Genomic DNA, 44257 nt, shown 5'->3' on the forward strand with positions numbered 1-44257 from the left:
CGGAAGTCCTCGTACTGGATGTACTTGGGCTTTCGGCCGGTGCGGCGAGAGGGCGTGCCGGGAGTCGCGACGGGGCGAACGTTGCCTGTCGCGGCACTAGATTGACTCCATGGTCAATCTGACGCGCATCTACACCCGGACCGGCGACCAGGGCACCACGGCCCTCGGGGACATGAGCAGGGTCGCCAAGACCGATCTGCGGATCTCGGCGTACGCCGACGCCAACGAGGCGAACGCGGTGATCGGTACGGCGATCGCGCTGGGCGGTCTGGAGGACGAGGTCGTCCAGGTCCTCACCCGCGTCCAGAACGACCTGTTCGACGTGGGCGCGGATCTGTCGACGCCCGTCGTCGAGGACCCGAAGTTCCCGCCGCTGCGGGTCGAGCAGTTCTACATCGACAAGCTGGAGGCGGACTGCGACCTGTTCAACGAGCGGCTGGAGAAGCTCCGCTCCTTCATCCTGCCCGGCGGCACCGCCGGCGCGGCGCTCCTGCACCAGGCGTGCACGGTCGTGCGCCGGGCCGAGCGCTCGACCTGGGCGGCGCTGGAGGTCCACGGCGAGGCGATGAACCCGCTCACCGCCACCTACCTCAACCGCCTCTCGGACCTCCTGTTCATTCTGGCGCGCACGGCGAACAAGGACGTGGGCGACGTGCTGTGGGTCCCGGGCGGGGAGCGCTGAGACTCCCGGACCCTTCCGCCGAACACGGTCAGGGCGTCCGCGCCGGGCTCGAAGCGACCTTCGGGCCCGCCGCCGCGGGCGCCCTTCGTCGTCCCCGCCGGCGGCTCCGGTCCGACCGTGCCCGGGGACACGAAGGCCCACGTCAGCCGCCTGCCGGTCTGCCAGAACAGGACGATCGGCCGTCAAGGTGGGGCACGGGTAAGGGAGTTGAGGATCAAGGGGGACAGGGAACTAGTGGTCCAGACCTATTGACCTGTGGTCCAGACCTTCCTATTCTCACGGCACCGTGGGTGTGAAGGCTCAGTCACGCCCCTCTCTCCCCCAACTCCCCTGAGGAGGCGCGGAATGCGCTTCAGACAACGAGCGACGGCAGGGCTCGCCACGCTGCTGCTCCCCCTGGCCGGCCTGGTCGGTCTCGCGAGTCCGGCCCACGCCGCCGACAGCGCCACCGCCACGTACTCGAAGACCCAGGACTGGGGCACGGGCTTCGAAGGCAAGTGGACCGTCAAGAACACCGGTACCACCGCGATCAGTTCGTGGACGATCCAGTGGGACTTCCCCTCCGGCACCGCCGTCACCTCGGCCTGGGACGCGGACGTCACCAGCTCGGGCAACCACTGGACCGCCAAGAACAAGTCCTACAACGGCTCACTCGCCGCGGGCGCCTCCGTCTCCTTCGGATTCAACGGCTCGGGCTCCGGCTCCCCGTCCAACTGCACGCTCAACGGCGGCAGTTGTGACGGCGGCACCACCGTCCCCGGCGACAGCGCGCCCTCCGCGCCGGGCACCCCCACCGCCTCCTCCGTCGCCGACACCTCGGTGAAGCTCTCCTGGAGCGCGGCCACCGACGACAAGGGCGTCAAGAACTACGACGTCCTGCGCGGCGGCAGCAAGGTCGCGACCGTCACGACGACCTCGTACACGGACACCGGCCTGACCGCCGGCACCGACTACTCGTACACCGTCCAGGCCCGGGACACCGCCGACCAGACCGGTCCGGTCAGCGGCTCCGTCGCCGTCCACACCACCGGCGGCACCACCGACCCGCCGCCCAGCGGCAAGAACGTCAAACTCGGCTACTTCACCGAGTGGGGCATCTACGGCCGCAACTACAACGTCAAGAACCTGGTGACGTCGGGCTCGGCCGCCAAGATCACGCACATCAACTACGCCTTCGGCAACGTCACCAACGGCCAGTGCGCGATCGGCGACTCCTACGCCGACTACGACAAGGCCTTCACCGCCGACCAGTCGGTCAGCGGCGTCGCCGACACCTGGGACCAGCCGCTGCGCGGCAACTTCAACCAGCTCCGCGAGCTGAAGGCCAAGTACCCGAACATCAAGGTCCTCTGGTCCTTCGGCGGCTGGACCTGGTCCGGCGGCTTCGCCCAGGCGGCGGCCAACCCGGCCGCGTTCGCGCAGTCCTGCTACAACCTGGTCGAGGACCCGCGCTGGGCCGATGTCTTCGACGGCATCGACATCGACTGGGAGTACCCGAACGCCTGCGGTCTGTCCTGTGACAGCAGCGGTGCCGCGGCCTACAAGAACCTCATGCAGGCCCTGCGCGCCAAGTTCGGCTCCAGCAACCTGGTCACTGCGGCCACCACGGCCGACGGCACCTCCGGCGGCAAGATCGACGCCGCCGACTACGCGGGCGCCGCGCAGTACGTCGACTGGTACAACGTGATGTCGTACGACTTCTTCGGAGCGTTCAACGCGCAGGGCCCGACCGCCCCGCACTCCCCGCTCACCTCGTACAGCGGCATCCCGACGCCCGGCTTCACCACCGCCGACGCGATCGCCAAGTTCAAGTCGAAGGGCGTGCCCGCGAGCAAGCTGCTCATCGGCATCGGCTTCTACGGCCGCGGCTGGACCGGGGTCACCCAGTCCGCCCCCGGCGGCACGGCGACCGGCCCCGCCGCCGGCACGTACGAGCAGGGCATCGAGGACTACAAGGTCCTCAAGACGTCCTGCCCCTCCACGGGCCTCGTCGCCGGCACGGCGTACGCCTACTGCGGCAACAACTGGTGGTCGTACGACACCCCGGCCACCATCGGAACGAAGATGGCGTGGGCCAAGAGCCAAGGCCTGGGCGGCGCCTTCTTCTGGGAGTTCAGCGGCGACACCGGCAACGGTGAACTCGTCAGTGCCATCAACAGCGGCCTGAACTGATCACCGGCCCGGAGACGGGTCCACAGCACACCGAGAACCGCGGGCAGACTTCCTGGTCTGTCCGCGGTTCGCTGTTCAGGGGCCTCAGGCCACGTTCACCCTCCCCCAACCGCTCCGCGGCCGGGGGGACCCCCATCCAACGGGGCCCTGAACGTCGCTACGCGACGTTCACCCGTTGTCCGGGCGGGGCTGCCTCCAGCCAGGCGAGGAAACCGGTCAGCGCGTCCTCGCTCATCGCCAGTTCGAGGCGCGTCCCGCGGTGCTGACAGGCCAGGATGATCGCGTCGGAGAGCAGCGCGAGCTCCTCCTCGCCCTCGGCGGCGCGACGGCCGGCCACCTCGATCGCCGAACGTTCGAGGACGCGGCGCGGCCGGGGGGCGTACGAGAAGACGCGGTACCACTCGACCCGGTCGCCGTTGTAGCGGGCCACCCCGTAGCTCCAGCCCTTGCCGTTGGGGTCACCCTTCTCGGGGACGTCCCAGCGCAGGCTGCAGTCGAACGTTCCGCCGGAACGCTGGATGAGCCGGCGGCGGAGGCCGAAGACGAACAGCCCCACCACCACGAGCGCTACTACCACTCCGCACACAGTCAGAGCGAGGACCATCGACACCGACCTCCTCGTCTCCTAGGTAACGGAAAAGAAAAAACGTCCGGATTTGCCTCAGCCGCGGCCAGGGCCGGAGTGATCCGGTCCCAGCCGCGGCTGAGGCAAAGCTTCACACAGTGCTCCCCCAGCGCCTAAAGGCCTGGGGTCGCACCGATGGTCAGCGCGTCGACACCGCGCGCAGACGGACGTCCGCGCGACGCTCGGCGGACGCGTCGGCGTCCGACTTCGCGCGCTCGAGCGCCCGCTCCGCACGCTGGACATCGATCTCGTCCGACAGCTCGGCGATCTCGGCCAGCAGCGACAGCTTGTTGTCGGCGAAGGAGATGAAACCGCCGTGCACCGCGGCGACGACCGTTCCACCATCACTCGTACGAATGGTCACCGGGCCCGACTCCAGCACACCGAGAAGCGGCTGGTGACCGGGCATGACGCCGATGTCGCCGGACGTGGTACGCGCGACGACCAGGGTGGCCTCGCCGGACCAGACACTGCGGTCCGCGGCGACGAGCTCGACGTGCAGCTCAGCAGCCAAGGTGGGCTCCTCGGGTCACCACCCGGCGTTGCTGCCGGGTGTTGGGTCAAAGTCTAGTAGGCGTACGGAGGGGGAAGGACCGCACCCCGCGAGGTGTGGTCCCGCCCCCTCACTCAGAACACGAGGTTCAGGAGACGCCGAGCTCCTTGGCGTTGGCCTTGAGGTCCTCGATGCCACCGCAGAGGAAGAACGCCTGCTCCGGGAAGTGGTCGTACTCGCCGTCGATGATCGCGTTGAAGGCCGCGATCGACTCCTCCAGCGGGACGTCCGACCCGTCGACGCCGGTGAACTGCTTGGCGACGTGGGTGTTCTGGGACAGGAAGCGCTCCACGCGACGGGCGCGGTGGACGGTGAGCTTGTCCTCCTCGCCCAGCTCGTCGATACCGAGGATCGCGATGATGTCCTGAAGGTCCTTGTACTTCTGAAGAACCGACTTGACGCGCATCGCGGCCGCGTAGTGGTCCGCCGCGATGTAGCGGGGGTCCAGGATGCGGGACGTGGAGTCCAGCGGGTCCACGGCCGGGTAGATGCCCTTCTCGGAGATCGGACGGGAGAGAACCGTCGTCGCGTCGAGGTGGGCGAACGTGGTGGCCGGGGCCGGGTCGGTCAGGTCGTCCGCGGGGACGTAGATCGCCTGCATCGAGGTGATCGAGTGACCACGGGTCGAGGTGATGCGCTCCTGGAGGAGACCCATCTCGTCGGCCAGGTTCGGCTGGTAACCCACCGCGGAGGGCATACGGCCGAGCAGGGTCGAGACCTCGGAACCGGCCTGCGTGAAGCGGAAGATGTTGTCCACGAAGAACAGCACGTCCTGCTTCTGCACATCGCGGAAGTACTCCGCCATGGTCAGACCCGCGAGAGCCACGCGCAGACGGGTGCCCGGGGGCTCGTCCATCTGGCCGAAGACAAGGGCGGTCTTGTCGATGACGCCCGACTCCGCCATCTCCTCGATGAGGTCGTTGCCCTCACGCGTGCGCTCGCCGACACCGGCGAACACGGAGACACCGTCGTGGTTGTTGGCGACGCGGTAGATCATCTCCTGGATGAGCACCGTCTTGCCGACACCGGCACCACCGAACAGACCGATCTTTCCACCCTTGACGTACGGGGTGAGAAGGTCGATGACCTTGACGCCGGTCTCGAACATCTCGGTCTTCGACTCGAGCTCGTCGAAGCGCGGGGCCTTGCGGTGGATGGACCAGCGCTCGCCCGAGTACTTCTCGTCGGAGTTCAGCACCTCGCCGAGGGTGTTGAACACCTTGCCCTTGGTGAAGTCGCCGACCGGGACGGTGATGCCCGCGCCCGTGTCGGTGACCGCGGCCTGGCGGACCAGACCGTCGGTCGGCTGCATCGAGATCGTACGGACCACGCCGTCACCCAGGTGCTGGGCGACTTCCAGGGTCAGCGTCTTCTTCTCGCCGGCGTTGGCCGGGTCGGCCACCTCGACGTGAAGGGCGTTGTAGATGTCCGGCATCGCGTCGACGGGGAACTCCACGTCGACGACCGGGCCGATGACCCGGGCGACGCGGCCCGTGGCAACGGCCGTCTCAGAAGTCGTCGTCATTACTTGTCACTCCCCGCGGTCGCGTCGGCAAGGGCTGCAGTGCCGCCGACGATCTCGCTGATTTCCTGGGTGATTTCGGCCTGGCGGGCCGCATTGGCAAGGCGGGAGAGCGAAGTGATCAGGTCTCCCGCGTTGTCGGTCGCCGACTTCATCGCGCGGCGCGTGGCGGCGTGCTTGGAGGCAGCCGACTGGAGCAGCGCGTTGTAGATACGGCTCTCGACGTAGCGCGGCAGAAGGGCGTCAAGGACGTCCTCCGCCGACGGCTCGAACTCGTACAGCGGAAGGATCTCGCCCTCGGGCGCTTCCTCCACCACCTCTTCGAGGCGAAGCGGCAGCAGCCGGCCGTCGATGGCCGTCTGCGTCATCATCGAGACGAACTCGGTGTAGACGATGTGGAGTTCATCCACGCCGCCCTCCGCCGTGTCCTTCTCGATGGCCTCGATCAGCGGACCCGCGACGTTCTTCGCGTCCGCGTAGGTGGGCTCGTCGGTGAAGCCCGACCACGATTCCACGACCTTGCGCTCGCGGAAGTTGTAGTGGGCCAGACCGCGGCGGCCGACGATGTAGGTGTCGACCTTCTTGCCCTCGGCCTCAAGACGGGCGGTCAGCTGCTCCGCCGCCTTGATGGCGTTGGAGTTGAAGGCGCCGGCCAGTCCGCGGTCGCTCGTGAGGAGCAGAACCGCGGAACGGGTCGCCGTCTCCGCCTCCGTTGTCAGCGGGTGCTTGGTGTTCGAGCCGGTGCCGACCGCCGTGACCGCGCGGGTGAGCTCGGTCGCGTAGGGCGTGGAGGCCGCCACCTTGCGCTGCGCCTTGACGACGCGCGAGGCGGCGATCATCTCCATCGCCTTGGTGATCTTCTTGGTCGCGGTGACGGATCGGATGCGACGCTTGTAGACCCGGAGCTGGGCTCCCATGAGTCAGGTCCCTTCCTTACGTCACTTGGCGGCGGCCGGAGCGTCCTCGCCGAGAAGCTTCCCGTCCGAGGTCTCGAACTGCTTCTTGAAGTCAGCGATGCCGTCGGCGATGGCGGTGAGCGTGTCGTCCGACATCTTGCCGCCCTCCTTGATGGAGGTCATGAGGCCCTGCTCCTTGCGGTGCAGGTACTCCAGGAGCTCCTTCTCGAAGCGGCGGATGTCGGCGACCGGCACGTCGTCCATCTTGCCGGTGGTCGCGGACCACACGGAGACAACCTGGTCCTCGGTGGCCATCGGCTGGTACTGAGCCTGCTTGAGCAGCTCGACCAGACGCTGACCCCGCTCGAGCTGCGACTTCGACGCGGCGTCCAGGTCGGAACCGAAGGCGGCGAACGCCTCCAGCTCGCGGTACTGGGCCAGGTCGAGGCGAAGACGGCCGGAGACCTGCTTCATCGCCTTGTGCTGGGCGGAGCCACCGACGCGGGAGACCGAGATACCGACGTTCAGGGCCGGACGCTGGCCGGCGTTGAACAGGTCGGACTCCAGGAAGCACTGGCCGTCGGTGATGGAGATGACGTTGGTCGGGATGAACGCCGACACGTCGTTCGCCTTGGTCTCGACGATCGGCAGACCCGTCATCGAACCGGCGCCCATCTCGTCGGAGAGCTTCGCGCAGCGCTCCAGCAGACGGGAGTGCAGGTAGAAGACGTCGCCGGGGTAGGCCTCGCGGCCCGGCGGGCGGCGGAGCAGCAGGGACACGGCGCGGTAGGCGTCGGCCTGCTTCGAGAGGTCGTCGAAGATGATGAGGACGTGCTTGCCCTCGTACATCCACTGCTGACCGATGGCCGAACCGGTGTACGGCGCAAGGTACTTGAAGCCGGCCGGGTCGGACGCCGGGGCGGCGACGATGGTCGTGTACTCCAGCGCGCCGGCCTCTTCGAGGGCGCCACGCACGGAGGCGATGGTCGAACCCTTCTGGCCGATGGCGACGTAGATGCAGCGGACCTGCTTCTTGGTGTCGCCCGAGCGCCAGTTGTCGCGCTGGTTGATGATCGTGTCGACAGCCAGCGCGGTCTTGCCGGTCTGACGGTCGCCGATGACCAGCTGACGCTGGCCGCGGCCGATCGGGGTCATCGCGTCGACGGCCTTGTAGCCCGTCTCCATCGGCTCGTGGACCGACTTGCGGACCATGACGCCGGGGGCCTGCAGCTCGAGGGCGCGGCGGCCGGACGTCTCGATGTCGCCGAGGCCGTCGATCGGGTTGCCGAGCGGGTCGACGACGCGGCCGAGGTAGCCCTCGCCCACGGCGACGGACAGCACCTCACCGGTGCGCTGCACCGGCTGGCCCTCTTCGATACCACTGAACTCGCCGAGGATGACCGCACCGATCTCGCGCTCTTCCAGGTTCAGCGCGAGGCCGAGGGTTCCGTCCTCGAACTTCAGCAGCTCGTTCGCCATGGCCGAGGGAAGACCCTCGATCTTGGCGATACCGTCGCCGGCGACGGTGACCGTACCGACCTCCTCGCGCGAGGCCGCGTCCGGCTGGTACGACTGGACAAAGTTCTCCAGTGCGTCCCGGATCTCCTCCGGCCGGATCGTGAGCTCCGCCATCTGGGTTCCCTGCTCTCCTTGTTGGGCCCGAAGTTTCACTTTGGGGGGATGGGGACTCCCCCCGATGAGAGGTGAATCCTCTGCACGGCCCAACCAGGGCCGTAATTGCCTACTGCTGTGTGGTTACTAGCTCGCCATGCGGCGGGCGGCGTCCTCGAGACGGTCCGCGATCGAACCGTTGATGACCTCGTCGCCGACCTGCACCCGGATCCCGCCGAGGACATCGGGGTCCACGTCGAGGTTGAGGTGCATCGGGCGGCCGTAGAGCTTGGCCAGAGCGGCACCGAGGCGCTGCTTCTGCCCGTCGCTCAGCGGCACCGCGGAGGTGACCACGGCGACCATGCGGTCGCGGCGCTCGGCAGCGAGCTTGGACAGGGACTCGAGTCCCGCTTCCAGGCTACGTCCGCGGGGCGCGGTCACGAGACGCGTCACCAGACGCCCGGTCGTCACGTCGGCCCGGCCGTCGAGCAGGCTGCGCAGCAGCTCGCTCTTGGCCGCCGTGGTGGCGGCCCGGTCGGTCAGCGCGGCGCGCAGCCCGGTGTTCGAGGCGACGATCCGACCGAAGCGGAACAGCTCGTCCTCGACGTTGTCGAGCGCGCCCGTCCGCTGCGCCGCCGTGAGGTCGGCGGTGGCGGTGAGCTCTTCGAGCGCGTCCACCAGGTCGCGGGGCTGCGACCAGCGGGAACGCACCATGCCGGACACCAGGTCGGCGGCGCTGCCGCCCACCTGGCCGCCGAGCAGGCGCTGGACCAGCTCGGCCTTGGCCTCGCCGGACTGCGCCGGGTCGGTGAGGACCCGACGCAGCGACACCTCGCGGTGAAGCAGCGCGGTGACCGCGGCCAGCTCGTCGGCGAGCTGTGCCACGTCCACGGACGTCGAGTCCGTCAGCGCGTCGAGACGCTCACGTGCGGCTGCGGTTGCCTCGCGGCTCGCTCCGTGTGCAGTCATCGAGCCGCCTCGGCCTTCTCCTCAAGCTCGGAGAGGAAACGGTCGATGACGCGGCTCTGGCGGGCGTGGTCCTCGAGGGACTCGCCGACGAGCTTGCCGGCCAGGTCGGTGGCAAGCGTGCCGACGTCCTGACGCAGCGACTGAGCGGCGGCCTTGCGGTCGGCGTCGATCTGCGTGTGGCCGGCGGCGACGATCTCGTCGCGCTGCCGCTGGCCTTCCGCGCGCATCTCGGTGATGAGCGTGGCGCCCTGCTCCTGTGCCTCCTGGCGCAGGCGCGCGGCCTCGTGACGGGCCTCGGCGAGCTGAGCCTTGTACTGCTCGAGAACGCTCTGGGCCTCGGTCTGCGCGGCCTCGGCCTTTTCGATACCGCCCTCGATGGCCTCGCGACGCTGCTCCAGAACCTTGTTGATGTTCGGGAGAAGCTTCCAGGCCAGGAAGCCGAAGACGATGACGAAGGCGAGCAGGCCGATGACAAGCTCGGGGATCGGCGGGACGAGGGGGTTTTCCTTCTCCTCGGCCGCCAGAATGAGCAGGTGGCTCATGTCAGTGCCTTTCGTCTAGTGGGCTGTCGCTGATCGGGTGGATCAGGTGCCGTAGACGAACGGCATGACCAGACCGATGAGGGCGAGCGCCTCACAGAAGGCGAAGCCGAGGATCTGGTTGGCGCGGATCAGACCGGCGGCCTCGGGCTGACGGGCGAGAGCCTGGGTGCCGTTACCGAAGATGATGCCGACGCCGACGCCGGGGCCGATGGCCGCGAGGCCGTAACCGATCGAACCGAGCGAGCCGGAGACAGCGGCAAGGGTCTGGGACATGCCAGTTCTTCCTTTTCTTTACGGACCGGTGGGGGGTGGCCACCGGACGAATGCGGGGTGGAGAGGGGCGCTCAGTGGTGCTCGGCCAGCGCGCCCTGGATGAAGGTGCAGGTCAGCAGCACGAACACGTACGCCTGCAGGGCCTGGATGAACAGCTCGAAGGCCGTCATGACGATGACCATGATGAACGAGACGCCCGAGTAGACGATCCCGAAGCCGTTGAGCAGGTACCAGGTGGCGATCGTGAACAGCAGCAGCAGGGTGTGACCCGCGAACATGTTCGCGAAGAGTCGCACCGCGTGCGTGAACGGCCGGACGATCAGGTTCGAGAGCAGCTCGATGAACATGGCCAGCGGGAGAACCGGGCCGAGCGACTTGTCGTAGCCGCTGAAGTTCTTGAACGCTCCGACGAACCCGTGGCGCTTGAACGTCAGGGACACCCAGACGATGTAGACGATGCCGGCCAGTACCGCGGGGTACGAGATGATCGCCGTGACCGGGAACTGGGCGACGGGAATGATCGACCAGAGGTTCATCATCCAGATGAAGAAGAACAGCGAGACGATCAGCGGGACGTACTTCTCGCCTTCCTTCTTGCCGATCGTCTCGTAGACGACGCCGCGACGGATGAAGTCGTAGCCGGTCTCGGCGACCATCTGCAGCTTGCCCGGGACGACCTTCGGCTTACGGAAGGCGGCCCAGAAGAAGGCGACGATGACGATCGAGCCGAGCAGCGCCAGGAGCATCGTCTTGTTGAAGTACAAGTTGCTGTCCCCGTCGCCCCAGAGAGGCTCGAACAGGAACGAGTGCAGGCCGGGTGCCGGGAAGCCACAACCGTCGAAGATGTGGCAGTCGGTCTCGAAGGCGAGCACCTGCGTCGGGTCAGCACTCACCGCGGGCTCCTTCAGCGTGGCGCATAGGTACGGCATCCTCGTTGTGTCGGCGCGGCGCGCAGCCGCGGTTCGGCACTGGGCTGGTGTTACGGATGTGGGGGCGGCAGAGGGGCATCAAGCCTCGCGATCGAACAGGCGTCAGCTCAGATGCCCGCGCCCGCGATGCCGCAGTTGGCACCGGACGATAGCAGGATCTCCTGCGTGCACTTATCCCGGCCCTACCCCTCACGACGAGTGCCCCTTGTTTTCGGGCTTTTCGGCCTTCGAGGAGTCGGGTTCGACGTAGAGGATCTTGGCCTTCATATGGGCACGTGCCTGTGCGCCGATCCACACGAGCGTGGTGACGACCAGGGTGAGCGCGAAGGACTTGGGATTGAACAGCGATGTGTTCTTGAACGCGGCGACAAAGATGAAGAGCAGAAGAATTTGTGCCGTGTAGAGCAGGAGACCCATCGCCTGGAACAAGTGCGGAAGCGATTTGGCAGTGCGCTGCAGGACGTAGAGGCCGAGTCCCATGAAGAGGAGCACCACCAGCGTCGCGACGACCGCCCCGAGCGCTCCCTTGCCGCCGGCGACCACGCCGCTGACGACGGCGGCAATCGCGCCGACGGCAGCCGTGGGTACGGCGGCCTGAAGGAGGATCCGGACGTCATTGGACGGCATGGCGGCAACTCCGCTTGCTAAGGGGGGCGTGTCGTCATGGACGAGCGTAGTCCCGGGCTGAGAGAGAACCTCACGCCAAGGGACCGTCGTACAGGGGTCCTTCGGCTCTGCCCTGGGTTCTCGTGAACCGTATCACAAACTATTTGATGAGGTCTTTACCTGGTTGGTGTGCCGACTGTCACACATGAGAGTGAAGCTGCGCGTCTGTGCACTTCAAGCGCCCCTTTGTCTGATATTGGGGCGCTTTACTCCCCCACGATTTGGTCACGCGTTAGTCAGATTCTTACCTTCGACTCAGCGCGAGGACTCGGCCTCACGCCGGTCCAGAAGTCGCGGACGGGTACCGATCGCCGTCGCTCCGTTGACTCCTGAGACTCCGGCAGCCGCCGGAGCACGGTGCTCACGCGCCTCGTCCGGCTCGCCCGCGGACGCCGCCTCGTGGGTCACGGGCGCCACGTCCCGGGCGATGGCCGCGGCGGCCCTGCGGCGGCGGTAGCGCGGCGGCAGGAGGTGCTCGGCCCAGCGCGGCGCACGCGGCGTGAAGCGCGGCAGCAGGAGCAGCACGAGACCGACGGCGCTGAGCGCCGCGATGGTGAGCACGCTCCACATGGCCCCGGAGTTGACCGAGTACGCGAGGGCGCCGAACGCGATCAGCGCCGACCAGAAATACATGATCAGGACCGCGCGGCTGTGCGAGTGCCCGACCTCCAGGAGGCGGTGGTGCAGATGCCCCCGGTCCGCGGCGAACGGCGACTGCCCGCGCCAGGTGCGCCGCACGATCGCGAGCACCAGGTCGGCGGCCGGGATCGCGATGATCGTCAGCGGCAGCAGCAGCGGGATGAACACGGGCACCGTCTGGTGCACGGTGTTGCGCGGGGAACCGGTGAAGAGGTTCATCACATCGGGGTCGATCTGCCCGGTGATGGAGATGGCGCCGGCGGCCAGCACCAGCCCGATGAGCATCGACCCGGAGTCGCCCATGAAGATCCGCGCGGGATGCATGTTGTGCGGCAGGAAGCCCAGGCACATGCCCATCAGGATCGCCGCGAACAGCGTCGCCGGGGCAGCCGCCTCGATGCCGTACGAGTACCAGATCCGGTAGGCGTACAGGAAGAACGCGGCGGACGCGATGCACACCATGCCTGCGGCCAGCCCGTCGAGGCCGTCCACGAAGTTGACCGCGTTGATCGTGATGACGACGAGCGCCACCGTCAGCAGGGTGCCCTGCCACTGGGTCAGCGCGACCAGGCCGACCCCGGGGATCGGCAGCCACAGGATCGTCAGACCCTGCATGACCATCACGCCGGCGGCGATCATCTGGCCGCCGAGCTTGATCAGGGCGTCGATCTCGAACTTGTCGTCCAGCACGCCGATCAGCCAGATCAGCGCGGCTCCGGAGAGAAGGGCACGCGGTTCGTTCGAGTTGGCGAAGACCTCGTTGAGGTTCGTCAGGTGGTCCGCGACCAGCAGACCGGCGCACAGACCGAAGAACATCGCGATGCCGCCGAGCCTCGGCGTGGGTTCACGGTGCACGTCGCGCGCCCGGATTTCCGGCATGGCTCCGGCCACGATCGCGAATTTCCGTACCGGCCCTGTCAGCAGGTACGTCACCGCGGCCGTGATGCAGAGCGTCAGCAGGTATTCACGCACGGGCTTCCCCACAGGTCTCGCTGGCCATCACAGCCCCACACCCTAGCGATGCACGCATATGGTTGAGGACTTTCGGGTAGCGACGATGGTTGCACGTGTGGCTGTGCGGCTCGGCACGCGTACCCCCGGTCAGTCCGGATAAGGCGGAAATCTTCCCGTCAGTTCCCGCACTTCCTCCCGTGCGGTCCGGCTGTCGATCTCGTCCCGCAGCACCCCCGCGAAAAGGGCCGCGACCCGCGCCATCTCCGGCTCGTCCATCCCCTGCGTGGTCAACGCCGCGGTACCGAGCCGCATGCCGCGGGCGTCGCCGTGAGGCAACGCACAGGTGTCGAGGACCATACCGGCCGCGGCCAGCCGGCCGCGCGCCGCGCGTCCCTCGACACCGAGCGGCGCCGGATCCGCGACCAGCAGATGGGTGTCGGTGCCGCCCGTGGTGACCACGAGCCCCTCCGCCTCCAGACCCGCGGCCAGTACCCGCGCGTTGGCGGTCACCTGATGGGCGTACGCCGTGAAGGCAGGGGTCGCCGCCTCGCCGAACGCGACCGCCTTGGCCGCGATGGCGTTCATCTGCGCACCGCCCTGCGTGAACGGGAAGACGGCCCGGTCGACCCGCTCGGCCAGCTCACCGCCGCACAGGATCATCCCGCCGCGCGGCCCGCGCAGCACTTTGTGCGTGGTGGCGCACACGACATCGGCGTACGGCACCGGGTTCGGCGCCGCTCCCCCCGCGACGAGCCCGATCGGGTGGGCGGCGTCCGCGATGAGATAGGCGCCGACCTCGTCGGCGATCTCCCGGAACAGCGCGTAGTCGATGTGCCGCGGGTACGAGATCGATCCGCAGACGACGGCCTTGGGGCGACGGGCGCGGGCCAGGGTACGCACCTGGTCGTAGTCGATCAGTCCCGACTCCGCCTCGACTCCGTAGCCGACGAAGTCGAACCAGCGGCCCGAGAAGTTCGCGGGTGACCCGTGCGTGAGATGACCGCCGAAGGGCAGGCCCATCGCCAGCACGGTGTCACCGGGCCGCAGCAGGGCGGCGTACGCGGCCAGCACGGCCGAACTCCCGGAGTGGGACTGCACGTTGGCGTGATCGGCGCCGAAGAGGGCCTTGGCGCGGTCGACGGCGATCCGCTCGGCGACGTCGACGATCTCGCACCCGCCGTGATGGCGGGCGCCGGGATAGCCCTCGGCGTACTTGTTCGCCAGCGGCGAGCCGAGCGCCGCCAGCACGGCGGGCGAGGTGAAGTTCTCCGCCGCGATGAGCTGCAGCGTGGCCGACTGCCGGTCCAGCTCACCGCGCAGGATCTCGGCGAGCTCGGGATCCTGGCGGCTCAGTACATCCGCATCGGGCATGGTGGCGACCGGCATGGTGGACTCCGGACATCTGCGGGGGACGCTTTACGTCCAATGTAGAACCGGGACCGGTGGCACGCCCGGTGTCACGTCCGCGCGGGTACCCCCGTCAGAGCGGTGACGACCGGGTCCAGTGCCTCGTTGATCTCGTCCCCGATGGACCGGAAGAACGGCAGGGGCGCCCCGTACGGGTCGAACACCTCGTCGGCCTCCGCGGTCGGGGCCAGCAGCCAGCCGCGCAGCGCGGCGGCGGCCCGCACCAGGGCGACGGCACGCTCGATCACGCCGTCCCGGAGGGGCGGCAGGGTCGCGGGGTCTATGGCGCGCACCAGCCGGGTGAACTCCTTCAGCGTGAAGGTGCGCAGGCCGGCGGAGTGCCCCATGGAGATGACCTGGGCCCGGTGGTCGCGGGTGGCCGTCAGGACCAGGTCGGCGCGGATGACGTGGTCGTCGAGGAGCTCACGCCCCACGAAGCCGGAGGGGTCCGCCCCGAAGTCGGTCAGCACGGTCGCCGCGTTGGCCTCCATGGGCGCGCCCTCGTGGCCCCAGGTGCCGGCGCTCTCCACGATGAGGCCGCCCCACAGGGGGTCGCCCAGCCGGTCCGCCAGGGCATGCCGGGTCAGCCGCTCGGTGATCGGCGAGCGGCACACGTTGCCGGTGCTGACATAGAGGATGCGGAAGGACCCGTTCGGGAATCCGCCGGTCCCGGTGATCCCCGTGCCTATGCCACGCATGGGGCTGCTCCCTGCTCCGGCCGAGCGGGGAGCCCGGAGGACTCGGGGGCTGTCAATTCGCCACCTCGAGGTCGGGTACGACCTTCCGGAGCTCCTCCGCCGACAGTGCGCCGGCGCGCAGCAGGACGGGCACCTTGCCGGTGACGTCGACGATCGAGGAGGGCACGTTGCCGGGGGTCGGGCCGCCGTCCAGGTAGACCGAGACGGAGTCGCCGAGCATGCCCTGGGCGGCGTCGCAGTCCTCCGGCGCGGGGTGGCCGGTGAGGTTGGCGGAGGACACGGCCATCGGGCCGACCTCCGTGAGGAGCTCGATGGCGACGGGGTGCAGCGGCATACGGATCGCCACCGTGCCCCGGGTGTCCCCCAGGTCCCACTGGAGCGAGGGCTGGTGCTTGGCGACGAGGGTCAGGGCACCCGGCCAGAACGCGTCGACGAGCTCCCAGGCCATCTCGGAGAAGTCCGTGACGAGGCCGTGCAGGGTGTTCGGGGAGCCGATGAGGACAGGGGTGGGCATGTTGCGGCCCCGGCCCTTGGCGTCGAGCAGATCGGCGACGGCCTCCGAGGTGAACGCGTCGGCGCCGATGCCGTAGACGGTGTCGGTGGGGAGGACCACCAGCTCGCCACGGCGGACGGCGGACGCCGCCTCACGCAGACCTGTGGTGCGGTCGGTCGCGTCGTTGGTGTCGTATCGCCGTGCCATTTAGCGGGCCTCCTCATACACGTACTGCTGGCTGGGGGTGCGAAGAAACGCGATGCGGGCGGACGCGGAGCGCGCCGGCACGAGGGCGCCGCGCGCCGGGACCGTGGGGGCCGTGCTCACGGCATCGCCTTGCGGGCGGTCGCGAACCGCGGCCGGTTGTTGAGGTCCGGGTGGTCGGCCGCGTCGGCCCAGCCCCGCTCCTCGGTGAAGATCCAGGGCACCTGTCCGCCCTGGGTGTCGGCGTGCTCGATGACGACGACACCGCCGGGGCGCAGCAGCCGGTGCGCGGTGCGCTCGATGCCGCGGATGAGGTCGAGTCCGTCTTCGCCGGAGAACAGGGCGAGTTCGGGGTCGTGGTCGCGCGCCTCCGGCTGTACGTACTCCCATTCGGTGAGCGGGATGTACGGCGGGTTGGAGATCACCAGGTCGACCTGGCCGTCGAGGTCGGGGAACGACGTGAGGGCGTCTCCCTGGCGCAGGTCGACCCTGGACCCCTCGACGTTCTTGCGCGTCCACCGGAGGGCGTCCTCGGACAGCTCCACGGCGTGCACGCGGGAGCGCGGGACCTCCTGGGCGAGGGCGAGCGCGATGGCGCCCGAGCCGGTGCACAGGTCGACGATCAGCGGTTCGACGACGTCCATCGCGCGGACGGCGTCTATGGCCCAGCCGACGACCGACTCGGTCTCCGGGCGGGGGACGAAGACGCCGGGTCCCACCTGGAGTTCGAGGTAGCGGAAGTAGGCGCGCCCGGTGATGTGCTGGAGCGGCTCGCGGGCCTCACGGCGCGCGGTCACCTCCCAGTAGCGGGCGTCGAAGTCCGCGTCCTTGACGGTGTGCAGCTCGCCCCGCTTCACGCCGTGCACGAAGGCGGCGAGCTCCTCCGCGTCGTTGCGCGGCGAGGGCACGCCGGCGTCGGCCAGCCGCTGGGTGGCCTGGGCCACTTCCGCGAGCAGCACGCTGCGGGGGTTTGGGGGTCGACCCCCAAAATGTTGCTGCACGCTGGTCCTCCGGGGCTGAGCTGTTGTCGTGAGGTGTACGGCGCCGAACTGTTGTCGTCTGTTACGCGGCGGCGAGCTTGGCGGCCGAGTCCGCGTCGACGCAGGCTTGGATCATCGTGTCGAGATCGCCGTCGAGGACCTGGTCCAAGTTGTACGCCTTGAAGCCGACGCGGTGGTCCGAGATGCGATTCTCCGGGAAGTTGTACGTACGGATCTTCTCGGAGCGGTCGACGGTGCGGACCTGGCTGCGGCGAACGTCCGAGGCCTCCCGCTCGGCTTCCTCCTGCGCCGCCGCGAGGAGCCTGGAGCGCAGGATACGCATCGCCTGCTCCTTGTTCTGCAGCTGGCTCTTCTCGTTCTGGCAGGAAGCGACGACTCCGGTGGGAATGTGCGTGATGCGCACCGCGGAGTCGGTCGTGTTGACGGACTGGCCGCCGGGGCCCGAGGAGCGGTAGACGTCGATGCGGAGGTCGTTCGCGAGGATCTCGACGTCGACCTCCTCGGCCTCGGGCGTGACGAGGACACCGGCGGCGGAGGTGTGGATCCGGCCCTGCGACTCGGTGGAGGGCACGCGCTGCACCCGGTGCACACCGCCCTCGTACTTCAGGCGGGCCCAGACGCCCTGGCCGGGCTCGGTGGCACCCTGGCCGCCCTTGGTCTTCACCGCGACCTGGACGTCCTTGTAGCCGCCGAGTTCGGACTCGGTGGCGTCGATGATCTCGGTCTTCCAGCCCACGCGCTCGGCGTAGCGCAGGTACATGCGCAGCAGGTCACCGGCGAACAGGGCGGACTCGTCGCCGCCGGCGCCCGCCTTGATCTCCAGGATGACGTCCTTGTCGTCGCTCGGGTCGCGCGGGACGAGCAGCAGGCGGAGCTTCTCGGTGAGCTCCTCGCGCTGCTTCTCCAGGTCCTTGACCTCGGCGGCGAAGTCGGGGTCGTCGGCGGCGAACTCCTTGGCCGTGCCGATGTCGTCCCCGGTCTGCTTCCAGAAGCGGTACGTCGCGACGATCGGGGTCAGCTCGGCGTAGCGCTTGTTGAGCTTGCGCGCGTTGGCCTGGTCGGCGTGGACCGACGGGTCAGCGAGCTTCTTCTCCAGATCGGCGTGCTCGCCGATCAGTTCCTCGACCGCCTCGAACATCTCCGGCTCCAATGGACTGTCCCCGGCTCCGTGCAGGGTGCGAGGACGTAGGTACGGCGTGGGGTTCCCCTTGCTCGAACGCGTCGAGAGCCCGGGGAGGGGGCTGGACCGCAAAGCGCCGGTCCCGGCGTCCCCGTGCAGGGGACTCCGAAGACCGGCGCTGTGGGCTCGCTACTTGTTGGCAGCGGCAGCCTTGCCGAAGCGGGCCTCGAAGCGGGCCACACGGCCACCGGTGTCGAGGATCTTCTGCTTGCCCGTGTAGAACGGGTGGCACTCGGAGCAGACCTCGGCACGGACGGTGCCGCTGGAGATCGTGCTGCGGGTGGTGAACGACGCGCCACAGGTGCAGCTGACCTGCGTCTCGACGTACTCGGGGTGGATGTCGCGCTTCAAGGTGTCTCCTAGTTTCGGGAGGGCGCCGGGTCGCCGCCGCTGGATGCGGATGCGTGAACCGGGGCCGACGTACCAGTCTGCCAGCACTGGCCGTATCCCCCAAAACGGGGGGACGCGGCGATCTATTCCCCGGGGCCTCGGCGCAGGCCGGACGGGGCTGACCTGCGCGCTTGACGGCCGGGGCGCGGCGGGCCGGCCCGTGTACCCGTCGGCCGGGGCTGCGGCGGGTCGGCCCGCGTGCCCGTCGGCCGGGGCTCAGCCGGGGCTGACGACGCCCTTCGCGGTGCCGGTGGCGGTTCCCTCGGTGGCCGCCCTCGGGATCGGCCGGTCGGCCTCCAGCGCCTTCCACACCAGCTCGGCCTTGGCCTTGTCCACCAGGACGCGGTTGCCGTCGGCCGGGTCGTACTGGACCGGCATCGTCACCATGGTCATGTGGGACGAGCCGATGCCCTTGAGGCCGCCCGCGAAGGACGCGAGGTCGGTGACGCTGCCGAGGTCGGAGTCGGTGGTCACCGTCTTGGTCGCGGTGTCGGCGAGGTCGTACAGCTTTTTCGGGTTGGACAGGAGCCCTATGTGCTTGACCTGGTCGACGAGCGCCTTCATGAACGCCTGCTGGAGCTGGATGCGGCCGAGGTCGGAACCGTCGCCGACGCCGTGCCGGGTACGGACCAGGCCGAGCGCCTGCTTGCCGTTGAGCTCGTGGGACCCGGCCGGGAGACGCAGATGGCTCTCCTTGTCGGAGATGGCCTTGGTCGTGGTGACCGTGACGCCGCCGAGGTCGTCGATCAGCTTCTGGAAGCCGCTGAAGTCGATCTCGATGTAGTGGTCCATGCGGATGCCGGTCATGGACTCGACGGTCTTCACCGCGCAGGCGGCGCCGCCGGTGGAGTAGGCGGAGTTGAACATCGCGTCGGAGACCGCGCCGTGGACGGTGCCCTGGGAGTCGGTGCAGGAGGGCCGCTTGACGAGGGTGTCCCGGGGGACGGAGACCACGCTGGCCCGCTTGTGGCCCTTGTACACGTGGACGATCATCGCGGTGTCGGAGCGGGCGCTGCCGTCGTCGGTGCCGCCGCCCAGCTTCTTGTTGGTGCCGGAGCGGGTGTCGGAGCCGAGGACCAGGATGTTCTCCGAGCCGTTGTCGACCTTCAGGGGCCGGTCGCTGCCGAGCGCCTGGTTGATGTCGACGCTCTTGAGGTTGCCGTTGAGCTTGAAGAACAGATAGCCCGCTCCGGCGCCGCCGAGCGCCACGACACCCGCCGCGGTCCAGGCCGTGACGAGCAGGGCCTTGCTCCGCGCGCTGCGGGGCTTGCGGCGGCTGCCCTTCGGGCGGGGCGGGGTGCTGTTGCCGGGATCCCCCGGTATGGCGGGCTCCGGCGTGCTCTCGGCAGGCATGTGTTCCTCGGCTTCCTCTTTGCGGTCGGTTACCCCCTGCTTTCAGGGCCAGGCCCATCTGGTCGTGACGAGGCGTACCGCTCCATGGTCACTCCGTACGGTCAGACGGGGAAACCCGGGAAAGGGTTGCACGACGCGAAGTGCCCACCGCGTGACGCGATGGGCACTCCGTGTGCTCGACTTGCGCTCGGCCTGAGCGGGGGGAACCCCGCTCACCTGCGACGTCAGCCGAAGATGTCGTACTGCTTGAAATCGGTACCTACCGACTTCCTTGTGGCAAAGATCTCGCTGGTGGCCTTTCCGGTCCCGGCGTACAGGTAGAGCGTGCCGCCGGGGGTGCGGGCCAGGAAGTCGGCCTTGCCGTCGCCGGTGATGTCGCCGACCGCGTCGAAGGCGTTGTAGCCGGTCCACGCGCTGCGCACCTTGATCCGGGAGGAGAACGCCCCGGATCCGGTCTTGCCCGTGCCCTTGTACAGGTACAGGTCGCTGCTGCCCGACAGGCGGGCGAGCAGGTCGGGCTTGCCGTCGCCGGTGAAGTCACCGTGCGCGCGGATGGAGTTGTACTGGTTCCAGCCGGTGCGGACCTGGATGCGCGCGGAGAAGGTGCCGTTGCCCTTGCCCGGGTACTCCCACATCGCTCCGGCGGAGTCGACGGAGAGCATGTCGGGCAGGCCGTCGCCGGTGATGTCGCCGGGGGCCATGATCCGGGTGCGGCTCTTCCAGTTGGTGAAGATCTTGTCGGTCGACCAGTCGTCGACCGACTTCACGTAGTGCATCCAGAAGACGTCGCCGCTGGTGCTGTCGCGCACCACGAGGTCCTGGTAGCCGTCACGGTTCAGGTCGGCCTGGACGACGGAGTTGACGCCGTCCCAGTTGCCCCACGTCACGCGCGCGGCGAACGAGGTGCCGTTGGAGTTCTTCGAGTAACCCGTCTTGGTCGACGAGTTGCGGACCCACAGGTCGGCCTTGTGGTCGCCGCTCAGGTTGGTGTCCTCGACACGCGGGTAGGCGGCGCCGACGTAGGTGGTGACCTTCGAGAAGACGCTGTACGCGCCCTTCGCGACACAGTCCTCGACACCCCAGGACACGACACCGACGATGCGGCCGCTCACGATCAGCGGGCCGCCCGAGTCACCGTTGCAGGCCGTGGTGGTGCCGGCGTCCGTGCCGGTCGCCTTGGTGCCCGCGCAGACCATGTGGCCCGCGACGAAGTCGGTGCCGTACGTGGTCTTGCAGGTGGTGTCCGAGTTGATCGGCAGCGTGGCCGTCTTCAGCGTCTCGGAGATGTCCTGCGTGGTGGAGGTGGTGCGGCCCCAGCCGTAGAGCGTGGCCTTGGTGCCGGACGCGTACGACGTGGTGTCGCCCGACGTCGTCATGCGGATCGGCTTGGCGCTGACGGGGTTCGCCAGCGTGATGATCGCGATGTCGTTGTCGATGGTAGTCGAGCTGTACGACGGGTGGTTCCACTGGCGCCAGGGAGCGCTGACCGTGGCCCCCGACGGCAGCGTGCTGCCGCTCGCGAGCTGGGCCGTGCCGGTGACGACGGCGCCGTTGGCCTTCCAGTCGTAGCCCTTGACGCAGTGCGCGGCCGTGAGGATCTTCGTCGGCGCCACGACGGAGCCGCCGCAGAAGAAGCCGAAGTCGTCGGTCTTGCTGGTGGTGCCCTTGTCGTCGTAGTACCAGAGCTGCGCCATCCACGGGGCCGTGGAGATGGTGGTCGTGGTACCGCCGATGATCTTCGGGTCGACCTTCGCCGTGTTCGTTCCGGCGCTCAGGGACGCCTTCTGGGTCGTCCGGCCCGCGACGTCGTCGCCGGCGACGGCGCCCGCCACACGCTTCTCCAGCTCGGCCTGGGACGGCGTCGAGTGGGTGGGCCGCACGGTCGGAGTCGGCGGCGTCGTGCTGGGCGCGGCGTTCGCGGACGACATCAGCAGCGCGCCGGCGACCACCGCGGCGAGGCCCGCCGCGGCGACCGGAACGACGATCCGTATGCGGCGCCTGTGCCTACCGCCCCCGGACGTGGACGTATCCACTCAAGTCCCCCCTCAGAGATAAGAGTTCAGATCTGCTTCAGCAGATGTTCAAGGGCGCGATCGTACACGTGTGCCGAACAGCGCAAAGGGCCGCCCCCGTCACCTGGGTGACGGGGGCGGCCCTTTGCGGTTTCCACCCTGCGAACTCCGGTCGCGGACGACCTCGGTCGCGAAGACGTCAGTCGTTGTTGTTGCCCGGCGACGGCGTCGTCTTCTGGATCTGGAGCAGGAACTCGGCGTTCGACTTCGTCTGCTTCATCTTGTCGAGCAGCAGCTCGATCGCCTGCTGCTGGTCGAGCGCGTGGAGCACGCGACGCAGCTTCCAGGTGATGGCGAGCTCGTCACTGCCGAGCAGCAGCTCTTCCTTGCGGGTACCGGACGCGTCGACGTCCACCGCCGGGAAGACCCGCTTGTCGGCGAGCTTCCGGTCGAGCTTGAGCTCGGCGTTGCCGGTGCCCTTGAACTCCTCGAAGATGACCTCGTCCATGCGCGAGCCGGTGTCGACGAGCGCGGTGGCCAGGATGGTCAGCGAGCCGCCGTCCTCGATGTTGCGCGCGGCACCGAAGAAGCGCTTCGGCGGGTAGAGCGCGGTCGAGTCGACACCACCGGACAGGATGCGGCCGGAGGCCGGGGCGGCGAGGTTGTACGCACGGCCCAGACGCGTGATCGAGTCGAGCAGCACGACGACGTCGTGACCCAGCTCCACCAGACGCTTGGCACGCTCGATGGCGAGCTCGGCGACCGTGGTGTGGTCCTCGGCCGGACGGTCGAAGGTCGAGGAGATGACCTCGCCCTTGACCGACCGCTGCATGTCGGTGACCTCTTCCGGACGCTCGTCGACCAGGACGACCATCAGGTGGCACTCGGGGTTGTTGATGGTGATCGCGTTGGCGATCGCCTGCAGGATCATGGTCTTGCCGGTCTTCGGCGGGGCCACGATCAGACCGCGCTGGCCCTTACCGATCGGCGCGACGAGGTCGATGATGCGGGTGGTCAGCACGCCCGGGTCGGTCTCCAGACGGAGCCGGTCCTGCGGGTACAGCGGCGTCAGCTTGTTGAACTCGGGCCGCCCGCGCCCGGATTCGGCGGCCATGCCGTTCGCCGAGTCGAGGCGGACCAGCGCGTTGAACTTCTCGCGGCGCTCGCCGTCCTTGGGCTGCCGGACCGCGCCGGTGACGTGGTCACCCTTGCGCAGACCGTTCTTGCGGACCTGGGCGAGGGAGACGTACACGTCGTTGGGACCCGGGAGGTAGCCCGACGTACGGATGAACGCGTAGTTGTCGAGGATGTCGAGGATGCCCGCGACGGGGATCAGCACGTCGTCGTCGGCGACCTGCGGCTCGGCGATCTCGTCGCGTCCACGACGGCCACGGCGGTCCCGGTAACGACCGCGCCGGCCGCGGCGGCCGCCATCGAAGTCGTCGTCGTCCTGCGGGCCGTTGTCACGCGGGCCGTTGTCACGCGGGGCGTTGTCGCGGGGCTGCTGACGGTCCTGACGGCCGCCGCCCTGCTGCTGACGGTCCGGGCGCTCCTGGCGCTCCTGACGGTCCGGGCGCTGCTGGCCGGCACCCTGGCCGCCCTGCTGCTCGTCGCCCTTGGCCGGACGGCGGTCGCGGTCACGGCCGCCCCGGTCGCGGTCACGGCGGTCGCGGCGCTCACGACGGCCCTCGGCGCCCTCGGCGCCCTCGGCGTCGCCCTGCGTCTCGGCCTTCGGCTCGCTCTTCGCCTCGGCGGTGACCGTCTCGGGGCTGCCCGCCTCGGCGGTGGCACGGCGACGGCGGCGCTCGGCGGGGGCGTCGTCCGCCCCGCGGTCGGCCTCGCCCGTACGGGAGGGACCGCCGGCCGGCTGGCCGGGGATCTCGATCTGCTGCTGGGCCACGGCCTTCTCGGCGGCCTTCTCGGCCTTGTCCGCGGCCGGGGCGGCGACCTCGTCACCCGTACGGGCCTTGGAGGTGGCGCGGCGCTTCGGCTTGGTCTCGGCGGCGTCGTCGGACGCGGCCTTGGCCGGGGCACCCCCTCCGGCCTGGGCCTCCTTGATGACCTCGATCAGCTGGCTCTTGCGCATCCGCGCGGTGCCCCTGATTCCGAGGCCGGATGCGACCTGCTGCAGCTCGGCCAGCACCATGCCGTCGAGGCCGGTACCGCGGCGTCGCCTGGAGCCGGCACCGGTGGCAGGCGCGGAGGCGTCCGTGGCGGGCGCGGCAGCGGTCTCCTCGACACGTGCGCCCATCAGATCGGTGGTGTCGCTCACGAAGGGTCCTTCCCTGGAGCGGACGTCGGCCTGTCTGGCTCGGCGACCGGTTGTGCTGTCCGGCATTGGCCCTTGCTGTGTGGACCGTGCCGGGGCGGTGGTCCGCCAAAACGGCGGAAGACATTGCTGGTGATGACGATTCCAAAGCCGTGCCACTGAGATTCGGTGTCATCGGCTCGGTCACGCCGGTTCCGGAGCGTGCTCAGCACTGCTCAGCGCATAGCACCCAATGCAAGGCACGTAGCAGTTTGGGAGGCTCCCGGAAGAATGGGTGTCCCGGACAGGGACGCGAAGCACCTCGCCATGGTGGGGTCGGGTGCAGACTTGAGGTTAACACTACCGGATCCAACAAACATTCCCCCTCTCCAAATCCGGCAACCGTGCGTCGTCAATCGACCTCGACAGGTGCCAGGGGCAGCACGCACGCCCCCTGGGCGTCGAGGTCCAGACGGTTGGCCGCCCAGCCCTGACCTGCGAGATCGGCCACCTTGTCGGCCGACGCGCGGTCCGCGAGCGCGAGGACCGTGGGTCCCGCGCCGGAGATCACGGCCGGGATGCCGTCGGCCCGCAGACGCTCGACGAGCGCGGCGCTCTCCGGCATCGCCGGGGCGCGGTACTCCTGGTGCAACCGGTCCTCGGTGGCGGGCAGCAGCAGCTCGGGGCGACGCGTCAGCGCCTCGACGAGCAGCGCGGCACGGCCCGCGTTGGCGGCGGCGTCGACATGCGGGACGGTGCGCGGCAACAGACCGCGCGCGGTCTCGGTGAGCACGGGCTTTCCGGGGACGAAGACCACCGGAACGATGGAGTCCGCGGGGTCCATCCTGATGGCGCGCGCGGCGCCGGACTCCATCCAGGAGAGCGTGAACCCGCCGAGCAGACAGGCCGCGACGTTGTCGGGGTGCCCCTCGATCTCGGTCGCGAGCTCCAGGAGCGCGGTGTCGTCGAGCCTGCTGTCCCCGCCTATGGTCACCGCGCGGGCGGCGACGATGCCGGCGCAGATGGCGGCCGACGAGGAACCGAGACCCCGGCCGTGCGGGATGCGGTTGGCGCACACGATCTCGAGGCCGCGCGGCTGTCCGCCGAGCAGGTCGAAGGCGGTGCGCAGGGAACGTACGAGGAGATGCTTCTCGTCGCGCGGCAGCGTCTCGCTGCCCTCACCCGCGATGTCGATGTGCAGTCCTGAGTCGGCCACCCGGACGACCACGTCGTCGTAGAGCCCCAGTGACAGGCCGAAGGCGTCGAAACCCGGGCCGAGGTTGGCACTGGTGGCGGGGACGCGCACCCGGACGGCGGCGGCGCGGAACGCTGGACCGGCCATCGCTCGATGACTCTCCTTGAGCTGCGTGATGTACGAGATTGACGAAGAACTGCGAGATGAACCACGACGAACGGGCACGTGGACCCGGGGTCCGCAATGACCGCGCGACACCGCGGCATATGCGGCGGGCGGGTTCGGTACAGCCTATCGAAGGAAGGTTCTGTGGCGACATAGGGCGCACAGGAGGCGCACGATGCGTGTCGTAAGCCCCTCGTGCACCCCCCGTCGGGTCGGCAGGGGGATGACCCCCGCGAGCGGACGGTTTCCGTCGACTTTCCGCCGGTTTCCCGCCCGTTCGCGGCGAGTTCCTCACGGGCGGCCGGTCCCCGCCGCTCCGGGCGGGGCCACCGGCCCCACCCGTTCGCGTCACCGCCGGCCTGCCCGTCACCGACGGATTCACGCCAGAAAGAGCGGGAGTTCCCGCCATTCCGAGCCCGGCGACACGCCCATCGGGGCCTGCCGTCACGCCGGACCGGTTCTGAACCTTGAGCCGGGCAGGTCCCGACCTTGGGCCGGACCCGGCCCTGAACCGCGACCGGGCCGGCCCTGAACCAGGGCTGGACCGGCCCTGAACTCGGACCGGACCGGTTCTGGACCACAACCGCACCGGACCCGGGCCTACGCCAGGCCGAGCCGTTCCGCCGCCGTCGCCGCGTCCACCGGGACCGTGACCGGCTGGGGAGCGCCCGCGACGGCCCAGTCGGGGTCCTTGAGACCGTTGCCGGTGACGGTGCAGACGATGCGCTGACCCGGGTCGACCTTGCCCTGCTCGGCGGCCTTCAGCAGACCGGCGACGGACGCGGCGGACGCGGGCTCGACGAAGACACCCTCCTGCGCCGCCAACAGCCGGTAGGCGCGCAGGATCTCACGGTCCGTCACCTCGTCGATGAGACCACCCGACTCGTCCCGCGCGGCCAGCGCGAACTGCCACGAGGCCGGGTTGCCGATCCGGATCGCGGTGGCGACGGTCGACGGGTCCTTGACGATCTCGCCGCGCACGATGGGCGCGGAGCCGGACGCCTGGTACCCCCACATGCGCGGGGTCTTCCCGGCGACGCCGTCGGCGGCGTACTCCTTGTACCCCTTCCAGTACGCGGTGATGTTGCCCGCGTTGCCCACCGGAAGGACATGGATGTCGGGCGCGTCGCCGAGCATGTCCACGATCTCGAAGGCGGCCGTCTTCTGGCCCTCGATACGCACCGGGTTCACCGAATTGACCAGCGCCACCGGGTAGTTGTCGGACAGCGAGCGCGCCAGCGTGAGGCAGTCGTCGAAGTTGCCGTCGACCTGGAGGATCTTGGCGCCGTGGATGAGGGCCTGGCCCATCTTGCCGAGCGCGATCTTGCCCTGCGGCACGAGGACGGCGCAGACCATCCCGGCGCGTACCGCGTAGGCGGCGGCGCTCGCCGACGTGTTGCCGGTGGAGGCGCAGATGACGGCCTTCGCGCCCTCCTCCTTCGCCCGCGTGATGGCCATGGTCATTCCGCGGTCCTTGAAGGACCCGGTCGGGTTGGCACCCTCCACCTTCAGGTGGACCTCGCAGCCCGTGCGCTCGGAGAGCACCTGCGCGGGCACGAGCGGCGTACCGCCCTCACGGAGCGACACGACCGGCGTGCTGTCGGACACCGGAAGGCGGTCCCGGTACTCCTCGATGATTCCGCGCCACTGGTGGGTCATTGCTCGTTACTCCCCTTCAACCCGCATGATGCTGGAGACACCCCGCACGGTGTCGAGGCCGCGCAGCGCCTCGACGGTACCGGCGAGGGACGCGTCGGAAGCGCGATGGGTGACGACGACGAGGGAGGCCTCGCCGTCCTTGCCCGACTGGCGCACGGTGTCGATGGACACCCCGTGCTCGGCGAAGACGGTGGCGACCTGGGCGAGGACACCGGGCTTGTCGGCCACGTCGAGGCTGATGTGATACCGCGTGACGACCTCGCCCATGGGCGAGACGGGGAGCTGCGCGTACGCGGAGTCGCCGGGGCCGGTCGCACCGCCGAGCCTGTTGCGGCAGACGGCCACCAGGTCGCCGAGGACGGCGGACGCGGTCGGGGCGCCGCCGGCGCCCGGCCCGTAGAACATGAGCTGGCCGGCGGCCTCCGACTCGACGAACACGGCGTTGTACGCGCCGCGCACGGAGGCGAGGGGGTGGGTCAGCGGAATCATCGCGGGATGGACGCGCGCCGTCACCGAGCCCCCGTCGGCGGCCCGCTCACAGATGGCGAGCAGCTTGATGGTGCAGCCCATCCCCCTCGCCGAGGCGAAGTCGGCGGCGGTGACCTCGGTCATGCCCTCGCGGTAGACGTCGTCGAGACGCACCCGCGTGTGGAAGGCGATCCCGGCGAGGATGGCGGCCTTGGCGGCCGCGTCGAACGCCTCGACGTCGGCGGTGGGGTCGGCCTCGGCGTACCCGAGCGCGGTGGCCTCGTCGAGGGCCTCCTGGTAGCCCGCCCCCGTGGAGTCCATCTTGTCGAGGATGAAGTTGGTGGTGCCGTTGACGATGCCCATCACCCGGTTGATCTTGTCGCCGGCGAGGGACTCGCGCAGCGGCCGGATCAGCGGGATGGCGCCGGCGACGGCGGCCTCGTAGTAGAGGTCCTTGCCGTGCTCCTCGGCGGCCGCGTGCAGGGCGGCACCGTCCTGGGCGAGCAGGGCCTTGTTCGCGGAGACGACGGAGGCGCCGTGCTCGAACGCGGTGGTGATCAGCGTACGGGCGGGCTCGATGCCGCCGATGACCTCGACGACCACGTCGATGTCCCCGCGTTTGACGAGGGCGGTGGCGTCGGTGGTGACCAGGTCGGGGTCGATGCCCGCGCGCACCTTGGAGGGCCGGCGGACGGCGACCCCGGCGAGCTCGACGGGGGCGCCGATCCTGGCCGCGAGGTCGTCGGCGTGCGTCGTCATGATGCGCGCCACCTCTGAGCCGACAACCCCGCAGCCCAGCAGCGCCACCTTCAGCGGACGCGTACGCATCATCCGACCTCGTTTCCTCATACCGTCTTCGGTTGGACCAGTCTCACTCACCGGACGGGAGTTTCTACCCTTCGTCCGGATCGTGAGACGTCCATTTCATTTTTCTGGTAGGTGACGGCAGGAGATCTTCCGTCCCGGTCCGCACCCGCCGGATCCGGTCCATCCGATCACCTGACGTCACCCGTTGTCGCCCGACGTCACCCGACGTCGAGACGCAGGAGGTCCTCCTCCGTCTCACGGCGGACGATCACGCGCGCCACGCCGTCCTTCACGGCGACGACCGGCGGGCGCAGGGCGTGGTTGTAGTTGCTGGCCATGGACCGGCAGTACGCGCCGGTGGCCGGCACCGCGATCAGGTCGCCCGGCGCGAGGTCGGCCGGCAGGAACGCGTCCTTGACCACGATGTCCCCGCTCTCGCAGTGCTTGCCGACGACGCGCGCGAGCATCGGCTCGGCGTCGGAGGTGCGCGAGACGAGGGCGACGCTGTACTCGGCGTCGTACAGCGCGGTCCGGATGTTGTCGGACATGCCGCCGTCCACCGAGACGTAGGTGCGCAGCCCGTCGAGCGGCTTGATCGTGCCGACCTCGTACAGCGTGAACGCGGTCGGGCCGACGATGGCGCGACCCGGCTCCACGGAGATCCGCGGCGTACGCAGCTTCGCGGCCTCGCACTCACGGGTCACGATCTCGCTCAGCGCCTTGGCGATCTCGTGCGGCTCGCGGGGGTCGTCGTCGCTGGTGTACGCGATGCCGAGACCGCCGCCGAGGTCGATCTCGGGCAGCTCGACCCCGTGCTCGTCCCGCACGGCGGCCAGCAGCGCGACGACGCGCCGGGCCGCGACCTCGAACCCGGCCATGTCGAAGATCTGTGAGCCGATGTGCGAGTGGATGCCGACGAGTTCGAGCGCGTCGAGCGCGAGCGCCCGCCGTACGGCTTCGGCGGCCTGCCCGTCCGCGAGCGCGATCCCGAACTTCTGGTCCTCGTGCGCGGTGGCGATGAACTCGTGCGTGTGCGCCTCGACGCCCACCGTCACCCGGATCTGCACCCGCTGCCGCGTGCCCAGGGACTGCGCGATGTGCGCGACCCGCACGATCTCCTGGAAGGAGTCGAGCACGATGCGCCCGACCCCGGCCTCGACGGCGCTGCGGATCTCGTTCTCGGACTTGTTGTTGCCGTGGAAGGCGATGCGGTCGGCGGGCATCCCGGCCGACAGGGCGGTCGCCAGCTCACCCCCGGAACACACGTCCAGGTTCAGCCCCTCCTCGTGCAGCCACCGTACGACGGCACGCGAGAGGAAGGCCTTGCCCGCGTAGAAGACGTCCGCGTCGTGCCCGAACGCGGTGCGCCAGGCACGCGCCCGCTCCCGGAAGTCGTTCTCGTCGAGGAAGTACGCGGGAGTGCCGAACTCCTCTGCCAGCGCGGTGACTTCGAGTCCCCCGACGCTCACGACACCGTCTTCCGTACGGCTGACGGTGTGCGACCACACCTTCGGGTCGAGGGCGTTGAGGTCGGCGGGCGGGGCGCTGTAGTGGCCCTCGGTCAGGACGTCGGCGTGACGGGGGCCGGCGGGGTGTGCGGAACGGCTCATGTCTGCGGTGCTCTCTACTTCGTCAAAGGTATTCGGGTGCGCTGATGCCGAGCAGGGACAGGCCGCCGGCCAGCACCGCCCCGGCGGCTTCGGCGAGCGCGAGCCGGGCACGGTGGGCGGCCGAGGGTTTCTCGTCGCCGAGCGGCAGCACGGCGTACTGAAAACCGAGAAGTGCGTCAGCGGTCACGACAAGCTGCCGCGCCAGCCGGTCGGGCGCCCGATGCCGCGCGGCGAGACGCAGGGCATGCGGATATTCGGCCAGGGCGGCGAGGAGGTCGGCTTCGCCGGGGGCGGGGGTGGGGTCGGAAGCCCGGAGGGGGGCGCCCGCGGGTACGGCAAGCGGGTCTACACCCCTGGGGGCACTGGTGTAGCCGAGGGTGGCGGCGTTGCGGTGCAGGGCCCGGGTGCGGGCGTGGGCGTAACGGACGCGGAAGAGAGGGTTGCTCTCGCGCTGGAGGAGGTGATCGGCGCTGATCCGGGGCCGGTCGTGCGACGCGGGATGGAGCAGCGCCCAGCGGGCGGCGTCGTGACCGAGAGGGGCGGGGTCCTCGGGCGCGGGCACGGGCCGAAGATTCACGGGCTCGGAGTGCCGGACCTCGGCACGGCCGCCCTGGGTGGCGACGATCCGTACGAGGGTGTCGGCGACGATCTCGGCCCGGGGGTCGTACGGCACGCGCAGCTCGACGACCTGCCCGGTCAGGGAGTCGCCGTGCCCGTACCGCGTGCCCTGCTCCAGCACCGCCTCCACCAGATCGGCGGAGGCGCCACCCGCGAGGGTGATGTTGAGGAACCCGGGTCCGGTGACGGTCACGTCGGCGACGCCGGGTTCACGCGCGATGTACGTCCGCAGGGTCTCGGCGACTTCGAGCGCCGGCCGCCGAGCCTGCCCGGCCAGCCGCAGCGCGATGGTGCTCGCGTAGTCCCCGCACCCACCGGGCCCCGGCGGCTCGACGACAACACGCTCGGGCACCGAGACACCGCCCAGTTCCCCCACGTCGACAGCACGACGCACCGCGCGCAGCACGGTACGGGAGAGCTCGACGGGGGTCACGGGACAAGCCTAGGGGAGGAGGGGGGTGGGAAAGCGAGCCGATTTGGGCGATGGTCCGGGATGTGGACGGGGGCGTCGGCGGACGGGGGGCCGCGGGGACGGTTGCCGGGGCCGCTCGGCGGAGCGCGATTGTGGTTGCGATGGCGGTTGCGGTTGCGGCTGCCGGGGTCGGTTGGGATACGGATGCCCGGGAGCCGGCCGGACAGGGACCACCGACGTGCGGTCGAGCCGCGACGGAGCCGGACCGGGCGAAACAGGGGGCCTCGACCTATCGGTATATCGGCGCATCGGCGGCTGAGCCGTCGGAATCCGCGAACGTGCGGAGCAGGAGCAAGGCGGCCGCCGGGCACACAAAAGGACGAACCCCCGGTCCGGCGTATGAACGAATGACGGTCGGCCTCACCCGGGCTGCTCGGGCCTCACGACCAAGCCTCCCGATGCCGACACGGCTCATTGACCGGGACCGGTACTTACGAAGCGACGACGCGACTCGGTGACGACCGGCACCCCGCCCCGCTCGGTGACGCGATCCGGGACAACCGATTGCCCCGCCCACTCGGTGACGACCGGTACCCCGCCCACCCGGTGACGCGACTCAGTGATGACCGGTGCGCCCCGCGCCCTCGGTCTCCTCGACGGCGCCACCGGCGACACCGGCGCCCCCGCCCGAATCACGCCCTTCCATCAACTGCCGTACGAGACGGACGAGTTCGGACGGCTCGAAGGGCTTGGCGAGAAAGGCGTCGACACCGACGTCGAGCCCGCTCTCGACCTCGTACTGCGTACAGGCGCTGACGATGGCGAGGGGAAGATTCCGGGTCCGGGGATCGGCCCGCAGCCGAGCGGCGGTACGCAGACCGTCGAGCCGGGGCATCACGACGTCGAGGGTGACCACATCGGGCCGAACCTGATGGATGACGTCCAGACACTCGGCACCGTCAGCCGCGGTCACGACCTCGAGACCCTCCAGCTCGAGGTTGACCCTGATCAGTTGCCGGATGACCTTGTTGTCGTCCACAACAAGCACCCGACCGGACACGCCTGGCACAACTCGAGAGTAGGTCCGCGCCCACCGCCGCGTCCGGGTTTTCCCCACTTCCACCCCGTGCGGCCGCGCCCCCCGAGCCACCCCCCACCCCACCACCATTGCCGCCCCCCACTCCACTCCCCCACTCGCCCCTCACCCCTCCCTCCGACCCCCGCAACACCACCCGCCCCCGACCAAAAGACGTGGCGATCACCCCTGAAAGAGCTGGTAGGGTTCTACCCGTCGCCGCACAAAGCGCCCGACACGCCCCCGTAGCTCAGGGGATAGAGCAACGGCCTCCGGAGCCGTGTGCGCAGGTTCGAATCCTGCCGGGGGCACCCCTCATGAGGTGCCCAAAGACCCCGTCACCAGCGGAAACGCTGAGGCCGGGGTCTTCGCGTATGTGCAGGCGGATGCAGCCCGAAGCGGCTCCATGTCAGGGTCTGTGGACGAGGCGTGGACGGGATCTTCCGAGATTGCCGCAGGTGAGCGTCCGGAAACGATGAGACTCGCACCACCACCGGCTGCCCCGTCCTGGACATTGCTCATGTCGCAGAGGCCGCCAACGTCCACCCGCAAGGATGGCCGGCACTCCAGCGAGACGGACCAACTCGGGCTCACAGTCGATACGACTCGATCAAGAGCGGCCTGGTCAGCCAGACTGCTTACGACGACTGACGGTCATCGGCCCCACCGTCCCGCGGGGTGCTCCGCAGAGCTCTACGGACCTCACGCCAGGCCGAGAACAGCTCGGGGAGCTGGCGCAGCAGGGCTGCCAAAAGGGTGATGAAGAGGCCCAGGAAGCCGAAGACGGCCAGGGCGCCACTGATTGCGACGTGTTCCATGACGATGAGCATGGGTCTGGCTTCTGACCAGGGCAAACGCCGAAAGTGGGCACAGTTTTTCTGTTTTTGGGCAGGACGAGGTTACGGCCGTATGTAGCTCTACGGCCACGCTCCTGCAATTCGAAGGAGCCGTGAACTGCGCTGATCCAATTCTTCGGCAGCCACACGCTTATTTAAGCGACTCCGCTTGAGGAATATCGACGGCTAGCGAAGTCCGCCGCGAAGTTGACCTGAAACATCTGCCCTTGGCCAGAACGGATCTCTTGACAGCCAACTGAAGGCGCCTCAACCCTGAAAGCTGTGACGGCACTGGTCAATGAAGCATGGGCGCTGGAGATTACGGATAGTTCACGCATGATGCGCCGCTGGCTTCTCTGCTTGCACAAGTCGTCTTCCTCTGATCAGGCATGGAGCGCGGCGCAGATTGGCCGACCGCCGCTGCGGTACCCCCCGGTGTGACCGGTACAAGCGAGGCCCCTGGACAGGGTTCCAGGGGCCTCGGAGTCGGACGGGGCGATGTCTCACTCGTATTCGCGGAGCAGATCCTCGATACGCCGGTTAGCGACGTCCTGCCGCCCGTCAAGGCACTTCGCGTAGCGGGTCAACAGGACCTCAACACTGTTACCGGCGCGCTCGGCCACCTCGGTCGGGTCGACCCCCGCGTTGAGCCACGTCGACAGCGCCGAGTGCCGCAGGTCGTACGGGCGGCTCGCGAGCGGCGAGGCCGCAACGGCCGGCGGCAGCGCGAGGAGACGGGCCTCCTGCCAGACGCGGTAGTAGGTCGAGGACGGAACGACCGAGCCCTTCTCGCTGAAGAAGAGCCGTCCGTCGTCCGCCGTACCGAACGTCGCCAGGTGCTCGCAGAATGCGGCAACGAGGTGAGGCGGGATCGGCACCCGCCTGACGTCCTCAACCGGCCGGTTCTTCAGGCCGCGGTAGTCGTGGGTCTCCCCCGAGTCGGTCCACTGCTTGCCGACCGACGGACGAGTCCGGTGAAGCAGCGCCGTTCCCCAGCCTTGTTCGGGGAGGCTCAGGTCCGTCTCCACGAGGCCGATCGCTTCAGCCGGCCGGAGACCGCCGAAGTACATCGCAGCGAAGAGACCCACCAGACGCCGACCACGGGCCCGCCGGTAGCCGCCCACGTAGGAGACGGCCGCCAGGAGATTCCGGGCCTGCTCGGGGTTCGCGACAACGCGAGGGTCGACCTGGTTGGAGACCTTCGGCTTCTGCCAGCGGACGGCCGTGATCGGGTTCTCGCGCAACTCCCCCAGATCGACCGCGTAGTTGGCAGCGTTGACGAGGGTCCGCCGCTTACGCCGCACGGTCTCGGCTGCCGCGGCCGTGCCGTCGAGCTTGAGCTTCAACGAGTCCAACACCGCACGCGCCGTAGCCGGTTCAGCAAGATCGGCCAGCGGTCGCGACGCCTTCGACACCCAGTGCAGGACGTTCCGCACGTCGTTCGGGACGTCTCGGCCATCAGGCCCCGGCAGGACGAAGGCCCAGTTGCGGAGTGCCTGGCGGATGGCCTGATCGGACGGCCGCCCAGCCCGCTCGTCGAGGAGCTCCACGGTCACGCTGGTGAGCGATTCGTTGATGCTGTTACGCGTGTTGGGGGCAGCGTGGGGCCATTTCATGGCGAGGTACCTAAGGGCGAAGTCGTACCAGGACACAGCCGACTTCTTCAGTTCCATCGAGTCGGGCAGCCCAGACGCCTTGTCGAACTCCTCCCCGTCGCGCATCGCCCGCATCAGCTTCGAGCGGTAGTGGTCGGCGAGTGCCTTCGTGCGGAACGAGTCGGAGAAGACGTTGCCCGCCACAGACCACCGCACGCCGTACGAGGGCGTTTTCGTATCGCGCTTCCGTACGGCCCAGACCTTCACGTCGAGAGACTTCACGCCGCGGCCTCCAGCTCTCGCAGCCACGTGGAGAAGTCACTCCGCCACACCCGCAGCTCCCCGTTGGGTAGCTTGAACGCGGCCGGCCCATGCCCCAGCTCACGCCAGCGGTAGAACGTCCGTCGAGAGACCCCACCCAGCTCGCTCAGGACCTGGCGCACGGTCATCAGCTCGTCGCGCTGCTGGTTCACGTTGGTTCTCCTTCCGTACCGAGGGCGGGTCCGAGGGATGCGGCGAGCCAGGCTTCGGCGGAGGACAGACCAATCCCGGCGAAGACCCAGTGCGAGAGAACGAGGGTCGTGTCCGGCACGTCGTCGGTGATCACTGCGGCTTGGGCTCGACGCCATTCGGCGCGGGCGGTGCGGAGGGCGCCGAGGGTGGTGGAGTAGCGGCGGGACTTGGTGGAAAAGTGGCCTCGGAAGCCGAGCATGTGGGCCCAGGCCCGAAGCCGGAGATCTTCTAACTCCTTGCGCATGCCGAGCGTCCAGGCCGTTCGGATCAGCCGGCGGGCGTGGTCACTGATGTCGAACTGGGCGAGTTCGGCGAGGAACTTCAGCGGGCGGTCGAGAGCTCCCGTCGCGGTCTCGGCACCCTTGGTGGCGTACTTGGCGATGTACGAGGCGACAGCCCGCTCGGTCAGCTCCTGGCCACCGTCGAAGTCGGCGGAGCGAATCGCACGCACGTCGATCTGCTTGCCGAAGGCGAACGCGTGCGGGCGTCCGTCGACGACGGGGCCATCGACTCGGGAGTGAGCAGCAGCAGCGCCGATCGCGTCAGTGAGGAGCTCGGCAGTTGCCCAAGCCGGAGGCATGGTGTCGCCGCCCTCGGGACCGTCGATGCGGATGACGGCGTGGAAGTGGACCGCGCCGCGTTTCTGGTATTCAGCGACCTTGGCGAAGGAGACCCGGGCGAAGTCCGCGAAGTCCCGCTGGGTGAGGCCGGCCCGCTTGGCTATCTCCCGGCGGAGGTAGATGGAGAAGCGCCGCCAGAGCATTCCAGCGTGCGCGTTCCACAGAACGGCGCCCTCGTAGTCGTACGTCGCCGGGTCCAGGGGGGTACCGAGCAACTCGTCCTCGACGTCGTGCAGGAGTCCGCAGCGGCAGGCCCGGACAGTGCCGCGCCGGTCCGTCGGCCGGTTGTGGACGGGGCCGAAGCCGGGGGCTGTGAAGGTAGCGAACACCTTCGGGTGACGGGTGACGCTGGCAGGAGTGCCCTTACCACCCCGGAGTCCGGCGGTGATCAGGTGGAAGGTGTCCCGGCGGTAGGTCTCCGCGCAGGCTGGGCAGCGGGTCGCCCGGCGGTTGTTGCAGCGTACGAGGAGGTTGCCTGCCGGGAGCGAGGCCGAGTCGAGGCGGTGGAGGACACGGCCGATCTCACCGGTTCGGGTATCGACCGCGTGCTCGACGCGCTGACCGTCCAATCGCACAGGCTGTGTACAACCGCCGATGCCGCGGAGTTGTTTGACGAGGGTGGGCATGCCACCCAGGGAGACGAGCGCGCCCAGTTCTTTGACCGGGGGCGGAACGCGTCCGGTAGTAATGGGAACTGTCCTTTCGGTTTCGGTCGGGAGGTCCGCGCCTGCCGGGGCGGCGGGATGCTTGGCGGTATCGAGGCCGCCCCGGCAGGCTGGTCAGCGCTTGTGGGCGCTGTTGAGCAGAGAGCGCAGCACCAGGGCCGCGATGGAGACGGAGACAGCCGTGATGGCGACCGTGGCCAGGAGCGCGGTCAGCACGACGCCGACGACGAGGACCGCAGCGACGGCGCTCGCCCCACGGCCGACATGAGGCGAGACCGAGCGGCCGGCGGACGGCATCGGGGAGTGATCGCAGGAGCAGGCCGCCGGGGCGTGGTGATGCTCGGCCGGTCGAGCCGACGTCTGTGCGATCGGTAGCGGAGCAGCGTCGGGCATTTTCGGGCGCAGAAGCATGGTGGTTCTCCCTTCAGTGACGGGTGCCGTCGACGACGTCAACCCCGGAGCGGGTGCCGGATTCGATGGCCGGGGCGAGGAAGGTCTGAGAGAGCAGGAAGCCGAACAGGGCGATCACGACGGCCACCCACATCCGGACACCGAGGAACTTGATCGCGGCCCAGGCGATGAGGCCGAGGACGAAGACGAGAGGCAGGCTGACGGTCACGGCGATCTCCTCAGCGGCCCGAGCAGCGGTGGGTGCGGGCCGCCAGCTCGGCGGCGGCACGGCTGTCGTAGTCGGTCGAGAAGCCGCAGCGCGGTGCCGTGCAGGCGGCGGTGTGCTTCTCGCGGCCCCGGCCGTCGTAGTACGTGGCAACCTGAACGGGGCCGATGCGGATCACTCGGCGAAAGCGGGGGTTGGCGGGCATCAGGGCAGCTCCTTCGGGGTCTCGTGGTTCTCGCCGGTGAAGTCGGCGACGTGGTCGAGCAGCCACCGCCGGATCTCCTCGCCCTCGATGTCGTCGGCGATGAGGATCACGGGTTCGGCGATGAGCATTGCTTCGGTGAGGCGGTTCTGGCGGGTCAGCGCGGCGGCGCGGTTGAGCGCACGGAGCGTGGACGGACGCATGGGCGGAAGTTCCCCCGGGTTCAGGTGAGTTGAGCGGCGATAGCTTCAGCGAGCGGGCCCGGGACACCGAGGCGGGCTCGCAGGGTGTCGGTGTCGATGGGCGCGCCCGTGCGGGTGTGATGCTCGGCAGCCACCTTTCGGGCGTGGTCGAGGAGCGCGGTCGGAAGCCGACCTGTCGATGGAGCGGCGAGCGCGGGACGCGAAACAGGGGCAGCCGACCGAGACGCGGGTACCGGGGGCGATCCCTGTCGCACTGCTTCGTTCGTCGTCTCGACGTCCTGCTCACGGAGGTCCGGGGCCGGATCGGCGGGTCCGTGCGCCAGCAGCGTGCCGCCGAGGAAGGCGACCGCCGGCCAACCGGCCACGACGATGCGGAGCGAGGCAGGAACGTGGTCAAGGTCGAGGAGTCCGGCCGTCGCGATGTTCGCGCCGAGACTCGCGGTGAGCGCGACCACGAACCAGCACCACCCGGCCGCCCTGGACTCCCCCAACCTCAGCCGCTTCCAGGCCGCCACCAACAGCAGATCGACGCTGATCGGGTAGGCCCACGCCTTCCAGCCGTCCTGTCCCGCGGCGACGGCCAGATCATGGAGGTGTGCGAAGGACAGAGCGGCAGCGATGACCGCTTGAACCAGTACGGCGTCCACGCGGACCGGAAACGCGCGCGCTACGGAGCGCTCGGCCACGCCGATCACGTCCTCTCATTCGGTTTCGGGCATGGCGGGGGTCGGGACTTGGCACGAGGCGGTCGCGCCGGCCGTCGGGGCAGTGGGTCAGCCGGTCGCCGGATGCGGCTTGGCCACGGCAGTCGGACTGACCACGGGGGAAGCCGAGACGTGCGGCCGGAACGGCTTCAGAGCCGGTACGTCGGGGGCGAGCTCGGCGGTCTCGCGGCAGATCGTCGCGGCGTCGCCGAGGGAGAGGTACGGAGTGCGCATGCGTCCCCAGCCGCCGGACGTGTCACCGGAGACGGCCAGGCCGGGACGTTCGGCAGGAATGGTGGCAGCGACGCCGACAGCTTCGGGGGCGATGTCGCCGAGGGCCATTTTGGCGGAGGCCTCGTCGTTGACGCGGTGGCAGACACGGCCCGTCAGTTGAGCCCGGAGCATGGTCGCGCCCTTGCCCAGCTCGGCGCCGAAGCGCTGGCCGCAGATCTCCAGGTAGATGCCGGCTGCCCGTCCTAGCTGGGCCAGTCGGATCAGCTGGGTCACCATTTCGTCGCGCCGTTCCTCGTCCTTGCGGCTTGCCACGAGGAAGAGTTCGGCGACCTCGTCGACGAACAGCACAATCGGCGGCGGCCGTTCGTCATCCGGCAGCCCCCACACGTCGGAGGTGATCTCCTCGTCCGGGATGCCGGGCGCGATGCCCTGTCGGGCCTTGATCAGGTCGTAGCGGTCCTCCATTTCCTTGACGAGGACGGGCAGCAGCTCGGCGGCCTCGTCGGAGTCTGTGGCCAACGCCGACAGCCGCGGAGCGAAGGGCGCCAGCTCAACACCCCGCTTGCAGTCGATGCCGACCAGGGCAACCGGCTGAGCGGCCAGCTCTGTCAGCAGGTTGCGGAGGAACATCGACTTCCCCGACAAGGTCGCGCCGAGGACGAGTTCGTGAGGGACCGCTCGATAGTCGTGGACGAACACGGTCGCGTCCTCCCGCAGCGCCACCGGCACGGCGAGAAGGTCACGCACCACTCGGCGCGGCATTTTCACCGTACGCAGCACGTCGAAGCCCACCAACCGCAGCTCGACCACGCCCGGCTTGATCTCACGAACGTGGACCGCGTGGACGCCCCAGGCGTGACGCAGCCGCTCACACGAGGCAGCCACGTCCGCCGGCTCCTGGCCGGGAGCGAGCCGAAGTCGGATTCGCAGCCCCGTGGAGGTGGGACGGATCAGCCCCCGGCGCGGAGGCACCGGCCGAACTTCACGGCGGGTCGTGGCCCTCACGGCCAGGGCTCGCAGTCGGGACGGCTGGACCGTCAGCCCGCACGCGTCCATGGTGGAGCTGTACGAGCCAACCAGCCGGACCACCGACGAGGGCAGCCCGACCGTGGCCCAGTAGACCGCCGGGTGCGCCTTCCGGGTATAGACCGCCCCGCCTAATAAGGCGAGGGGTCCACCCAGTTCGGCCAGGGTCATCAGCTCGGACACGAGATCAGTTCTCCTGTCCGGTGAGGAAGACGCCCGGGACCACGGCCGCCGCCCGGTAGGCGATGCCGTGGCGAGCCTGTCCGCTGAAGACGCTCTCCCAGGGACGAGCGACGAGGCCGGGCAGGGAGACCGGAGCACCGACGGCCAGGCCGTCCGTGACCCCACTCTCCGGAACGGTCACCGCGATGAGGGAGGACTCCCCCTCGTCGATGTAGACGACGCCGACCTTCATCAGCGCCTCCCCACTGACCGCGTCCTTGGCGATCTCGCCCGTCTGCCGGTCCTTGACCTTCGGCTCAGGCGCCTCGGTCAGCAGGATCGTCGCGGACGAGGTCTCAACTCGAATTGCACGCACAGAATCCTCCTTCATAGACACCCGCCAGACGACCTGACAGGTTGACTTAGCAAGTTCGAAGTTAAGGAAGTCAGGTTGACTTGTCAAGTGGCCTCGCTGCCACCCCAGTTGAGGTTTCTGGGACATGACCTGCTCAGCACCAGCTCGACCATTTTTCGGGATCCAAGCCCGGGCTTGTGGCGATCAGCATCTAACTGCCCCTGCCATCGAGATACGGCTCACGCTGAGCACTCGAATCCGTCGACCTCGCCGCGATAGTGGGTGGCCATGGCTGCTGCGTACCAATCCGGGACCGCCCCCCGGAACACCTGGGAGAGGTACGAGTCCAACGCATCGTCGACTCTCAAGAACGGACCGAACTCCGCACGCCACGCGTCGCGGGCCGATGCGTTCGGGAAACCTTGAAATACCGCCACCTCCGGGTCGCGCTCACCCCAACATCCCCACATCCCCGAAGAGCCCGTCACCGCAACTACGTTCGCCATGATGGTGATCGAGTCAAGGGCATCGCCATCTGGCGTGAAACCGACGGCGTCCCAGTAGTCGTCTCCGCTGGCCTCCGCTGAAAGTGACAGTGCGTGCGTGAGGGACGTGCCGTTGCCGGATTCGAGGACGAGCAGTTCGACGTGTCGATCTCCGTGCCACTGAGCCATCGCGCACAGTGCCGGCCACAGGTCCGGGGTGAGGAGGACACCGAACTCACAAAACAGCGTGTCGCCCCTGTTCTTCCGGAAGACCATCTCCGGCAGCCTCGCGTCGAGGTCGAAGACGGAAGCGCAGTGTGCGCGAACATCGCTGCTTTCAGGCAGGCGGTCTGACACGGTCAAGTCCTTCTGTGCGGGTGCGAGGCGCTGACTTATGCCCCCATACGTAAGTGATCCAGAAAAGGCGGCCGAATCCGACTCAGCCGAGCCGATAGGTGTCTTCCAGCTCCTGCCGATCAGCAGGCAGAAGAACATCCGTGACCTGCAAGGCCTGTCCGGCAACGTCACACGCGACGACCAACACGCTGAGCACCGGCCCCCCTTGAGGAATAGCCAAGAGATCAGCCTCTTCCAGGCTGGGCAGCCGGGCCGAGACGCGTTCGGTCACGTGGTCGAAGCGCACCTTCTTGCGGGTCTCCAGGTGCACACGCTGCCCCTCTCGCAGTGGAGACGAGGCAGAGAGTTCAGTCCCGTCGGCCAGGCCGGCCGGGAAGTACGAGGAAGAGAGCTCGACCGGCTCGCCGTCCTGTTCCACCAATAGCCGCCGAACCAGGACCGTCGCGCTCTTGGGCACGCCGAGGAGGGAGGCGACCCTAGGCGGTACGGGCACCTGCTCGACCTGGACCAGGCGACCTTGAACCGAGGATTCGTCACGCTCCAGCGCCTCGCGTCCTCGCTGGTCCTTCTGCTCGACGACTTCCGGCCGCCCCCGGACGATGGTGCCGAACCCTTGCCGGGACTCCAGCCAGCCATCCCGCTTCAGCAGCTCCAGCGCGCGGACAACAGTGGGCCGAGACATCCCGAAAGCTTGGACCAGCTGATTTTCACTCGGGACCAGGCTCCCCGGCGGGTACGTACCGTCCTCGATACGTCCCTGGAGCGTCTGCGCCAGCCGCACATACTTGGGTGCAGCCACCTCGTACGCCATAGCCCCGCCTAGTGAGAATCCGCCAAGTCAACCTGTCAACCAGCCTACTCACGTGAGTGGGCGCTGAAAACCCGCGGACCCATCGGCGCTACAGACTCAAACGACTTCACGGCTTCCAGGCTTCGTCGATCTGGAACCACACAACCGTGCCACCGAAACGGCTGGGGCCCGCAGCCCACGAGTCCGCGAGCGCGTTGACCAGGCAAAGCCCCCTGCCGTGTGCATCGTTGGCCCTGGGGCTGCGCAGCCGGACATCCGCCGGGAACCCGGGGTTATGGACGTCAACCCGCAGGGACTCCCCCAGCCGCGACCACTCGACCCGGACCCGCCAGGGCTCTTCGGCCTCCCCGTAGAGAATCGCGTTCGTCACCAACTCGGAGAGCATCAGCACGCAGTCATCGATCGAGCAGGCCAGGTTGTACGGGGCGGTGAACTTCCGGAACCACCGCCTGGCCCGAGCTACGGACTCGGGCACGGGATAAAGGGTCATACCCCCGATCGGCGACGGTCCAGCTACCGCGGCTTCGGACTCTTCACGTGCATCCGCCATGAGCGCCACTACTCCCTACCGGTGCCGTCGCAGTCGAGACAGCGCCGCTTGGACGTAGCACGGACGCGAGCCTCGGCAGCGGAGAGCGCCAAGGCGGAGCGGGAGCTGACGTGCTTCCATCCTCGCCCCCGGCATCCACGACAGACCGCTTCCCGCGAGACGTGCCGTAACTCCCCGCGCCCCTGGCTCACGCCTGTGCCCCTTCCGGTCAAGTGGCCTTAGCCACTTACTGGATAGTGGCATTAGCCACTCGAAGCCACAAGCAGTTCTCAGAGAGAAGGCCGATTTCTAGCTGATCGGGTAGCCCTGCTCGAACGCCCAACGCCCAGGTGGGTACGTGGCCTCGGCGAACTCCAGAGGTCGATCCTGCAGGTCATAGACCACGTGATGAACGATCAAGACGGCTGCATCAGGCTCAAGTTCAAGGTCAGCAGCCTCATCCTCGGTCGCCAGCCGGGCACACATCCGGTCTTCGGCATAGCTTCCCTGGCGACCCGTCATGCTCTCCACGTACATGAGCGTCCCCTCCTGAATCCGTTCAGGATCAAGGAGCTTGGGGGCCCGCTCGCCGACATCGACACCGAACCACGAGGTCGAGATCGTGATGGGGCCGGCCTCGTTCTTGGTCACCCGGCGCCGATGAGCAGCTCGGGCTCCGGCCGCCAGACTCAGCGCATCCGCCACGTAGTCAGGCGCCTCCAGCCAGCCGGCGGAGGTGATCACCGCGTACTCGCCCGGCGTATAGATCTTGCCGGTCTGCTTGGCACGGCCGTAGAGCTCCCGAGCCCGCCGATTCACCGCGAGGCCCCGCACGTAAGTACCCGACCCCTGACGTTTCTCCACGAGCCCCTGATGACTCAGAGCCTCCAGAGACCGGGCCGCCGTAGGGCGTGAAACGCTCCAGTCCGCGGCGAGTTGACGTTCCGAGGGAACCTCGTCGCCAGGCCTCAAGTCGCCTCGCAGGATCTGATCGCGGATGTGGTGCGCGATCTGGAGGTACTTGGGCTGGGTCTCTTCGATCTGCGGCATCGGAGCCCCTCCCTAAGTGGCTATGACCAGTAGCCACTATAGGGTGAGTGGCCGGCACGGGAACCCGTACGCTGCCAGGGTGACCCGCTTGATCGTGGCAGCAGGAGGAGGGGGCGACGCAGTCGCCGCCGCAATGCTCGACGCAGCCCTCTACGGAGACGGCGGCAATCCGGCGGTGATCCTCACCTACGCGTGGGACCGCCTCCTGATCGATCCAGTGCCAGGACCACGTGGGTCGGCGAACTTCACGGGCCTACGTCCCCTCACACGAAGCGTCTGGACGGTCCCGGCCGACGCAAAGCCCATCGCTCCCGCAGGCTCGACGCTCCCCCGGCTGGCAGCCGAGCTCCCCCACACCTTCGCCCTGATCGATCCCATGCACGGCGCCGAGGGCATCACCCGCCAACTCGAAGAGCTCATCGAGCACCTGGCCCCCGAGTCCATCGACCTCTTGGACGTGGGCGGCGACATCCTCGCCAAGGGCGACGAACCCACCCTGCGCAGCCCGCTAGGCGACGCCCTCGCTCTGGCCGCATGCTGCCAAGTCAACGCACCTGTACGGCTCCTGGTCGCCGGCCCCGGCCTGGACGGAGAGCTCCCGGCCGAACTTCTGGCCGACCGCATGGGCCCCGCAACCCTGATGCTCACAGCCGAGCACGTCGAACCGATCAGCTCAGTCCTGGAATGGCACCCGTCCGAGGCGACAGCGATGCTGGCGGCCACGGCCCGCGGAGTCCGCGGCCTCTGCGAAGTCAGGGACGCCGGCCTACCAGTCCCGCTCACAGGCGAGGGCCCCACCGTCCACGAAGCGGACCTGGACGACGCCCTCAACCGCAACGAACTCGCGCGCGCCATCCTCGCAACGGAGACCCTTGCAGAGGCGGAGCAGTACAGCCGCGAAATCTGTGGATACTCCGAGATCGACTACGAGCGCAACAAGGCCAGTTGGCTCGGCAGCCAGCCGGAACGGAAGCTCGTCCCTGAGGCCACTCTCCGGCAACTCGACCAGTTCGAGGCCAAGGCCCGCGACCGCAGTGTCACGCACACGACGTTCCGCAGGCTCACCGAAGCCCTCGGCCTCAACGGCAAGCAGCGCCAGGACCTCAGAGCTCTACTACTCAGCAGCCGCCCGGAGCAGCACGAAGCTCCACTGTGGCGCATCCCAGCCGAAGTGTCGAGTCTCAGTTGATGGTTGACGGGTTGGCGTCGGGTGATGCTTGACGTCTGCCCTAGACGATCTTCCGGCGATGGTGTTCGCCGGACTTG

General features: G+C 68.8%; 44 protein-coding genes and 1 tRNA gene. 4 read left to right on the top strand and 41 right to left on the bottom strand.

The features are described 5' to 3' along the window. The first annotated feature begins 109 nt into the window (after positions 1-109). Complete coding sequence (locus ACWEBX_RS22925; RefSeq protein WP_386982760.1) at positions 110-682, top strand: cob(I)yrinic acid a,c-diamide adenosyltransferase; 573 nt, start codon at positions 110-112, stop codon at positions 680-682. Between the two features lie 345 nt (positions 683-1027). Next, on the top strand, positions 1028-2854 hold the full coding sequence (locus ACWEBX_RS22930; protein ID WP_451886682.1) for a glycosyl hydrolase family 18 protein: 1827 nt from the start codon (positions 1028-1030) through the stop codon (positions 2852-2854). Positions 2855-3011: 157 nt separating this feature from the next. On the opposite strand, the gene ACWEBX_RS22935 is transcribed toward ACWEBX_RS22930, so the two are convergent. The 26 genes from ACWEBX_RS22935 to ACWEBX_RS23060 all read right to left on the bottom strand — a co-directional run bounded on the left by ACWEBX_RS22935 (position 3012) and on the right by ACWEBX_RS23060 (position 32121). Next, a complete protein-coding gene (locus ACWEBX_RS22935) occupies positions 3012-3458 on the bottom strand; it encodes a DUF2550 domain-containing protein (RefSeq protein ID WP_451886683.1) in 447 nt (148 codons plus the stop codon). A gap of 160 nt (positions 3459-3618) precedes the next feature. Continuing rightward, on the bottom strand, positions 3619-3993 hold the full coding sequence (locus ACWEBX_RS22940; RefSeq protein WP_355760457.1) for a F0F1 ATP synthase subunit epsilon: 375 nt from the start codon (positions 3991-3993) through the stop codon (positions 3619-3621). 127 nt (positions 3994-4120) lie between these two features. Continuing rightward, a complete protein-coding gene (atpD, locus tag ACWEBX_RS22945) occupies positions 4121-5557 on the bottom strand; it encodes a F0F1 ATP synthase subunit beta (RefSeq protein ID WP_451886684.1) in 1437 nt (478 codons plus the stop codon). Then, positions 5557-6471 (bottom strand): F0F1 ATP synthase subunit gamma, encoded by a 915-nt coding sequence (locus tag ACWEBX_RS22950; protein ID WP_451886685.1) that lies wholly within the window; start codon positions 6469-6471, stop codon positions 5557-5559. The genes atpD and ACWEBX_RS22950 overlap by 1 nt, the downstream gene beginning before the upstream one ends. Before the next feature lie 21 nt (positions 6472-6492). Further along, positions 6493-8082, bottom strand: coding sequence for a F0F1 ATP synthase subunit alpha (gene atpA / locus ACWEBX_RS22955; RefSeq protein WP_451886686.1), 1590 nt, complete (start codon positions 8080-8082; stop codon positions 6493-6495). Positions 8083-8208: 126 nt separating this feature from the next. After that, the gene (locus tag ACWEBX_RS22960; protein WP_451886687.1) at positions 8209-9030 is read right to left on the bottom strand and encodes a F0F1 ATP synthase subunit delta; all 822 of its coding nucleotides are present in this window, start codon (positions 9028-9030) and stop codon (positions 8209-8211) included. Beyond that, positions 9027-9572 (bottom strand): F0F1 ATP synthase subunit B, encoded by a 546-nt coding sequence (locus ACWEBX_RS22965; protein WP_451886688.1) that lies wholly within the window; start codon positions 9570-9572, stop codon positions 9027-9029. Before ACWEBX_RS22965 ends, ACWEBX_RS22960 begins: the two co-directional genes overlap by 4 nt. A 42-nt stretch (positions 9573-9614) precedes the next feature. Beyond that, positions 9615-9845: an ATP synthase F0 subunit C gene (gene atpE / locus ACWEBX_RS22970; protein ID WP_028804225.1), complete on the bottom strand. Its 231-nt coding sequence runs from the start codon at positions 9843-9845 to the stop codon at positions 9615-9617. A gap of 71 nt (positions 9846-9916) precedes the next feature. Further along, a complete protein-coding gene (gene atpB / locus ACWEBX_RS22975; RefSeq protein WP_355760475.1) occupies positions 9917-10738 on the bottom strand; it encodes a F0F1 ATP synthase subunit A in 822 nt (273 codons plus the stop codon). 225 nt (positions 10739-10963) lie between these two features. Continuing rightward, positions 10964-11401, bottom strand: coding sequence for a hypothetical protein (locus ACWEBX_RS22980; protein WP_451886689.1), 438 nt, complete (start codon positions 11399-11401; stop codon positions 10964-10966). Positions 11402-11695: 294 nt separating this feature from the next. Next, a complete protein-coding gene (locus tag ACWEBX_RS22985) occupies positions 11696-13051 on the bottom strand; it encodes an MraY family glycosyltransferase (RefSeq protein ID WP_451886690.1) in 1356 nt (451 codons plus the stop codon). Positions 13052-13180: 129 nt separating this feature from the next. Then, positions 13181-14404, bottom strand: a complete 1224-nt coding sequence (locus ACWEBX_RS22990; protein ID WP_451886691.1) for a serine hydroxymethyltransferase — start codon at positions 14402-14404, stop codon at positions 13181-13183. An 86-nt stretch (positions 14405-14490) separates the two neighbouring features. After that, positions 14491-15138 carry an arsenate reductase/protein-tyrosine-phosphatase family protein gene (locus ACWEBX_RS22995; RefSeq protein ID WP_451886692.1) on the bottom strand — a complete coding sequence of 216 codons (648 nt, stop codon included), beginning with the start codon at positions 15136-15138 and terminating at the stop codon, positions 14491-14493. A gap of 52 nt (positions 15139-15190) precedes the next feature. Then, positions 15191-15838, bottom strand: coding sequence for an L-threonylcarbamoyladenylate synthase (locus ACWEBX_RS23000; protein WP_103550972.1), 648 nt, complete (start codon positions 15836-15838; stop codon positions 15191-15193). A gap of 116 nt (positions 15839-15954) precedes the next feature. Next, positions 15955-16794: a peptide chain release factor N(5)-glutamine methyltransferase gene (prmC, locus tag ACWEBX_RS23005; RefSeq protein WP_451886693.1), complete on the bottom strand. Its 840-nt coding sequence runs from the start codon at positions 16792-16794 to the stop codon at positions 15955-15957. Positions 16795-16897: 103 nt separating this feature from the next. Then, positions 16898-17974, bottom strand: a complete 1077-nt coding sequence (gene prfA / locus ACWEBX_RS23010; protein WP_451886694.1) for a peptide chain release factor 1 — start codon at positions 17972-17974, stop codon at positions 16898-16900. A gap of 171 nt (positions 17975-18145) precedes the next feature. Then, positions 18146-18367: a 50S ribosomal protein L31 gene (rpmE, locus tag ACWEBX_RS23015; RefSeq protein WP_100595864.1), complete on the bottom strand. Its 222-nt coding sequence runs from the start codon at positions 18365-18367 to the stop codon at positions 18146-18148. Positions 18368-18622: 255 nt separating this feature from the next. Continuing rightward, positions 18623-19759 carry an LCP family protein gene (locus tag ACWEBX_RS23020; protein WP_451886695.1) on the bottom strand — a complete coding sequence of 379 codons (1137 nt, stop codon included), beginning with the start codon at positions 19757-19759 and terminating at the stop codon, positions 18623-18625. 224 nt (positions 19760-19983) lie between these two features. Then, positions 19984-21792: a trypsin-like serine protease gene (locus ACWEBX_RS23025; protein WP_451886696.1), complete on the bottom strand. Its 1809-nt coding sequence runs from the start codon at positions 21790-21792 to the stop codon at positions 19984-19986. 178 nt (positions 21793-21970) lie between these two features. Further along, entirely contained in the window at positions 21971-24043 is a 2073-nt protein-coding gene (gene rho, locus ACWEBX_RS23030) for a transcription termination factor Rho (RefSeq protein WP_451886697.1), read from the bottom strand. A 388-nt stretch (positions 24044-24431) separates the two neighbouring features. Continuing rightward, positions 24432-25361, bottom strand: coding sequence for a homoserine kinase (thrB, locus tag ACWEBX_RS23035; RefSeq protein ID WP_339131544.1), 930 nt, complete (start codon positions 25359-25361; stop codon positions 24432-24434). A gap of 618 nt (positions 25362-25979) precedes the next feature. After that, positions 25980-27038: a threonine synthase gene (gene thrC, locus ACWEBX_RS23040; RefSeq protein WP_451886698.1), complete on the bottom strand. Its 1059-nt coding sequence runs from the start codon at positions 27036-27038 to the stop codon at positions 25980-25982. 6 nt (positions 27039-27044) lie between these two features. Continuing rightward, positions 27045-28337 carry a homoserine dehydrogenase gene (locus tag ACWEBX_RS23045; RefSeq protein ID WP_451886699.1) on the bottom strand — a complete coding sequence of 431 codons (1293 nt, stop codon included), beginning with the start codon at positions 28335-28337 and terminating at the stop codon, positions 27045-27047. Positions 28338-28531: 194 nt separating this feature from the next. Next, positions 28532-29923, bottom strand: coding sequence for a diaminopimelate decarboxylase (gene lysA, locus ACWEBX_RS23050; protein WP_451886700.1), 1392 nt, complete (start codon positions 29921-29923; stop codon positions 28532-28534). A gap of 22 nt (positions 29924-29945) precedes the next feature. After that, complete coding sequence (gene nrtL / locus ACWEBX_RS23055; protein ID WP_451886701.1) at positions 29946-30974, bottom strand: ArgS-related anticodon-binding protein NrtL; 1029 nt, start codon at positions 30972-30974, stop codon at positions 29946-29948. 595 nt (positions 30975-31569) lie between these two features. Continuing rightward, complete coding sequence (locus ACWEBX_RS23060) at positions 31570-32121, bottom strand: response regulator (RefSeq protein WP_451886702.1); 552 nt, start codon at positions 32119-32121, stop codon at positions 31570-31572. 146 nt (positions 32122-32267) lie between these two features. Here ACWEBX_RS23060 and ACWEBX_RS23065 point away from each other — a divergent pair. After that, positions 32268-32339: transfer RNA gene (locus tag ACWEBX_RS23065), tRNA-Arg, on the top strand. 327 nt (positions 32340-32666) lie between these two features. Here the strand turns inward: ACWEBX_RS23065 and ACWEBX_RS23070 are convergent. The 15 genes from ACWEBX_RS23070 to ACWEBX_RS23140 all read right to left on the bottom strand — a co-directional run bounded on the left by ACWEBX_RS23070 (position 32667) and on the right by ACWEBX_RS23140 (position 42991). Beyond that, positions 32667-32846: a hypothetical protein gene (locus ACWEBX_RS23070; RefSeq protein WP_451886703.1), complete on the bottom strand. Its 180-nt coding sequence runs from the start codon at positions 32844-32846 to the stop codon at positions 32667-32669. A gap of 521 nt (positions 32847-33367) precedes the next feature. Further along, positions 33368-34741, bottom strand: a complete 1374-nt coding sequence (locus ACWEBX_RS23075) for a tyrosine-type recombinase/integrase (protein WP_451886704.1) — start codon at positions 34739-34741, stop codon at positions 33368-33370. Continuing rightward, positions 34738-34908, bottom strand: coding sequence for a helix-turn-helix transcriptional regulator (locus tag ACWEBX_RS23080; RefSeq protein WP_356613225.1), 171 nt, complete (start codon positions 34906-34908; stop codon positions 34738-34740). The genes ACWEBX_RS23075 and ACWEBX_RS23080 overlap by 4 nt, the downstream gene beginning before the upstream one ends. 20 nt (positions 34909-34928) lie before the next feature. Further along, the gene (locus tag ACWEBX_RS23085) at positions 34929-36218 is read right to left on the bottom strand and encodes a replication initiator (RefSeq protein WP_451886705.1); all 1290 of its coding nucleotides are present in this window, start codon (positions 36216-36218) and stop codon (positions 34929-34931) included. A gap of 153 nt (positions 36219-36371) precedes the next feature. After that, positions 36372-36668 (bottom strand): SpdD protein, encoded by a 297-nt coding sequence (locus ACWEBX_RS23090; RefSeq protein ID WP_451886706.1) that lies wholly within the window; start codon positions 36666-36668, stop codon positions 36372-36374. A gap of 13 nt (positions 36669-36681) precedes the next feature. Continuing rightward, positions 36682-36876, bottom strand: a complete 195-nt coding sequence (locus ACWEBX_RS23095) for a hypothetical protein (protein WP_451886707.1) — start codon at positions 36874-36876, stop codon at positions 36682-36684. Positions 36877-36886: 10 nt separating this feature from the next. Beyond that, entirely contained in the window at positions 36887-37078 is a 192-nt protein-coding gene (locus ACWEBX_RS23100) for a mobile element transfer protein (RefSeq protein WP_151472302.1), read from the bottom strand. Continuing rightward, positions 37078-37278: a hypothetical protein gene (locus ACWEBX_RS23105; RefSeq protein ID WP_451886708.1), complete on the bottom strand. Its 201-nt coding sequence runs from the start codon at positions 37276-37278 to the stop codon at positions 37078-37080. The genes ACWEBX_RS23100 and ACWEBX_RS23105 overlap by 1 nt, the downstream gene beginning before the upstream one ends. Positions 37279-37298: 20 nt before the next feature. Beyond that, positions 37299-37964: a DUF2637 domain-containing protein gene (locus tag ACWEBX_RS23110; RefSeq protein WP_451886709.1), complete on the bottom strand. Its 666-nt coding sequence runs from the start codon at positions 37962-37964 to the stop codon at positions 37299-37301. 87 nt (positions 37965-38051) lie between these two features. After that, on the bottom strand, positions 38052-39425 hold the full coding sequence (locus tag ACWEBX_RS23115; RefSeq protein WP_451886710.1) for an FtsK/SpoIIIE domain-containing protein: 1374 nt from the start codon (positions 39423-39425) through the stop codon (positions 38052-38054). A gap of 4 nt (positions 39426-39429) precedes the next feature. Then, positions 39430-39780 carry an SCO3933 family regulatory protein gene (locus tag ACWEBX_RS23120; RefSeq protein ID WP_358818699.1) on the bottom strand — a complete coding sequence of 117 codons (351 nt, stop codon included), beginning with the start codon at positions 39778-39780 and terminating at the stop codon, positions 39430-39432. Positions 39781-39998: 218 nt separating this feature from the next. After that, entirely contained in the window at positions 39999-40601 is a 603-nt protein-coding gene (locus ACWEBX_RS23125; protein ID WP_451886711.1) for a hypothetical protein, read from the bottom strand. 82 nt (positions 40602-40683) lie between these two features. Beyond that, a complete protein-coding gene (locus ACWEBX_RS23130; protein ID WP_451886712.1) occupies positions 40684-41412 on the bottom strand; it encodes a GntR family transcriptional regulator in 729 nt (242 codons plus the stop codon). A gap of 106 nt (positions 41413-41518) precedes the next feature. Next, positions 41519-41962 (bottom strand): ATP-binding protein, encoded by a 444-nt coding sequence (locus tag ACWEBX_RS23135; RefSeq protein WP_451886713.1) that lies wholly within the window; start codon positions 41960-41962, stop codon positions 41519-41521. 288 nt (positions 41963-42250) lie between these two features. Continuing rightward, positions 42251-42991, bottom strand: coding sequence for a GntR family transcriptional regulator (locus ACWEBX_RS23140; RefSeq protein WP_451886714.1), 741 nt, complete (start codon positions 42989-42991; stop codon positions 42251-42253). 88 nt (positions 42992-43079) lie between these two features. Here ACWEBX_RS23140 and ACWEBX_RS23145 point away from each other — a divergent pair, with 88 nt between their 5' ends. Beyond that, complete coding sequence (locus tag ACWEBX_RS23145) at positions 43080-44180, top strand: DUF1152 domain-containing protein (RefSeq protein ID WP_451886715.1); 1101 nt, start codon at positions 43080-43082, stop codon at positions 44178-44180. Positions 44181-44257 lie beyond the last annotated feature (77 nt).

The sequence above is a fragment of the Streptomyces sp. NPDC005070 genome (assembly GCF_053600395.1).

Coding starts and splice junctions, on each gene's coding strand:
- ACWEBX_RS22925 (WP_386982760.1), top strand. CDS start 110: ATGGTCAATCTGACGCGCATCTACACCCGGACCGGCGACCAGGGCACC.
- ACWEBX_RS22930 (WP_451886682.1), top strand. CDS start 1,028: ATGCGCTTCAGACAACGAGCGACGGCAGGGCTCGCCACGCTGCTGCTC.
- ACWEBX_RS22935 (WP_451886683.1), bottom strand. CDS start 3,458: ATGGTCCTCGCTCTGACTGTGTGCGGAGTGGTAGTAGCGCTCGTGGTG.
- atpD (WP_451886684.1), bottom strand. CDS start 5,557: ATGACGACGACTTCTGAGACGGCCGTTGCCACGGGCCGCGTCGCCCGG.
- ACWEBX_RS22950 (WP_451886685.1), bottom strand. CDS start 6,471: ATGGGAGCCCAGCTCCGGGTCTACAAGCGTCGCATCCGATCCGTCACC.
- atpA (WP_451886686.1), bottom strand. CDS start 8,082: ATGGCGGAGCTCACGATCCGGCCGGAGGAGATCCGGGACGCACTGGAG.
- ACWEBX_RS22960 (WP_451886687.1), bottom strand. CDS start 9,030: ATGACTGCACACGGAGCGAGCCGCGAGGCAACCGCAGCCGCACGTGAG.
- ACWEBX_RS22965 (WP_451886688.1), bottom strand. CDS start 9,572: ATGAGCCACCTGCTCATTCTGGCGGCCGAGGAGAAGGAAAACCCCCTC.
- atpE (WP_028804225.1), bottom strand. CDS start 9,845: ATGTCCCAGACCCTTGCCGCTGTCTCCGGCTCGCTCGGTTCGATCGGT.
- ACWEBX_RS22980 (WP_451886689.1), bottom strand. CDS start 11,401: ATGCCGTCCAATGACGTCCGGATCCTCCTTCAGGCCGCCGTACCCACG.
- ACWEBX_RS22990 (WP_451886691.1), bottom strand. CDS start 14,404: ATGCCCGATGCGGATGTACTGAGCCGCCAGGATCCCGAGCTCGCCGAG.
- ACWEBX_RS22995 (WP_451886692.1), bottom strand. CDS start 15,138: ATGCGTGGCATAGGCACGGGGATCACCGGGACCGGCGGATTCCCGAAC.
- ACWEBX_RS23000 (WP_103550972.1), bottom strand. CDS start 15,838: ATGGCACGGCGATACGACACCAACGACGCGACCGACCGCACCACAGGT.
- prfA (WP_451886694.1), bottom strand. CDS start 17,974: ATGTTCGAGGCGGTCGAGGAACTGATCGGCGAGCACGCCGATCTGGAG.
- ACWEBX_RS23020 (WP_451886695.1), bottom strand. CDS start 19,759: ATGCCTGCCGAGAGCACGCCGGAGCCCGCCATACCGGGGGATCCCGGC.
- thrB (WP_339131544.1), bottom strand. CDS start 25,361: ATGGCCGGTCCAGCGTTCCGCGCCGCCGCCGTCCGGGTGCGCGTCCCC.
- thrC (WP_451886698.1), bottom strand. CDS start 27,038: ATGACCCACCAGTGGCGCGGAATCATCGAGGAGTACCGGGACCGCCTT.
- ACWEBX_RS23045 (WP_451886699.1), bottom strand. CDS start 28,337: ATGATGCGTACGCGTCCGCTGAAGGTGGCGCTGCTGGGCTGCGGGGTT.
- lysA (WP_451886700.1), bottom strand. CDS start 29,923: ATGAGCCGTTCCGCACACCCCGCCGGCCCCCGTCACGCCGACGTCCTG.
- ACWEBX_RS23060 (WP_451886702.1), bottom strand. CDS start 32,121: ATGGTGGTGGGGTGGGGGGTGGCTCGGGGGGCGCGGCCGCACGGGGTG.
- ACWEBX_RS23070 (WP_451886703.1), bottom strand. CDS start 32,846: ATGGAACACGTCGCAATCAGTGGCGCCCTGGCCGTCTTCGGCTTCCTG.
- ACWEBX_RS23080 (WP_356613225.1), bottom strand. CDS start 34,908: ATGACCGTGCGCCAGGTCCTGAGCGAGCTGGGTGGGGTCTCTCGACGG.
- ACWEBX_RS23085 (WP_451886705.1), bottom strand. CDS start 36,218: ATGCCCACCCTCGTCAAACAACTCCGCGGCATCGGCGGTTGTACACAG.
- ACWEBX_RS23090 (WP_451886706.1), bottom strand. CDS start 36,668: ATGCTTCTGCGCCCGAAAATGCCCGACGCTGCTCCGCTACCGATCGCA.
- ACWEBX_RS23100 (WP_151472302.1), bottom strand. CDS start 37,078: ATGCCCGCCAACCCCCGCTTTCGCCGAGTGATCCGCATCGGCCCCGTT.
- ACWEBX_RS23105 (WP_451886708.1), bottom strand. CDS start 37,278: ATGCGTCCGTCCACGCTCCGTGCGCTCAACCGCGCCGCCGCGCTGACC.
- ACWEBX_RS23130 (WP_451886712.1), bottom strand. CDS start 41,412: ATGGCGTACGAGGTGGCTGCACCCAAGTATGTGCGGCTGGCGCAGACG.
- ACWEBX_RS23135 (WP_451886713.1), bottom strand. CDS start 41,962: ATGGCGGATGCACGTGAAGAGTCCGAAGCCGCGGTAGCTGGACCGTCG.
- ACWEBX_RS23140 (WP_451886714.1), bottom strand. CDS start 42,991: ATGCCGCAGATCGAAGAGACCCAGCCCAAGTACCTCCAGATCGCGCAC.